The sequence below is a fragment of the Enterobacter genomosp. O genome (assembly GCF_001022965.1).
In the GTDB taxonomy this organism is placed as follows: Bacteria; Pseudomonadota; Gammaproteobacteria; order Enterobacterales; family Enterobacteriaceae; genus Enterobacter; species Enterobacter cloacae_L.
Window position 1 is genome coordinate 281,424 of record NZ_LECZ01000022.1, and the last position, 55,590, is coordinate 337,013.

General features: G+C 57.4%; 61 protein-coding genes (2 of these 61 running past the window's edge). 18 read left to right on the plus strand and 43 right to left on the minus strand.

The features are described from left to right. Positions 1 to 531 carry the beginning of a flavocytochrome c gene (locus ABR39_RS04955; protein ID WP_047346007.1) on the minus strand. Its footprint begins 2,250 nt before the window's first position, so 531 of the gene's 2,781 nt are visible here — the first part of the coding sequence; its start codon is at positions 529 to 531; its stop codon lies off the left edge, out of view. A 611-nt stretch (positions 532 to 1,142) separates the two neighbouring features. Here ABR39_RS04955 and ABR39_RS04960 point away from each other — a divergent pair. Both ABR39_RS04960 and fumA read left to right on the plus strand, forming a co-directional pair. Next, positions 1,143 to 2,651, plus strand: coding sequence for an anion permease (locus ABR39_RS04960; protein ID WP_072250552.1), 1,509 nt, complete (start codon positions 1,143 to 1,145; stop codon positions 2,649 to 2,651). 52 nt (positions 2,652 to 2,703) lie between these two features. Beyond that, the gene (fumA, locus tag ABR39_RS04965; protein WP_047346008.1) at positions 2,704 to 4,353 is read left to right on the plus strand and encodes a class I fumarate hydratase FumA; all 1,650 of its coding nucleotides are present in this window, start codon (positions 2,704 to 2,706) and stop codon (positions 4,351 to 4,353) included. On the opposite strand, the gene ABR39_RS04970 is transcribed toward fumA, so the two are convergent. Further along, positions 4,342 to 5,235 (minus strand): LysR family transcriptional regulator, encoded by an 894-nt coding sequence (locus ABR39_RS04970; RefSeq protein ID WP_047346009.1) that lies wholly within the window; start codon positions 5,233 to 5,235, stop codon positions 4,342 to 4,344. The two genes, fumA and ABR39_RS04970, sit on opposite strands and share 12 nt — an antisense overlap. 101 nt (positions 5,236 to 5,336) lie before the next feature. Between ABR39_RS04970 and ABR39_RS04975 the strand changes: the two genes are divergently transcribed. The 3 genes from ABR39_RS04975 (at position 5,337) to ABR39_RS04985 (ending at position 9,015) form a co-directional block, all read left to right on the plus strand. Beyond that, the gene (locus ABR39_RS04975; RefSeq protein ID WP_047346010.1) at positions 5,337 to 6,635 is read left to right on the plus strand and encodes a serine hydrolase domain-containing protein; all 1,299 of its coding nucleotides are present in this window, start codon (positions 5,337 to 5,339) and stop codon (positions 6,633 to 6,635) included. Positions 6,636 to 6,916: 281 nt separating this feature from the next. Then, positions 6,917 to 8,230, plus strand: coding sequence for an MFS transporter (locus ABR39_RS04980; RefSeq protein ID WP_047346011.1), 1,314 nt, complete (start codon positions 6,917 to 6,919; stop codon positions 8,228 to 8,230). Beyond that, the gene (locus tag ABR39_RS04985) at positions 8,227 to 9,015 is read left to right on the plus strand and encodes a substrate-binding domain-containing protein (RefSeq protein ID WP_047346012.1); all 789 of its coding nucleotides are present in this window, start codon (positions 8,227 to 8,229) and stop codon (positions 9,013 to 9,015) included. The genes ABR39_RS04980 and ABR39_RS04985 overlap by 4 nt, the downstream gene beginning before the upstream one ends. Here ABR39_RS04985 and ABR39_RS04990 read toward each other — a convergent pair. The 20 genes from ABR39_RS04990 to flgB form a co-directional block, all read right to left on the minus strand. Beyond that, on the minus strand, positions 8,990 to 9,889 hold the full coding sequence (locus ABR39_RS04990) for a LysR family transcriptional regulator (RefSeq protein ID WP_047346013.1): 900 nt from the start codon (positions 9,887 to 9,889) through the stop codon (positions 8,990 to 8,992). The genes ABR39_RS04985 and ABR39_RS04990 overlap by 26 nt on opposite strands. 84 nt (positions 9,890 to 9,973) lie before the next feature. Next, on the minus strand, positions 9,974 to 10,486 hold the full coding sequence (locus ABR39_RS04995; RefSeq protein WP_047346014.1) for a chemotaxis protein CheW: 513 nt from the start codon (positions 10,484 to 10,486) through the stop codon (positions 9,974 to 9,976). Then, positions 10,483 to 12,393, minus strand: a complete 1,911-nt coding sequence (gene cheA, locus ABR39_RS05000; RefSeq protein WP_047346015.1) for a chemotaxis protein CheA — start codon at positions 12,391 to 12,393, stop codon at positions 10,483 to 10,485. The genes ABR39_RS04995 and cheA overlap by 4 nt, the downstream gene beginning before the upstream one ends. Next, on the minus strand, positions 12,380 to 13,270 hold the full coding sequence (gene motB, locus ABR39_RS05005; protein ID WP_047346016.1) for a flagellar motor protein MotB: 891 nt from the start codon (positions 13,268 to 13,270) through the stop codon (positions 12,380 to 12,382). Before motB ends, cheA begins: the two co-directional genes overlap by 14 nt. Then, positions 13,267 to 14,163, minus strand: a complete 897-nt coding sequence (gene motA, locus ABR39_RS05010) for a flagellar motor stator protein MotA (RefSeq protein ID WP_047346017.1) — start codon at positions 14,161 to 14,163, stop codon at positions 13,267 to 13,269. The genes motB and motA overlap by 4 nt, the downstream gene beginning before the upstream one ends. Before the next feature lie 83 nt (positions 14,164 to 14,246). After that, a complete protein-coding gene (gene flhC / locus ABR39_RS05015) occupies positions 14,247 to 14,822 on the minus strand; it encodes a flagellar transcriptional regulator FlhC (RefSeq protein ID WP_047346018.1) in 576 nt (191 codons plus the stop codon). Between the two features lie 2 nt (positions 14,823 to 14,824). Beyond that, positions 14,825 to 15,175 (minus strand): flagellar transcriptional regulator FlhD, encoded by a 351-nt coding sequence (gene flhD / locus ABR39_RS05020; protein ID WP_047346019.1) that lies wholly within the window; start codon positions 15,173 to 15,175, stop codon positions 14,825 to 14,827. A gap of 367 nt (positions 15,176 to 15,542) precedes the next feature. After that, the gene (gene fliA, locus ABR39_RS05025; protein ID WP_047346020.1) at positions 15,543 to 16,262 is read right to left on the minus strand and encodes an RNA polymerase sigma factor FliA; all 720 of its coding nucleotides are present in this window, start codon (positions 16,260 to 16,262) and stop codon (positions 15,543 to 15,545) included. 158 nt (positions 16,263 to 16,420) lie between these two features. Further along, on the minus strand, positions 16,421 to 18,046 hold the full coding sequence (locus ABR39_RS05030) for a methyl-accepting chemotaxis protein (RefSeq protein ID WP_047346021.1): 1,626 nt from the start codon (positions 18,044 to 18,046) through the stop codon (positions 16,421 to 16,423). Positions 18,047 to 18,121: 75 nt separating this feature from the next. Continuing rightward, positions 18,122 to 19,015 (minus strand): flagellar hook-associated protein FlgL, encoded by an 894-nt coding sequence (gene flgL, locus ABR39_RS05035; RefSeq protein ID WP_047346022.1) that lies wholly within the window; start codon positions 19,013 to 19,015, stop codon positions 18,122 to 18,124. 10 nt (positions 19,016 to 19,025) lie between these two features. Beyond that, complete coding sequence (gene flgK, locus ABR39_RS05040) at positions 19,026 to 20,663, minus strand: flagellar hook-associated protein FlgK (RefSeq protein WP_047346023.1); 1,638 nt, start codon at positions 20,661 to 20,663, stop codon at positions 19,026 to 19,028. Between the two features lie 108 nt (positions 20,664 to 20,771). Next, positions 20,772 to 21,692, minus strand: a complete 921-nt coding sequence (gene flgJ, locus ABR39_RS05045; RefSeq protein WP_047346024.1) for a flagellar assembly peptidoglycan hydrolase FlgJ — start codon at positions 21,690 to 21,692, stop codon at positions 20,772 to 20,774. Further along, on the minus strand, positions 21,692 to 22,819 hold the full coding sequence (locus ABR39_RS05050) for a flagellar basal body P-ring protein FlgI (protein WP_047346025.1): 1,128 nt from the start codon (positions 22,817 to 22,819) through the stop codon (positions 21,692 to 21,694). The genes flgJ and ABR39_RS05050 overlap by 1 nt, the downstream gene beginning before the upstream one ends. Position 22,820: 1 nt before the next feature. Further along, positions 22,821 to 23,507 (minus strand): flagellar basal body L-ring protein FlgH, encoded by a 687-nt coding sequence (locus ABR39_RS05055; RefSeq protein WP_082132624.1) that lies wholly within the window; start codon positions 23,505 to 23,507, stop codon positions 22,821 to 22,823. A gap of 60 nt (positions 23,508 to 23,567) precedes the next feature. Next, positions 23,568 to 24,350: a flagellar basal-body rod protein FlgG gene (gene flgG / locus ABR39_RS05060; RefSeq protein ID WP_047346027.1), complete on the minus strand. Its 783-nt coding sequence runs from the start codon at positions 24,348 to 24,350 to the stop codon at positions 23,568 to 23,570. A gap of 19 nt (positions 24,351 to 24,369) precedes the next feature. Beyond that, a complete protein-coding gene (locus ABR39_RS05065; protein WP_047346028.1) occupies positions 24,370 to 25,104 on the minus strand; it encodes a flagellar basal body rod protein FlgF in 735 nt (244 codons plus the stop codon). Between the two features lie 9 nt (positions 25,105 to 25,113). Further along, a complete protein-coding gene (gene flgE, locus ABR39_RS05070) occupies positions 25,114 to 26,319 on the minus strand; it encodes a flagellar hook protein FlgE (protein ID WP_047346029.1) in 1,206 nt (401 codons plus the stop codon). A gap of 26 nt (positions 26,320 to 26,345) precedes the next feature. Beyond that, entirely contained in the window at positions 26,346 to 27,050 is a 705-nt protein-coding gene (locus ABR39_RS05075) for a flagellar hook assembly protein FlgD (RefSeq protein WP_047346030.1), read from the minus strand. A gap of 8 nt (positions 27,051 to 27,058) precedes the next feature. After that, on the minus strand, positions 27,059 to 27,463 hold the full coding sequence (gene flgC / locus ABR39_RS05080; protein ID WP_047346031.1) for a flagellar basal body rod protein FlgC: 405 nt from the start codon (positions 27,461 to 27,463) through the stop codon (positions 27,059 to 27,061). A gap of 6 nt (positions 27,464 to 27,469) precedes the next feature. Then, positions 27,470 to 27,880 (minus strand): flagellar basal body rod protein FlgB, encoded by a 411-nt coding sequence (gene flgB, locus ABR39_RS05085; protein WP_082132625.1) that lies wholly within the window; start codon positions 27,878 to 27,880, stop codon positions 27,470 to 27,472. A 237-nt stretch (positions 27,881 to 28,117) separates the two neighbouring features. On the opposite strand from flgB, the gene flgA reads away from it, so the two are divergent. The 3 genes from flgA (at position 28,118) to ABR39_RS05100 (ending at position 29,641) form a co-directional block, all read left to right on the plus strand. Continuing rightward, positions 28,118 to 28,816, plus strand: a complete 699-nt coding sequence (gene flgA, locus ABR39_RS05090) for a flagellar basal body P-ring formation chaperone FlgA (protein WP_047346033.1) — start codon at positions 28,118 to 28,120, stop codon at positions 28,814 to 28,816. A gap of 70 nt (positions 28,817 to 28,886) precedes the next feature. After that, on the plus strand, positions 28,887 to 29,180 hold the full coding sequence (gene flgM / locus ABR39_RS05095) for a flagellar biosynthesis anti-sigma factor FlgM (protein ID WP_047346034.1): 294 nt from the start codon (positions 28,887 to 28,889) through the stop codon (positions 29,178 to 29,180). Between the two features lie 17 nt (positions 29,181 to 29,197). Beyond that, a complete protein-coding gene (locus ABR39_RS05100) occupies positions 29,198 to 29,641 on the plus strand; it encodes a flagella synthesis protein FlgN (protein ID WP_047346035.1) in 444 nt (147 codons plus the stop codon). Positions 29,642 to 29,847: 206 nt separating this feature from the next. Here the strand turns inward: ABR39_RS05100 and ABR39_RS05105 are convergent, their stop codons facing one another. From ABR39_RS05105 to fliD, 3 genes are read right to left on the minus strand one after another with little or no spacing between them, the layout of a single operon-like run. Continuing rightward, complete coding sequence (locus ABR39_RS05105) at positions 29,848 to 30,168, minus strand: flagellar protein FliT (RefSeq protein ID WP_047346036.1); 321 nt, start codon at positions 30,166 to 30,168, stop codon at positions 29,848 to 29,850. After that, positions 30,161 to 30,568 (minus strand): flagellar export chaperone FliS, encoded by a 408-nt coding sequence (gene fliS / locus ABR39_RS05110; RefSeq protein ID WP_047346037.1) that lies wholly within the window; start codon positions 30,566 to 30,568, stop codon positions 30,161 to 30,163. Before fliS ends, ABR39_RS05105 begins: the two co-directional genes overlap by 8 nt. 41 nt (positions 30,569 to 30,609) lie before the next feature. Next, positions 30,610 to 32,085, minus strand: coding sequence for a flagellar filament capping protein FliD (fliD, locus tag ABR39_RS05115; RefSeq protein ID WP_047346038.1), 1,476 nt, complete (start codon positions 32,083 to 32,085; stop codon positions 30,610 to 30,612). A gap of 300 nt (positions 32,086 to 32,385) precedes the next feature. On the opposite strand from fliD, the gene ABR39_RS05120 reads away from it, so the two are divergent. Beyond that, positions 32,386 to 33,888, plus strand: coding sequence for a FliC/FljB family flagellin (locus ABR39_RS05120; protein ID WP_047346039.1), 1,503 nt, complete (start codon positions 32,386 to 32,388; stop codon positions 33,886 to 33,888). Between the two features lie 89 nt (positions 33,889 to 33,977). Here the strand turns inward: ABR39_RS05120 and ABR39_RS26340 are convergent, their stop codons facing one another. The 5 genes from ABR39_RS26340 to ABR39_RS05145 all read right to left on the minus strand — a co-directional run bounded on the left by ABR39_RS26340 (position 33,978) and on the right by ABR39_RS05145 (position 38,517). Then, on the minus strand, positions 33,978 to 34,166 hold the full coding sequence (locus ABR39_RS26340) for a hypothetical protein (RefSeq protein WP_346417656.1): 189 nt from the start codon (positions 34,164 to 34,166) through the stop codon (positions 33,978 to 33,980). A gap of 382 nt (positions 34,167 to 34,548) precedes the next feature. Continuing rightward, complete coding sequence (locus ABR39_RS05130) at positions 34,549 to 36,444, minus strand: methyl-accepting chemotaxis protein (RefSeq protein WP_047346040.1); 1,896 nt, start codon at positions 36,442 to 36,444, stop codon at positions 34,549 to 34,551. A gap of 19 nt (positions 36,445 to 36,463) precedes the next feature. Continuing rightward, positions 36,464 to 37,627, minus strand: a complete 1,164-nt coding sequence (locus ABR39_RS05135; RefSeq protein ID WP_047346041.1) for a cache domain-containing protein — start codon at positions 37,625 to 37,627, stop codon at positions 36,464 to 36,466. 113 nt (positions 37,628 to 37,740) lie between these two features. Continuing rightward, on the minus strand, positions 37,741 to 38,232 hold the full coding sequence (locus ABR39_RS05140) for a DoxX family protein (RefSeq protein ID WP_047346042.1): 492 nt from the start codon (positions 38,230 to 38,232) through the stop codon (positions 37,741 to 37,743). A gap of 3 nt (positions 38,233 to 38,235) precedes the next feature. Next, positions 38,236 to 38,517, minus strand: coding sequence for a hypothetical protein (locus ABR39_RS05145; protein ID WP_047346043.1), 282 nt, complete (start codon positions 38,515 to 38,517; stop codon positions 38,236 to 38,238). Positions 38,518 to 38,687: 170 nt separating this feature from the next. Here ABR39_RS05145 and ABR39_RS05150 point away from each other — a divergent pair, with 170 nt between their 5' ends. Beyond that, positions 38,688 to 39,509, plus strand: coding sequence for a winged helix-turn-helix domain-containing protein (locus ABR39_RS05150; RefSeq protein ID WP_047346044.1), 822 nt, complete (start codon positions 38,688 to 38,690; stop codon positions 39,507 to 39,509). Continuing rightward, positions 39,475 to 39,999 (plus strand): hypothetical protein, encoded by a 525-nt coding sequence (locus ABR39_RS05155; protein ID WP_047346045.1) that lies wholly within the window; start codon positions 39,475 to 39,477, stop codon positions 39,997 to 39,999. The genes ABR39_RS05150 and ABR39_RS05155 overlap by 35 nt, the downstream gene beginning before the upstream one ends. A 3-nt stretch (positions 40,000 to 40,002) precedes the next feature. Here ABR39_RS05155 and fliR read toward each other — a convergent pair whose 3' ends face one another. From fliR to fliF, 13 genes are all read right to left on the minus strand, one after another. Beyond that, complete coding sequence (gene fliR / locus ABR39_RS05160; RefSeq protein ID WP_047346046.1) at positions 40,003 to 40,782, minus strand: flagellar biosynthetic protein FliR; 780 nt, start codon at positions 40,780 to 40,782, stop codon at positions 40,003 to 40,005. Continuing rightward, positions 40,782 to 41,051, minus strand: a complete 270-nt coding sequence (gene fliQ, locus ABR39_RS05165) for a flagellar biosynthesis protein FliQ (protein ID WP_047346047.1) — start codon at positions 41,049 to 41,051, stop codon at positions 40,782 to 40,784. Before fliQ ends, fliR begins: the two co-directional genes overlap by 1 nt. Before the next feature lie 9 nt (positions 41,052 to 41,060). Then, entirely contained in the window at positions 41,061 to 41,759 is a 699-nt protein-coding gene (fliP, locus tag ABR39_RS05170) for a flagellar type III secretion system pore protein FliP (protein ID WP_047346093.1), read from the minus strand. Positions 41,760 to 41,788: 29 nt separating this feature from the next. Continuing rightward, positions 41,789 to 42,160 (minus strand): flagellar biosynthetic protein FliO, encoded by a 372-nt coding sequence (gene fliO / locus ABR39_RS05175; protein WP_047346048.1) that lies wholly within the window; start codon positions 42,158 to 42,160, stop codon positions 41,789 to 41,791. Then, entirely contained in the window at positions 42,160 to 42,543 is a 384-nt protein-coding gene (gene fliN, locus ABR39_RS05180) for a flagellar motor switch protein FliN (protein WP_041909256.1), read from the minus strand. Before fliN ends, fliO begins: the two co-directional genes overlap by 1 nt. Before the next feature lie 7 nt (positions 42,544 to 42,550). Beyond that, entirely contained in the window at positions 42,551 to 43,543 is a 993-nt protein-coding gene (gene fliM / locus ABR39_RS05185) for a flagellar motor switch protein FliM (RefSeq protein ID WP_047346049.1), read from the minus strand. 5 nt (positions 43,544 to 43,548) lie between these two features. Continuing rightward, entirely contained in the window at positions 43,549 to 44,049 is a 501-nt protein-coding gene (locus ABR39_RS05190; RefSeq protein WP_047346050.1) for a flagellar basal body-associated FliL family protein, read from the minus strand. A gap of 129 nt (positions 44,050 to 44,178) precedes the next feature. Beyond that, the gene (locus tag ABR39_RS05195; RefSeq protein ID WP_047346051.1) at positions 44,179 to 45,213 is read right to left on the minus strand and encodes a flagellar hook-length control protein FliK; all 1,035 of its coding nucleotides are present in this window, start codon (positions 45,211 to 45,213) and stop codon (positions 44,179 to 44,181) included. Then, a complete protein-coding gene (fliJ, locus tag ABR39_RS05200; protein WP_047346052.1) occupies positions 45,210 to 45,659 on the minus strand; it encodes a flagellar export protein FliJ in 450 nt (149 codons plus the stop codon). Before fliJ ends, ABR39_RS05195 begins: the two co-directional genes overlap by 4 nt. Positions 45,660 to 45,671: 12 nt before the next feature. Further along, positions 45,672 to 47,036, minus strand: a complete 1,365-nt coding sequence (fliI, locus tag ABR39_RS05205) for a flagellar protein export ATPase FliI (RefSeq protein WP_047346053.1) — start codon at positions 47,034 to 47,036, stop codon at positions 45,672 to 45,674. Continuing rightward, entirely contained in the window at positions 47,033 to 47,737 is a 705-nt protein-coding gene (locus ABR39_RS05210; RefSeq protein ID WP_047346054.1) for a flagellar assembly protein FliH, read from the minus strand. Before ABR39_RS05210 ends, fliI begins: the two co-directional genes overlap by 4 nt. Continuing rightward, on the minus strand, positions 47,724 to 48,710 hold the full coding sequence (gene fliG, locus ABR39_RS05215; protein WP_047346055.1) for a flagellar motor switch protein FliG: 987 nt from the start codon (positions 48,708 to 48,710) through the stop codon (positions 47,724 to 47,726). Before fliG ends, ABR39_RS05210 begins: the two co-directional genes overlap by 14 nt. Then, positions 48,710 to 50,389, minus strand: coding sequence for a flagellar basal-body MS-ring/collar protein FliF (fliF, locus tag ABR39_RS05220; protein ID WP_047346056.1), 1,680 nt, complete (start codon positions 50,387 to 50,389; stop codon positions 48,710 to 48,712). Before fliF ends, fliG begins: the two co-directional genes overlap by 1 nt. A gap of 263 nt (positions 50,390 to 50,652) precedes the next feature. Here fliF and fliE point away from each other — a divergent pair, with 263 nt between their 5' ends. The 7 genes in view from fliE to flhA are tightly spaced (at most 18 nt apart) and all read left to right on the plus strand, a layout consistent with a single transcriptional unit that may run on beyond the window. Continuing rightward, positions 50,653 to 50,976, plus strand: coding sequence for a flagellar hook-basal body complex protein FliE (gene fliE, locus ABR39_RS05225; protein WP_047346057.1), 324 nt, complete (start codon positions 50,653 to 50,655; stop codon positions 50,974 to 50,976). A gap of 16 nt (positions 50,977 to 50,992) precedes the next feature. Further along, positions 50,993 to 51,847: a CheR family methyltransferase gene (locus tag ABR39_RS05230; RefSeq protein ID WP_047346058.1), complete on the plus strand. Its 855-nt coding sequence runs from the start codon at positions 50,993 to 50,995 to the stop codon at positions 51,845 to 51,847. Then, positions 51,844 to 52,923 carry a protein-glutamate methylesterase/protein-glutamine glutaminase gene (locus ABR39_RS05235; protein WP_072059216.1) on the plus strand — a complete coding sequence of 360 codons (1,080 nt, stop codon included), beginning with the start codon at positions 51,844 to 51,846 and terminating at the stop codon, positions 52,921 to 52,923. Before ABR39_RS05230 ends, ABR39_RS05235 begins: the two co-directional genes overlap by 4 nt. Continuing rightward, positions 52,913 to 53,299: a chemotaxis response regulator CheY gene (gene cheY, locus ABR39_RS05240; RefSeq protein ID WP_047346059.1), complete on the plus strand. Its 387-nt coding sequence runs from the start codon at positions 52,913 to 52,915 to the stop codon at positions 53,297 to 53,299. Before ABR39_RS05235 ends, cheY begins: the two co-directional genes overlap by 11 nt. 5 nt (positions 53,300 to 53,304) lie before the next feature. After that, positions 53,305 to 53,943: a protein phosphatase CheZ gene (gene cheZ, locus ABR39_RS05245; protein WP_047346060.1), complete on the plus strand. Its 639-nt coding sequence runs from the start codon at positions 53,305 to 53,307 to the stop codon at positions 53,941 to 53,943. Between the two features lie 18 nt (positions 53,944 to 53,961). Beyond that, on the plus strand, positions 53,962 to 55,107 hold the full coding sequence (flhB, locus tag ABR39_RS05250) for a flagellar biosynthesis protein FlhB (protein ID WP_047346061.1): 1,146 nt from the start codon (positions 53,962 to 53,964) through the stop codon (positions 55,105 to 55,107). Then, positions 55,107 to 55,590: the 5' portion of a flagellar biosynthesis protein FlhA gene (gene flhA / locus ABR39_RS05255; protein ID WP_047346062.1), read on the plus strand. Its footprint extends 1,610 nt past the window's final position; 484 of the gene's 2,094 nt are visible here — the first part of the coding sequence; its start codon is at positions 55,107 to 55,109; its stop codon lies off the right edge, out of view. Before flhB ends, flhA begins: the two co-directional genes overlap by 1 nt.

The following is a 55,590-nucleotide window of genomic DNA, read 5'->3' on the forward strand; positions in this document are numbered from 1 at the left end:
AATCAGGTAGGTATTTGCGCCGTGGATCTCCACGCCGTCGAAGCCGGCCTGAATAGCGCGGCGTACGGCTTCACCAAACTTGGCGATCATGCCTTCGACTTCTTCGCCAGTCAGTGCCACTGGCGTTGCTGCGCCCTCACGCGGCGCGGCAACAGCGCTTGGGCCAACAGGCGTACGGCCACCGATCAGTTTCGGGTCAACCATGCGGCCGCCGTGGTAGATCTGCAGCAGCGCCTTAGAGCCTTTGGATTTAATCGCCTCCGCGATTTTCGCCAGCCCGGCGATTTTTTCGTCATTATCAATACCGATCGCACCCGGGAAGGCGAGACCGAGATCGTCGACGAAGCAACACTCAACGATGATGGTGCCAATGCTGCCGGAACGGGCCCGATAGTACTCCACCAGCTCGCTGGTGACGGTGCCGTCATAATAGCCGGTACAGGTTGTCATAGGGGCCATTAACAAACGGTTTTTCAGTTCAGTACCATTCGGTAATGTGAAGGGGCTAAGAATGCGTTCGTTAGTGCTCATAATAGAAACTCCAAACTTTTAAAAATTAAGAATTCGTTATCGGATTGGTTTTTTATTTCGTCGTTATTTGCCGATGTCATGATATTAATATAATGATTTTTTTAGTTTCTAAAGTTATTACGTTAGTTAAAAAACTATTTAATCCCTGTGATAACACAAATAACACATTGGTGTTAGCGATTGTAATTCAACCATTCACAATAATTTAAAATTCGTTAAATGATTAATGGTAAAACCATTTCACCATAAAACACAAAAATCAATATAAATCAATGATATGAGAAACGACAAACAATAAGAATGTTACAGGGATGATAAAAACAACTCGTAAAATACGTAATACCCACATACGCCAGAGTGGTTATTAATAAAAGCATAAAAATAACGCTGCAATTCTGTTTTTTTGATCTCGATCAATAGTTATGGCATCCAAAAGCGCAATATAAAAACATCATCAATTTTTAATTTAGCGCAAACCAAAAAGCGTTAAATCGCTATTACTGAAAATACAAAACAGCACCTTAAATAACTAAAGAAAGCAAAAAAAACTTAAGAAAGCGATTTTGTTTTTTCAGAGCAACCGAATCTTTGACAACTTAAGACGTGAAACTATGAATACAAAAACTGCTGTAACGCCCCCTGTGGCGAACCAGGCATCAAACGGAAAAGCAAAACGACTGCTGATGATGGCATTGCCCGTCATCGTCGCCGTACTGCTGCTGTTTGTTCCCGTCCCTGAAGGTTTACCGCCTTACGCGTGGCACTACTTCGCCATCTTTGTCGGCGTGATCGTCGGCTTGATCTTCGAACCGCTGCCGGGCGCGGTTATCGGCCTGACGGGCGTCGTCGCCATTGCTCTGTGCAGCCAGTGGGTGCTGTTCAGCCCTGACCAACTGGCTGACCCAAAATTCAAGCTGGCGGGCGCCTCCTTTAAATGGGCGGTGAGCGGGTTTGGTAACTCTACCGTCTGGCTGATTTTCGGTGCCTTTATGTTCGCCGCAGGCTATGACAAAACCCGCTTCGGCCGCCGTCTGGCGCTGATTCTGGTGAAGTACCTGGGCCGTCGCAGCCTGACGCTCGGTTACGCCATTACCTTCGCAGACCTGCTGCTGGCGCCGTTCACCCCGTCCAACACCGCGCGCAGCGGCGGGACCATCTACCCGATCATCGCTAACCTGCCGCCGCTGTACGGTTCAAAACCGAACGACCCAAGCGCGCGCAAGATTGGTTCCTATCTGATGTGGGTGGCGATCACCGCGGCCTGTATCACCAGCTCAATGTTCCTCTCCGCCCTCGCGCCGAACCTGCTGGCGCTGGCGCTGGTAAAAAGTACGGTTGGGATTGATATCTCCTGGGGGACCTGGTTCCTCGCCTTCCTGCCGCTGGGCATCCTGCTGATTCTGGCCATGCCGCTGCTGGCCTACTGGTTCTACCCACCTGAAGTTAAAGTGAATAACGAAGTGCCGCTGTGGGCGACCCGCGAGCTGGAAAAACTGGGCAAACTGTCCCGCAATGAAATTCTGCTGCTGGTATTCGTGTGCTGTGCGCTGCTGATGTGGATTTTCGCTGCCGCGTGGATTGAACCGGCGATGGCGGCCCTGCTCATCGTAGGCCTGATGCTGTGGACCGGCGTGCTGGAGTGGAACGATATCACCGGTAACAAAGCCGCGTGGAACACTTTCGTCTGGTTTGCCACCCTGGTGGCGCTGGCGGACGGCCTCTCCTCTACCGGCTTTATCAGCTGGTTAGGTAAAGAAGGCGGCCTGCTGATGAGCGGTATCTCTCCGGGCGTAGCGACCATCGTCCTGCTGCTGGCGTTCTACCTGCTGCACTACCTGTTTGCCAGCACCACCGCGCACACTACGGCGCTGCTGCCAGCGATGCTGACCATCGCCTCCACCATTCCGGGCATGAATATGGAAGTGTTCGTCCTGCTGATGGTGACCTCGCTGGGCGTGATGGGGATCATCACCCCATACGGTACTGGCCCAAGCCCGATTTACTACGGTAGCGGCTACCTGCCAACCAAAGACTACTGGCGCCTCGGCACCATCTTCGGTGCCATCTTCCTGGCGGCCCTGCTGCTGATTGGTTATCCGTGGATGTCCATGATGTTCTGATTTCTGACCGCCGGACGTTTCCTCCGGCGGTTTAATTTTTGTGGAGCAAGCTATGTCAAACAAACCCTTTTACTACCAGAACCCCTTCCCTCTCGCGCATGACGACACCGAATACTATCTGCTGACCAAAGAGCACGTCTCCGTTGCCGAATTCGACGGTCAGGAAGTCCTGAAAGTCGAGCCAGAGGCGCTGACGCTGCTGGCGCAGCAGGCCTTCCACGATGCCGCGTTTATGCTGCGTCCTTCTCACCAGAAGCAGGTTGCCGCCATTCTCAACGACCCGGAAGCCAGCCAGAACGATAAGTACGTTGCCCTGCAGTTCCTGCGTAACTCTGAAATTGCTGCAAAAGGCGTGCTGCCAACCTGTCAGGATACCGGCACGGCGATCATCATGGGTAAAAAAGGCCAGTGCGTCTGGACCGGCGGCGGCGATGAAGCCGCGCTGAGCCAGGGCGTGTACAACACCTATATTGAAGACAACCTGCGCTACTCCCAGAATGCGGCGCTGGATATGTATAAAGAGGTCAACACCGGCACCAACCTGCCCGCGCAGATTGACCTCTACAGCGTGGACGGCGACGAATACAAATTCCTGTGCATGGCGAAGGGCGGCGGTTCTGCGAATAAAACCTATCTCTACCAGGAGACCAAAGCGCTAATCACCCCGGCGAAGCTGAAAAACTACCTGGTTGAGAAGATGCGCACCCTGGGTACCGCGGCCTGCCCGCCGTACCATATCGCGTTTGTGATTGGCGGCACGTCGGCGGAAAGCACGCTGAAAACCGTGAAGCTGGCCTCCACCCGCTACTACGACGCGCTGCCTACCGAAGGTAACGAACACGGCCAGGCGTTCCGCGACGTTCAGCTTGAACAGGAACTGCTCCAGGAAGCGCAGAACCTCGGCCTCGGCGCGCAGTTTGGCGGTAAATACTTCGCCCACGACATCCGCGTGATCCGCCTGCCGCGCCACGGCGCCTCCTGCCCAATCGGCATGGGCGTCTCCTGCTCCGCCGACCGTAACATCAAGGCGAAAATCAACCGCGACGGGATCTGGATTGAAAAACTGGAACACAACCCGGGCCAGTACATTCCTGAATCACTGCGCCAGCAGGGCGAAGGCGACGTGGTCAGCATTAACCTGAACAAGCCGATGAATGAGATCCTGGCGCAGCTCTCCGCGCACCCGGTCTCTACCCGCCTGTCGCTGAACGGTACCATCATCGTGGCGCGCGACATCGCCCACGCGAAGCTGAAAGAGCTGATCGACAACGGCGAAGAACTGCCGCAGTACGTCAAAGATCACCCGATTTACTACGCAGGACCGGCCAAAACGCCGGAAGGCTACGCGTCCGGCTCACTCGGCCCGACCACGGCGGGACGTATGGACTCGTATGTGGATTTACTGCAGTCTCACGGTGCGAGCATGATCATGCTGGCGAAAGGCAACCGCAGCCAGCAGGTGACCGACGCCTGCCATAAGCACGGCGGCTTCTACCTGGGCAGCATTGGTGGCCCGGCGGCGGTGCTGGCGCAAAACAGCATCAAGAGCCTGGAATGCGTCGCGTATCCGGAGCTGGGAATGGAAGCCATCTGGAAAATCGAAGTGGAAAACTTCCCGGCGTTTATCCTGGTGGACGACAAAGGCAACGATTTCTTCCAGCAGATCCAGAACCAGCAGTGCAAAGGCTGTTCACAGCGCTGAGCGCTTCCACACGTCCGGCAATAGCGCAAGCGCGTCGGCAATGACGGCGCGCTTGTCGCTCCCCGGCTTCCAGATGGTGACCATCGTCTGACTAATCCCCTGGCTGCCCACTTCGGTGCGCAGCCTTTTTACGTTTTGCCACCGCACGGCATCAAAATGGGTCGGCAAGAATCCCCAGCCGCATCCGCGCTCCAGCAGGCCGCGCAGCATCTCCGGCTCGTTAGTAAAAAGCGTGTGCCCTGAAATCTGCAGGCGCCGCGCGACCGGCTCGTCCGAGGCGGGGTGCATTACAACCTGTGGGACCAGGGAGAGGTCAAGCAGCGACAGAGGTGATGAAATATCCGTAAACAGCGTGCCGGAGGCGTAAAAATCCATATCGATTGCCCCCAGGGCCCGCCACTCCATGTCATTGCCCACGCTGCGGTTGCGCGCCTGGCAGATGGCCAGATCCGCGCGTCCGCTCGCCAGCAGGCGTTCAGATTCATCGCGCGAGGCGCAGATGAGGCTCAGCCGGATTTTTCGCGCCGCCATTTCAGCGATGACACCGTGGAGAAAGGTTCTGGGAGTAAAAGGATCGTAGACCAGCGTCAGGTCCTGCGTGGCGCCGTAGGGCACCTCTCTGGCAAAAGCCTCAAAGGCTTTTACCTGCCGCATCAGCAGATGCGCCTGGCGCTGGAGCTGCTCTCCTTCCGCCGTGAGCCGCAGAGTGCGTCCCTCGCGAATAAACAGCGCGTAGCCCAGCCCGTCCTCAAGAAAATCAATCAGATCGCGAAGCGTCGTGCGGTCTTTTTTCAGCGCCACCGCCGCTTTACTCAGGCTGCCGTTCTCGGCCACGGCGGTGAATGCCTCAAGCTGTGCAAAGGAATAGAGTAGACCCGCCACGTTTTCTCCTTTTTTGAGGGGGATTTTCCCCCATTATGCGTTTTTTATTATAGCGCCGGGCTTTTTAAACTGAAGCCGTTCTTAACCCATACGAGACGGATATGAAAAACAGAAAAATAAACCAGGCCCTGCTGGCGGGCCTTGTCTTCAGCAGCCTGCTCTCCCCTGCGGCAATGGCCGCCTGCGAAGGCACCGGCCTCAGCGCCTGCCCTGCCCCCTTTGACACCGCGCTGCCGGACACCCATAAGATGCTCACCTGGAGCCAGGCCGATCGCGTGGTGGGTTTTCGCAATGACTACCGCAACTACGCCGGGGATGTTTTCCGCCACGGTAATGCCGTGCCGCTGGAAATGTCGGACAAGCCGCTCGCGGACGCCCACTATCAGGTCAACGGCAGGCGCTACGGCCTTCAGGAGTACCTTAAACGCCAGAACGTCAGCGGCATGCTGGTGCTGAAGGACGGCAAAATCGCCTGGAAGTATCTCGCCCAGGGCAATACCGACTCCACGCTCTGGACCTCGCGTTCGGTAGGCAAATCGGTGGTATCGGCGCTGGTGGGCTTAGCTCTCAAAGAGGGAAAAATTCACTCGCTCGACGACCTGGTCACGCGGTATGAACCCGACCTGAAAGGCACCGCGTGGGACGGCGTGACGCTCAAACAGCTTATCACCCACACTTCCGGCGTGGCGTGGAACGAGGACTACACCAATCCGAACTCTGATTTCGCACAGCTCACCGAGTGCGAGGCGAAGCCGGGTACCTACGACTGCGTGCGCAGGCTGGTGAAGGGGTTACGCAGGGCTCACCCGGCCGGCGAGAACTGGTCTTACTCCTCCGGCGGCGCCTGGCTGCTGGGCGACGTGCTGGAGCGTGCCACCGGAATGACGCTGGCAGCGTATCTGGAAAAAAGCATCTGGCAGCCCTACGGCATGGCAAGCGACGGCGTATGGCATGCCTACAGCAAAGGCCAGCACGACGTCGGCGCGCACGGCTTTAACGCCACGCTGGAGGACTGGGGTCGCTTCGGGGAGTTTATCCGCAACAACGGCACGCTGCCGGACGGTAAAAAGATCCTTCCTGATGGCTGGATCCAACAGTCATCAGACTGGACGAAGGCGAAAGGCTCGGTATCAGACGCCCATCCGGACGGGCTGTACGGCTATCAGTGGTGGAACAACGCTGTGCCCGCCAACGCCACCGGCGTTGAGCCGGCAGCGCAGGATTCGCTGAAAGGCTCGCTCTGGGCGCTGGGCATTTTTGGTCAGATGATCGTAGTGAACCAGAAGGAAAACCTGGTCATCGTTCAGTGGTCTACCTGGCCGCAGGCGGAGCCGTCCTTTAGCGCCCAGCCGCTGGAGGCCTCTCTGATGTTCAGCGCCATTGCCAGGGCGCTGCGCTAAACTGCACCCGCCGGGTAACGAAGCGGCTACCCGGCTCTTTCTGAAGCGTCCCCTCTGCGCGACTTCACAAAATCGCAATATCAGCTACTTACGGAACATTGGTGAATAAAAAGACAATGGTTTGTTAAGTTATTGTTGCTTATAGCGCTCGGTGTTACCACACCGTCATTGATGCGCCCCGCGCATGAATCAATGTGTTAATTGCGCTTATCTATTTTCCCATCCTGATCCAGTTTTCAGAAACAGACGCGTAAAACGTCAACAATAAACTGGAGATAACCATGTTTTCCTCAACCTCACCTGCAACCGTACGGTCGAAAGCGGGCGCGATACTTCGCGTGACGTCCGGCAACTTCCTTGAGCAGTTCGATTTCTTTCTTTTCGGCTTCTATGCCACCTACATCGCCCACACGTTCTTCCCGGCGAGCAGTGAATTTGCGTCGCTGATGATGACCTTTGCCGTCTTCGGCGCGGGCTTTTTGATGCGTCCGATCGGGGCCATTGTGCTTGGCGCGTACATCGACAAGGTGGGGCGCAGAAAGGGGCTGATCGTCACGCTTTCCATCATGGCGGCTGGCACCTTCCTGATTGTGCTGATCCCGTCTTATCAAAGCATCGGGCTGTGGGCGCCGCTGCTGGTCCTGACGGGCCGCCTGCTGCAGGGCTTTTCCGCCGGGGCGGAGCTTGGGGGCGTATCGGTCTATCTGGCTGAAATCGCCACGCCGGGCCGCAAGGGCTTTTACACCAGCTGGCAGTCCGGCAGCCAGCAGGTCGCCATTATGGTGGCGGCAGCGATGGGCTTTGCCCTGAACGCCCTGATGGAAGAGAGCGCCATTCGCGAATGGGGCTGGCGCATCCCGTTCCTGTTCGGCTGCTTAATCGTGCCGTTTATCTTTTTCCTGCGCCGCAAGCTGGAGGAAACGGAGGAGTTCAGCGCGCGCCGCCATCATCTGGAAATGCGCCAGGTCTTTAAAACGCTGCTGGCTAACTGGCAGGTTGTGGTCGCGGGCATGCTGATGGTGGCGATGACCACAACGGCTTTTTATCTGATCACCGTTTATGCCCCCACCTTTGGCAAAAAGGTGCTGATGCTGAGCGCTTCAGACAGCCTGCTGGTGACGCTGCTGGTGGCTGTCTCTAACTTTATCTGGCTGCCGGTGGGTGGCGCGCTGTCGGACCGCTTCGGGCGCAAACCGGTGCTGATTGCCATGACCCTGCTGGCGCTGGCGACCAGCTACCCGGCCCTGACGATGCTGGCTAACGCCCCCAGCTTCTCCATGATGCTGAGCGTCCTGCTGTGGCTCTCCTTCCTTTACGGCCTGTATAACGGCGCGATGATCCCCGCCCTGACGGAAATTATGCCTGCGGAAGTGCGCGTGGCGGGCTTCTCGCTGGCATATAGCCTGGCAACGGCGGTATTCGGTGGTTTTACCCCGGTGATGTCCACCGCGCTGATTGAATACACCGGTGATAAAGCCTCACCGGGCTACTGGATGAGCTTCGCCGCGTTGTGTGCGCTGCTGGCAACGCTCTACCTCTATCGCCGTCGTGCGGTATCGCTGCAAAACACCGTCAAGTCACAGGAGGCCGCATGAAGCGCACGTCTCGCTATACCGCCAGCGCGCTGGTGCTGGCCTTTCTGAGCGCCAACGCCTGTGCTCAGGACGTCAAGGTGATGATCTCAGGCGGCTTTAAAGCCGCCCTTGAAAAGCTGGCGCCGGAATATGAACGCCGGACCGGGGATAAGATTGTTATTATTCCCGGCCCCTCAATGGGGGCTACGCCGCAGGCGATCCCAAACCGGCTCGCGCGCGGCGAGAAAGCCGACGTGGTGATTATGGTGGGCGATGCGCTGGAGAAGCTCGAAAAAGCCAGTCTGACCGAGCCCGGTTCGCGAGCCGAGCTCGCGGACTCCCCCATCGGCATGGTGGTCAAAAAAGGCGACGAGGTTCCCGATATCAGCAACGATGCAAACCTGCGTAAAACGCTGCTGCAGGCCAGCTCCATCGCTTACTCTGACAGCGCCAGCGGCAGGTATGTCAGCCAGACGTTGTTCACAAAGCTGGGGATAGAGAAAGAGGTGACGGATAAAGCGACAAAGGTCGAGCGTATTCCGGTCGCCTCGGAAGTGGCGAAAGGGAAGTACGCCGTAGGGTTCCAGCAGGTCAGCGAGCTGCTGCCGGTTGAGGGCGTCACCTTTGTCGGTAAAATCCCTGATAATCTGCAATACATTACGCGCTTCGCTGGGGCGGTGACCCGTCACGCGGAACATCCCGCCGAGGGAAAAGCGCTGCTGACCTATCTCGCCTCGCCGCCCTCCCGGGCCGTTATCCAGGAGACGGGGATGATCCCCGTTACGTCCGGCGATACTGCTCGGTGATGTGTTTTTCCAGCTCAGCCGCAATATAGGACTGGATGCGCCCCCGGCGCCGGATAAGCCCCACGGCGCGCTTCACTTCCGGCGCCACCAGCGGCAGATGCGTCAGCACGGTGTGCTCTGACGTGGGCATCGACATGGCGGGAACGGCAGCAATACCGATCCCCGCCTCTACCATACCGAGCATCGTGGTGACGTGACGGGTTTCGCAAACGCTAGGGCGCTCGGGAACAATATCTCCCAACATCCGGTCGAGCAGGTTACGGTTACCTGACGTTTTATCGAGAGAGATATAATCCTGCTGATAAAACGCCTGCCACGTCAGGTGGCTCTTCTGCGCCAGCGGGTGATCCTTTCGGCACGCCGCGACGTAGACATCCTCCACCAGCGGGAAAAACTCAATTTCCGACGGCAAGTTTCCTGCGAAGCAGATTCCAAAATCCGCCTGGCTTCGGGCCACGGCGTCAATCACATTCCCCGCGCTGCTGTCGATGAGCTTAATGCGAACGCGTGGATAGCGGGACTGAAAACGACGGATCACGTCAGGCATAAAATAGCAGGCCGCGGAGGGTACCGTGGCGACCGTGATCAGTCCCGTCCGCTCTTCGCTGACCTTATCGACATCCGCCAGCATTGACTCAACGTTGTCGAGCAGCTGCGCGGAGCGTTCCGCAAAGTTTTGCCCGTATAACGTTAAGGCCACGCGACGGGTGGTGCGGTCAAAGAGCTTTGTTCCCAGCGCGGCCTCCAGCTTCTCAATCCTGCGGCTCAGCGCCGACTGGGACAGGCAGATAGATTCAGCGGCGACGCGGAAGTTACCGTATTCCACTAACGCTCGGAAAGCATAAAGATCGTTAAGGTCAAAATTGACGGGCATATTTTCTGGCAATCCTTAGCGCTTTCTGGAAACTCGAACATTCATAATAGCGACTTATGAATCAACGGCAACCTCCACCGCTGGTCAGTGGGAATCGCTATATGTCTCCGTCACCGCATCCACCAGCGCCAGCTCCTCGCGGCTCAGCAGGGTCTCAATATTCACCAGAATAATCATTCGACTGTCGAGCACGCCCAGCCCAAGCAGGTAGCGCCCGGAAAGCACCGAGGCCACATCCGGAGTCGGTTTGATGTTTTCCACGTCAATCGACAGCACGTCCGCCACGCCGTCAACCACAATGCCCACAACGCGGTCATTCAGATTGAGCACAATGACCACCGTTTTGTCGTCCTGCGACGGGTCTGGTAGGTCAAAGCGTAGGCGCAGATCCACAATCGGCACAATCACGCCGCGCAGGTTAGTTACGCCGATAATAAACTCTGGCGAGTTCGGAACGCGCGTCAGGCGATCGCAGCCGCGGATCTCCTGCACTTTGAGAATATCGATGCCGTACTCTTCGCTGCCCAGGCGGAATACCAGGTACTCCTGAGCGATGGCCTCGGCTGCGGCTGGTTTAACGGTGGTTGCTACAGTCATGCGTTTACCCCCTCCCTCTGGGGTTGTGGAGCGTTGAGCGTCGAAAGCTCAACCACATCAAGGATCAGCGCCACGCTGCCATCGCCGAGGATGGTCGCTGCGGAGACGCCAGGAACTTTGCGGTAGTTATGTTCAAGATTCTTGACCACCACCTGCTGCTGGCCGATAAGCTGATCGACCCACAGCGCATAGCGGCAGCCCGCGCTTTGCACGATAACCACAATGCCATCGTCGGCGGGCGCGTCACCCGGCACCGAGAGGCGCTGACGCAGCAGCACCAGCGGCAGATATTCGCCGCGCACCTGCAGCAGACGCTCTTCGCCCACAAAGCGGCACAGCATCGCCTCCGTGGGCCGGAGCGACTCCATCACCGCCCCCAGCGGAAGGACGTAAATCTCTTCCCCCACCTTCACCAGCATGCCGTCAAGGATCGCCAGCGTAAGCGGCAGAATAATGCGAATGGTTGTCCCGGCACCCGGCGTAGAGAGCACGTCCACGTGGCCGCCCATCGCCAGAATGTTGCGTCGCACCACGTCCATCCCCACGCCGCGACCGGAGACGTCCGTCACGCTCTCGGCGGTGGAGAAACCGGCGGCGAAGATCAGCATCCACACGTCGTCGTCGCTCATGGTGTCGCTGATGGTCATTCCCTGCGAACGGGCTTTGGCGAGGATCTTCTCCCGGTTCAGACCCGCGCCGTCGTCGCTGACTTCAATCACGATATTGCCGCCGTGGTGTTCGGCCGAAAGCGTCAGGGTTCCGACGGGTGATTTTCCCTTCGCCACGCGCGTCTCTGTCTCTTCAATGCCGTGGTCCAGGCTGTTTCTCACCAGGTGCGTGAGCGGGTCGATAATGCGTTCAATCAGGCTCTTATCCAGCTCCGCGGAGCCGCCTTTGAGGATCAGCTCAACCTGCTTGTTGAGGCGCGCCCCCAGGTCGTGAACCAGACGCGGGAAACGGCTAAAGACATAGTCCATCGGCATCATGCGGATGGACATCACTGACTCCTGCAATTCGCGGGTGTTGCGCTCCATTTGCGCCACGCAGTTGGAGAGTAGATCGTAACTGGCCGGATCCAGCGTGCGCGAGAGCTGGGAGAGCATCGCCTGAGTGATTATCAACTCGCCAACCTGGTTGATTATCTGATCGACTTTACTCACCGCTACCCGGATGCTGCCCGACTCCTGCCCGGCGGTACGCGCCGGGGCGGCAATGCTTTTTGGCAGCACTGCCGGCGTGCTTTCGGGCACCGCATCCGGGCGACTCTCCACGGGCGCAACCGCAATTTGCCCGGCATTCACGACGAAGCAGAGCACGGCCGTGATGTCGTCCGCGGTAGCGCTGGTCAGCAGCGTGACCTTCATGCTCTCGGGCGTCGTTTCAACGTCAACAATGCTGCCCATATGGGACAGCTCTTCCCGCAGCATCGTCTGTTCACGCGCGTCGATATTCGAGAGCGTGACCAGGAGCTTCACCTCATCGGCACGTTTTTTCGTCTCAACGGGGGCGGGTTCAGGCTGCTGCCCTTCAAGGGCAATCGCTCTCAGGGCCTCGCAGATGTAGCGGAAACTGGCTTCATCCGGCTCCTGCGACGACTGATAGGCTTCCAGCTGCGCTTGCATAATGTCCTTACATTCCAGAAAAAGATTAACGATCGCGCGGCTGAGCGCACGCTCCCCTGCCCGCGCCTGATCGAGCAGGTTCTCAAGAAGATGGGTTGTCTCCTGGAGGGCAGTAAAACCAAAGGTGGCCGCCCCCCCTTTCAGCGAATGCGCCGCACGAAAAATCGCGTTGAGCTGTTCCGGGTCCGGCGTTGTCACGTTCAGCCCAAGCAGCTGTTGCTCCATCTCAGCCAGTAACTCTTCCGCTTCCGTAAAGAAGATCTGCGAAAAATCATTCATGTCCATCGGTATAACCCTGCACGTTTTGCAGATTGATCTCAGCGCGCTGAGCCTGCGTATCTTCCAGGCGGATCTCCTGCTCTTTCGAGCGGCTGAGCACCAGGATACTTATCCGGCGGTTGACCGCGCTCTCAGGCGGGGTGTTCTCCAGCGGCATCCGGCTGGCGGTACCAATCACCCGCAAGAAACGTTCATCGTTAAGCCCGGCTCTGACCAGCACCCGCCGCGCGGCGTTCGCGCGTCCGGCGGAGAGCTCCCAGTTGCTGTACCCCCCGTCGCCCCCGGCATACGGCAGCGAGTCGGTGTGCCCCGTCAGGCTCAGCGCGTTCGGCAGCTCCTGCAGCAGCGGCACCAGCGCCTGCAAAATCCCGTTCATGTAAGACTCCGGCAGCTCGCTGCCGACGCGGAACATCGGGCGGTCCTGCGAGTCGGTGATCTGGATCAGCAGACCGTCGTTGGTCAGGTTCAGCAAAATGTTGGACTTGAAGTTATTCAGCCGCGGATCGGTTTCGATCATCTTCTGCAGCTTCTCCTTGGCCTGCTTCAGGCTTTCAAAGCGCTTGTGCTTATCAATTTGGCTAAGCTGGCCTTTAAACACTTCGCCCTGCCGCTTGAGGATGTCATCCCCACCACCGGGGATGACGCTGTCGCTTAGGCTGGTTTTGTCCCCGTTTGCCATCGACGGCTTCAGCGGCATGCGGAAGTAGTCGGCAATCAGCTCCCTTTCCATGTCCGTGGACTGCGCCAGCAGCCACATGACCAGGAAGAAGGCCATCATCGCGGTCATAAAATCGGCATAGGCAATCTTCCAGGTGCCGCCGTGATGGGCATGTTTCTTCTTTTTGCGCTTACGTGAAATGATGACGGGCGTGACGTTCTTCATGCGGCGCTGTCCGACGTTTTGGTTTTCAGCGTGGCGTTGGACTTCACTTCGCGCACATGCTCTTCCAGCTCTTCAAACGACGGGCGTTCGCTGGTAAAGATGGTTTTACGACCAAACTCCACCGCAATCTGCGGCGCATAGCCGTTCAGGCTGGAGAGCAGCGTCACCTTGATGCACTGCAAAATCTTGACCTGGTCAGAACTCTTCTGGCGCAGCAGGGTCGCCAGCGGCAACACGAAGCCATAGGCAATAAGAATGCCGAGGAAGGTGCCCACCAGCGCGTGGCCGATCAGCATGCCCAACTCCGCCGCCGGACGGTCTGCGGAACCCAGCGCATTCACCACCCCCATCACCGCCGCCACAATACCGAAAGCCGGAAACGCATCACCCACGGTATTCAGACTGTGGGCCGGCACTTCCAGCTCTTCTTCACAGGTTTCGATCTCTTCATCCATCAGCGCTTCGATTTCATGAGAATTCATGCTGCCGCCAATCATCAGGCGGAAATAGTCGAGGATAAAGTTGGCGAGCATTGGGTCGCTCATCAGGCGGGGATAGGCGCTAAAAATATCGCTGTTCTGCGGATTTTCGATATCCTTCTCCAGCGACATTAGCCCGTGAACACGGCTTTGCGACAGCAGCAGGAACATCAGCGCCATCAGGTCCATATAGACCGCTTTGTTATAGCGCTTGCCCACAAAGACTTTCACCAGCGCTTTTCCGGTTGCCTTGAGGGATTTAATGTTGTTACCGACAATAAACGCCCCAACGCCGGCCCCGCCGATAATCAGCAGCTCCAGCGGCTGAAACAGCGCCATCAGATTACCGCCGGACAGAATAAAACCACCAAAAACGGTCAGTATGACAACAAGATAGCCAACAATAACTAACACACTCTCTCCTTTTGCTTTTTTGACCGATGCCGGTTGCCCCGGCATCAGGTAATCGCCATCTTGCGCACCGCCGCCCGTCAGGGTTACGCCGTCATGATTTCCGGCGCGGCAAACGTGCCCAGAAGGCCGGTATTGCTCACCTGGGATTTTTTAAGCGCACGCGACGGCGGGCTGCACAAGCTGCAGGTAAACGGGTTTTTAATAAATTCGGTGGTGACGATAAAACCACCACCGCACACGCTGCAGGCTTTACGCGAAATAATGCCGCAGTCGATAAAGCGTAATAATGTCCAGGCTCGGGTCAGCCCCAGCACCGGCTTCTCATCAGCGCAGGTGCTGCACTGCTCCAGATAAAGACGATAGGTCTTCATCAACATTTCAATCGAGCGACCCTGTTCGGTCTTTTTCAAATACAGGTAGATGTTGTAGAACATGGAAGAATGAATATTCTGTTCCCACGACATAAACCAGTCTTCGGAAAATGGCAGCATCCCTTTCGGCGGCGGACAACCGCGTAACTCTTTATATAAACGCAGCAGGCGACGGCGGCTCAGCGACGTTTCCGATTCCAGCACCTGCATTCTTGCCCCCAGGGAAATTAACCCCATGGCAATATTCACTTCGTCAATTTCCTGCAGCAGACTTTTTTCACCACACATAATTATGCCCCCTCTGCGGTAATGGCATCTTCTTCGCTTAAGGCGTTCAGAAGATTGGTCGACAAAATAATGCCGGTATGAATTTGCTGCAGTGCTTCAATACGCGAATCTTTGGTCAGGTTTTCAATTACTACTTCATCATCAACGCGCAAACGACAAATAAGCTGATTAGTGGCCGCCAGCTTCATTAATTGCGGAAGCGAAAGTTCTTTCAGGTTATCAATTGTCCCTTCAGATAAACCAAGGCGAAAACCCGCCGCAAATTTATCCTGACGGATCAGCTGCTGGGCCAGCAGAAGATAGGACAGGTTAATATCATGAATATTTTGCAGGTACTCGTCAAAATTAGACACAGGCGAAAACTCCCAATGTTATTCAGCCATCAACTGGCATGTCAGTTTAGTTAGATAACGTTTCCGAACTGATGCAGAGAGTCTTTTGGCATTGATATTCACAAAGGTAAGTTACTCTTCCTCAGTAAATGAATGACAATCCTGTCAATGCCAAAGGAGGCTGCATCTCAAAACTGGCAAAATCTTAAACATTAAGCATTTTCCGAACAAGCGACAGAAATTCTCCCAAATCTCCAGATTGATGTTAACTCATTGATTCAAATAATTAATAAAGCATTGTTAAACCTTATTAAACCTTGATTTTAATGGTTAACCCTGCATTAAACCCTTTATTAACATGGTGAATGTTAATGCCCTGTTATTATCCTTATGCCGATTCCATTCGACTGCGTAACCTTTTAACCGCCAGGCTGTGTAACTGGCTCACGCGTGTTTCCGTGATCCCCAACACCAGCCCAATCTCTTTCATGTTCAAATCCTGTAGATAATAAAGCTGCAGTAACTGCTGTTCTCTTTCAGGAATGAACCGAATATGTTCAGCGATCCGCTCCATCAAATTGTTCATGATGGTGTCATTCAGCGGGTTAAGTTGTTCATTTCCATCATCGCTCGTTTCCCAGCTGTCAGCATAATTCTCCTGTAGCTCGTCCATCGAGTACATCTGGCTGGCGTTATTATCCGCCAGCATCTGCTGAAATTCCTGTAAAGACACGCCCATGCGCTCGGCAATTTCACTTTCCGTGGCTTCACCGCCTTTTTCCTGCTCGACTTGCTGAATAATGGTGACTATTTCACGCGTATGGGTTCGTACCCGCCGCGGTACCCAGTCACTTTCTCTCAGCTCATCTAATAACGCCCATTTTACCCGCTGGGTGATCCACGCCGTGAGCGTCACCCCTTTTTTCGGGTCAAAACTTTCCACTGCACTTAAAAAACCAATCGAACCCGCCTGAATTAAATCATCCAGCTCGACGCTGGCAGGAAGCCGCTTATGTAACCGCAATGCTTCCTGCCGCACCAGATAGTGATATTTTGACCAGACTACCGATTTATCTTCCAGCCCTTCGGCCGTGTAAATACCATCCACGATTGCATTCCACCCGCTATTCTCTACGAGAATTATCCGGTGAAAAGGCGCATTCAAATAGTGCAATAAGCCTTTATAAAAATGCGCATTCTGTTACTTCGCTTTTATTAACGGGCTATTTAATAAAACAGCATGATTAATGGCGGTAATTAAGGTCATTAAAACGTTTCCCACTGGGCAAGGCCAGGCTCTTTTTGACGCCGTGGTTTAGTGGGCTCTACGCTCACGTTCGTCACGTTGCTTCCCTGGTTCAGCCTGAACTGCGCCACCAGCCGCTCCAGCGCGTCGGACTGGGCTTCCAGATCGCCCGCCGCCATGGCCGCCTCTTCCACCATGGCCGCGTTCTGCTGGGTCACCAGATCCATCTCGTTAACCGCCTGCGAAATCTGGTTGATGCCCGCGCTCTGCTCATCCGAGGCCGACGTGATTTCGCCCATGATCTGCGTCACCTGCGACACGGACGTCACAATCTCCTGCATCACGGTGCTGGCTTGCCCCACCTGACGCGAACCGATATCAATATTGCTCACGCTGGTGTTAATCAGCTGGTTAATCTCTTTGGCCGCATCGGCGCTGCGTTTTGCCAGGTTACGTACTTCTTCCGCGACCACCGCGAAGCCGCGTCCCTGCTCACCGGCACGTGCCGCTTCCACCGCCGCGTTCAGGGCCAGGATGTTGGTCTGGTTGGCAATGCTGTCAATCACGCCGTTGATGTCGGCAATCTGACGCGAGCTGGTGGTGATCTGCGCCATAATCTGCTCCAGGCTCTGCATCACTTCGCCGCCGTTATGGGCATTGTGGCTGGCGCTTTCCGCCAGCTCGCGGGCCGCGTGGGCGTTGTCGGCATTCTGGCGCACGGTGGTTTTGATCTGCTCCATGCTAGCCGCCGTCTCCTGCAGCGCCGCCGCCTGCTCTTCGGTACGGGAAGAGAGATCGTTATTGCCGTGGGCAATCTCCTGGGCGTTGGTATGGATACGCTGCACGCTGTCGCGGATCCCCAGAATCGTGCTGGTCAGGGAGGTGCGCATGGTCTCCAGTTCGGTCAACATGTTGCCGATTTCATTCTGGCTACCGCTTTCGATCTCCTGGCTGAGATCGCCCGCCGCCACGCGACGCAGCGTCTCTACAGTGGTCTCCATACGACGCACCAGGGTGTGACGCAGCCAGAAACGAATGGCGAACAGCAGACCGACGGCCAGAATAATCACCACAAGCCCGACGCCCAGCATGATCTGGTAACCACGCTCGGAGGCCTCTATATAGCTCTGGCTCAGGCGAGTGCTGGCATCGCTGTACTGATCCACCTTATTACGCAGCGCGGTGCGCAACTGCATATCGTGTTCCAGCGAGCCTGAATACCCTGCCGGGTTTTGCAGATAGCCCAGCTTAACTTCAGCAACTTTATACACTTCGTTGAACGCCGTATTCACCTCGGCGGCCAGACGGCTCTCTTCCGGGGTATTAAACGGCGACGCCATAAACGCATCCATATTACGGCGCGCAATTTTCACCACGTTCTGCGTATGTTTGGCCACATTCTCAGAGACCGGGTTACCCAGCGCCGCCTGCAGCATCAGGCCGTTGGTATTGGCCATCACCGCGCTGATGTTATAGGCCGCATCGCGCATCTGGTCGTTATTTTCTGAGGCCACAACAATACGTTTAAAATTCGTATTATTAGAGACCGCGTCATAAACCGAATAGGCGGTTACGCCGAACAGCATGACCGCAAACAGGCCGATAATAAGGCTGATTGCGCTATAAATTTTAAGTTTCGTTAGCATAGTTTCTCACCTGCCGCGCACGGTTAAGCCGTACGCGGTGGCACCTGAAAAAAGGGAATTAAACGGTCTGGAACGTCACATATTAAACAGATTCATTTTCTGCATATTTTTGTAGACGTACATCGAGGCATTAAAGGCCAGTTCGGACATTTGCGACTCCGACACCAGCGTCACCAGCATGCTGGTATCGGCACCGATGGCATCCTGCACTTTGACAATGGTGTCGTTAATCAGCACGTCGCCGGTGAGATCCAGCGCGTCCAGTTGCTGCAGGTTGGTACCCAGCTCGGCCTGGGCTTTACCCAGACGGTCGATGCCCGCATCTATGCCTTTGCTGGCAGCTTCAAGCGCGGCTCGCATAGCGTCGTAGTCAATATCTTCTTTTATTAGCTCTTCAACGGCTTTGTCGAGAAGCGCAAAAATGTCCTTGAAGATCTCATCGCCGAGATGGCCGGTTTGCATCTCGGTTCCGTCGGCAACGGTTTGCTTACGCGCTTCATCCCCACCCTGATATGCCCCCGCGTCATCAAACGCGGGCGTATCGGTGTTAAAGCCGCTGAAAATATAGCGACCGGCGGCGTCGCGGCTGTTGGCTAAATCCAGCAGATTCGCGCGGATCCCCTCAATCTCTTTTCCCAGCGCCCGGCGATCGTCGTCAGAATAGGCATCCGATCCCGCCGCCACCATTTTTTCCTTCAGGGTGGTGGTCATAAGATTTCCCACGCCGTTCAAAATATTGTCCTGAAACTCCAGCGCACTGCGCGCGCGGGAACGCACGTTGCTGTACATCTCCAGCTTCGCCAGCGCGTCCTGATGTTTTACCGCATCCGTCGCGGCGGTCGGGTCATCCGAGGCTTTGAGCAGCGTTTTACCCGCTGACATCCGCAGATAAACGTCGTTACTCTGGCTCATGCGCTTCGTCATCGACTCCGCGCTTTGCTTGTACATATACAGTGTACTTAATCGCATTCTCTTCTCCTTATCGGATGGCCAGCAGGGCGTCAAACATATCCGTGGCGGTTTTCAGCAGCTGCGCGCTGGCACGATAATATTGCCCAAACATATCCAGATTGATGCGCTCCTCGTCCATGTTGACGCCCGAGAGCGCCTGTTTGGTGTCGTATTTAGTGCGTAAATCACTTTCGGCGCTGACTGCATAGGATTTCACCTCGCGCGCACTTTCACCGATCTTGCCCGCCAGGCTGGCATACGCTTCGCTGAGCGTGTTGTTGCCAATTAATGCTTCATTCTGGATCTTCAGCATCTCTTCGAGGTTTTTGTTGTTACCTTCTTCACCCGCCGCGTCCGCTGCCGCAAAGTCCTGCGCACTGGTGATCTTACGGCTGATGCCTTCGGCTGCGCCTGCCATTGGGTTCAGGGTAAAGGTATCCCCCGGCTTGACGGCTCCCGCCAGAGGGACTTTTATTTCTATGCCATCAAATTTCAGCGTATCCCTTGAGGATGGCTCAAGCGATACCGTACGCCCGTCGGCCCCCTTGACGACCCAGTCAGGGTCATTGAACGTGATCTCGTAATTCTCAGATTTTACTTTTTCGAAATCGGTCACCCTGACCTGATCCAGTTTACCTGTACCCTGGTTTTTCGCGTTCGCAATGGCCTTGATATCCGGCAGTGAGAAGAGATCGTCGCCCGGAGCACCGTCCGCCGTAAACCCTTGCCGGTTCTGCTCGTTCATCCGGTGCGCCATCATAAAGGCGATCTGGTCCAGATCCTGACGCGCAACGACGAGATCCTCATTGCGGAATTTGAACAGCCCGCCCAGACGACCTTTGGTGATGGCGTTTTCATCCAGCGGCGACGCTTTGCCGTTCGCGTCCACGTAGGACACAATCATCTTGTTGGGATCGGCATCTGACGGAGAGGTTTCCAGCTTGTAGGCGGTACCGCCGGAGACCAGCGGACGCCCATCGGACAGCGTGACGCTCACGCGACCGGAGATCTGATCCTCGGTTACGCTAATCCCCAGCTGCTCGCTCAGCCCCTCCAGCAGCGCATCGCGCTGGTCGAGCAGGTCGGCAGGCGGCGTACCGCTGCCCTGTGCCCGCTCCAGCTGCTTGTTAAGCTCTGCCAGCTGTTCGGTATAGGTATTGATCTCTTTGGCGCTGCGCTCAATCTGGGTGTTGGTGCTCTTTTCCAGCCCGGACAGGCGTTTGGCGCTGGCGTTATAGCGGTTGGCCAGCACGTCGAGGGAGGTAAACACCGCCGCACGCGCCGGGCCATCCGCCGGGTCGCCGCTCAGCGTCGCCATATCCTTAAACAGCTTGCCCAGTGACACGGAGACGTTATCCGATTCATCCGCGAGCATGTTATCGATATCCGCCAGCTGCTCCATCCGTCCGGTAAAGGAGGCATAGCTGGAAAGTGAATCCCGCAGCTGATTGTTGGCAAACGCATCATAGGCACGCTCTACGCCGCTGGCGCGGGCGCCATAGCCATAAAAACCCTGGGGGGTCGACATGCCGCCAAGCTCACCGATGATCAGGCTGCGGCGGCTATAGTTGCCGGATGGGCCGTTGGTCAGATTATCACCGGTCACCCGGATCGCGGCCTGCGCCACGCTGATGCCATTTCTGGCTAAATTAAATAGGTTATTCATACGTTCTGGATATTCCCTGATTGCGGGCCCGGGGTTCGCGTCCGGGCCAGAAAGTTCATGGCTCTTTTTATTTCATCGGTGATTCAAAAATTCTCTAAAACATCTTTCTCAGAAAATGTTGTCGATATCGTTTTTATAGGCGTTCACGCCCTGCTGAATATCGCCTTTTACCTTCTGAATAATGGTGATGAGCTTTTTGGCGTAGGCCGGATCGGTCGCGTAACCGCCCGCCTGCAGCGCCTTCGCCCCCTGCTCTGCGGAATCTGACTGCACCACGCCGCGATAGCGCGGGTTTTTGGTCAGCAGCTTCGCGTAGTCCGAGAGCGCATGTTCGTAGGAGTCGTAGACGCGGAACGCCGCTTTCACCTTCTGCTTCACGCCGTTGATATATTCCGTGGTGGTGATTTCGGTGGTTTTGCCGCGCCAGTCGCCCGTGGCCTTAATGCCGAACAGGTTGTGGCTCGGGCTGCCGTCGGCGGCGGGGATTTCCCGTTTCCCCCAGCCGGACTCCAGCGCGGCCTGGGCGAGGATCAGATGCGGATGCAGCCCGCTCTGCTGCGCGGCCGCCTGGGCCGGACGCAGCATGCGGGCAATAAACGGATGCGCGCCTTCTGAAGGTTGGGCAAAGGAAACCTGCGCAGGCAGACGCAGCGGGCCGGTGGCGGGAGCAGGCGACAGCCCCGGGCGTAAAACTTCGCGCCCCGGCGGGGTGACAACCGGGGCATCACTTTCGCCCCCCAACTGGCGGACGATAAGATCGGCAAAGCCGAGCTGACCACTCCCGGCAATATTTTGCGCAATCTGCTGATCGTGCATCGCGGTGTACATCTCTGAAGACTGGCTGCTCAGCAGATCGTCCTTGAAGGTGGCATCGCGCATGCTCTTCATCATCATCTGCACGAAAATGCCCTCCATCTGCTTCGCCGCCGCCTTCAGCGCGCCGGGCGTTTGCCGCCCGGCCTCCCGTTTCAGCGTGTCCAGCGAGCGAACGTCAAACGCAGGCTGGTCGAATTTATCGAAGGCGTTCATCAGTTCACCTCCAGCTTCGCCCGCAGACAGCCGGCGTTTTTCATCGCCTGCAGAACCGACATCAGCTCGTTCGGCGTGGCGCCGAGGCTGTTCAGGGCGCGGATCACCGCGTTCAGATCGGTGCTGCTGCGCACGTGCTGCAGCGAGCCGCCGCTATCGCGCACCGAGATATCGGTTTGCGGCACCACCACCGTTTCGCCGCCGCCAAACGGCGTGTCCGGCTGGCTGATGATGTTGTTCTGCATCACCTCCACCGTCAGCGACCCGTGCGCTACCGCGCAGGAATCCAGCGACACGTGGCGGTTCATCACCACCGAGCCGGTGCGCGAGTTCACGATCACCTTCGCGTCCTGCACGTTCACCTTCACCGGAATATCCTGAATATCGGCGAGAAAACGCACCCGGGACGGGCCGTCCGGCGGCGCAAACAGGCGCACGGTGCGGGCATCTTCCGGCAACGCCGCCCCGCCGCTGTAGCGCTGGTTAATGGCGTCGCTGACCTGCTGCGCCAGCGAGAAATCGCTTTCGTTCAGCTGCAGACGCACGATGTTCTGGCTGGCGAAATCGTTCGGCACCTCCCGCTCGACGGTTGCTCCGGCGCTGATGCGTCCGCCGTTAAGCTGGTTCACCTGCACGCGGCTGCCGCCCGCCTGCGCGCCTGCGCCGGAGATCAAAATATTGCCCTGCGCGATGGCGTAGATTTGATTATCCGCCCCTTTCAGCGGGGTCATCAGCAGCGTGCCGCCGCGCAGGCTTTTGGCGTTACCCACCGAGGAAACCACGATGTCCAGCTTGTCGCCCGGACGGGCAAACGGCGGCAGCTCGGCGGTGACCATCACCGCTGCGATGTTTTTCAGCTGCATATTGGTGCCCGCCGGGACGGTGATCCCCAGCTGGGAGAGCATGTTGTTCAGGCTCTGTCCGGTGAACGGCGCCTGCATGGTCTGGTCGCCGGTACCGTCGAGACCGACAATCAGGCCGTAGCCCATCAGGGAGTTGGAACGCACCCCCTGCACCGTCGCCAGATCGCGGATGCGTTCCGCGTGTACCCCTTTGGGTATCGCCAGCATCATGCCGTAGAGCAGGATGCTGAGAAAAAACAGGATAGATTCTTTTTTCATGGTCATATCAGAAAGGAGAAAGGTTCAGGAACAGGCGCTGCAGCCAGCCCATGTTCTGCGCTTCGTTGATGTAGCCGTTGCCGACGTACTCAATGCGGGCATCCGCCACCTGGGTGGACGGCACGGTGTTGCTGCCGCTGATGGTGCGCGGGTTCACCACGCCGGAGAAGCGAATGAACTCGGTACCCTGGTTAATAGCAATTTGCTTTTCGCCCACCACGCCGAGGTTGCCGTTGGGCAGCAGCTCTTTGACGGTCACGGTGATGGTCCCGGTAAAGGTATTGCGCGCCGCAGCGCCGCCCTTACCCGCGAAATCGTTTTTACCTTCGGCTTCGAAATCCGCTTTGCCGTCGCCCAGCCAGCTGTTGAGCTTGGTCGGCACCGCAATCAGCCCCATTCCGGCCGATCCATTACGGTTGGCACTGGCGGAGGAACTTTTGCTGGCGCTCACGTTCTCCTGCAGCAGGATCGTCAGCGTATCGCCCACGTTACGCGGGCGGCGGTCTTCGAACATCGGCTGATAGCCGTAGTTCATCCCCTGCCCTGCCTGAAACAGTGAGCCGCCGGTCGCTGCCGGTGCCATCGGTAATGGTGCTGCCGTTGTCGGGCCTTCAACCAGAGGCTTTTGCATGATGTGCGCGCAGCCGCCGAGCAGCAGCGTGCTTGCCAGCAGCGCGGCTGCCGGAATGTGCATAGACAATATTTTCATTTCAGTGTCGATAAAGTGTCTGGCCGCGCGAGCGGCCAGAGAGGATTACAGCTGGGAAAGGCGCTGCAGCATCTGGTCAGATGCCGACACCGCCTTACTGTTGATTTCGTAGGCGCGCTGCACCTGAATCATGGTCACCAGCTCTTCCGCTACGTTGACGTTGGAGATTTCCACGTAGCTCTGCTTCAGCGTGCCCGCGCTCTCCATGCCCGGGTTTAGCTCGTTCGGCGCGCCGGACGACTGGGTCTCTTTGTAGAGATTGCCGCCGATGCTTTCGAGCCCCGCGTTGTTCACAAAAGTGGTCAAGGTCAGTTGGCCAATCTGCTGCTCTTCCGCCTGGCCGGGCACCTTCACGCTGACGATCCCGTCGCTGCCAATCGTGAGCTTTTGCGCATCCTGCGGAATGACGATCCCCGGCTGAATGGGATAACCTTCGGCATTCACCAGCTGCCCGTCCGGGCTTTTGCCAAAATGGCCGTCGCGGGTGTAGGCGGTGCTGCCGTCCGGCATCTGCACCTGGAAGAAGCCTTCGCCTTCAATGGCGACATCGTACTCATCGCCGGTCTGGTTCATCCCGCCCTGGGTATGCACCCGCTGGGTGGAAACCGGGCGCACGCCGGTGCCTAACTGCAGGCCGCTCGGCAAGGTGTTCTGCTCGGTGGCCTGTGCGCCGGGCTGGCGCAAGTTCTGGTAGAGCAGGTCCTGAAACACGGCGCGCTGGCGCTTAAAGCCGTTGGTGTTGACGTTCGCCAGGTTGTTGGAGATGACGTCCATATTGAGCTGCTGTGCTTCCAGCCCGGTTTTTGCGATCCATAAGGAACGAATCATAGTGACTCCTTGCGCGAGCTTAGCTCACGCTTAATAGCTGGTTGGCCTTCTGGGCGTTCTCGTCGGCGGTGCGGATCACCTTCATGTTCATGTCGAAGCCGCGGGAGTTGGCGATCATTTGGGTCATGGCCTGCACCGGGCTGACGTTGCTGCCCTCGATGGCCTCCGGCGTCAGGCGCAGGGTTTCATCCTGGGCCAGTACGCCTTCCGCGGCGCGGAACAGGCCGTCGTCACCGTGGACCATGCTGTTCATGTCAGCATTGACCAGCTTGACGCGCCCCACCGGCACCAGCGCCGTCGGGTCATCGCCCATGCCGAGCGCCGACACGGTGCCGTCGCTGCCGATAGTGACGTGAGACTGCGGCGGCACCTCCAGCGGCCCGCCGTCGCCCATCAGCGGACGGCCGTTGACGCTGAGCGCCCCTTCCTGATCCACTTCGATAGCGCCGTTGCGCGTATAACCTTCGCTGCCGTCGTCCATCGCTACCGCCAGCCAGCCGTTTTGCGGCAAAGCCACGTCCAGGCTGCGGCCGGTGTGGGTGATCGGCCCCATGGTGGTGTCGTGGAACGGCGTAGACTCCGCCACCAGCGCGCGGGTGCGCAGGGTTTCCCCTTCGATGGGCACCGAGCGGAAGGCCGCCAGCTGGGAACGAAAACCGGCGGTGGAGCTGTTCGCCAGATTGTTTGAGGTAACCGCCTGGCGGTTGAGCGCCGCGTTGGCGGCACTCATGGCGGTATAAATAGCGCGATCCATCGTTCAGCCTTAGCGCAGGTTAACCAGCGTCTGCAGCACTTCAGACTGGGTTTTAATGGTTTGCGAATTGGACTGGTAGTTGCGCTGGTAGACGATCATGTTGACCATTTCGCTGCCCAGATCCACGTTGGAGGTTTCCAGCATGCCGCCTTCGATACTGCCGAAGCTGCCCGTGCCGGAGGTGCCGAGGAACGGCTGGCCGGACTGCACGCTTTCCGCCCACAGGTTGTTGCCCTGCTGCTCCAAGCCGCCCGCGTTGGCAAAATCGGCCAGCACCACCTGCGCCACGGTCTGACGCTTACCGTTGCTGTAGATGGCGATCACTTCGCCGGTATCACTGACCTGGTAGCTATTGAATTTACCCGGCGCCTGGCCGTCGATTTCGCCCGGTATGATTTGCGAGTCGCTTGAAAACTGCGTAAGTGCGCCTAAATCCAGCGTCACAGACAGACCCGCAGCCCCGTTATAAGCGTCCCCTTTAATGACGCCAGTAGCGGAATTTTTGAGCTTACCGAATTCATCAAATTCCAGCGCAATTTCGGTAAATTTAGTCTCATCGCCACCTTCTGGCGAAGTTGAGTCCTGGGCGAAAGCCTTCCAGTTACCATCACCATCATTAACAAAGAACACTTTAATCGCATGCCGGTTACCGAGGCTGTCGAAGGTTTCCACTTCGCTAACGTAGTTGTACGTTTCAGGCTTGGTCGCGTCGAAATTTTTCGAATCCAGTTTTTCTGAGCCAGACTTCAGGTTGCCTGTCAACGACCCCGCTGTCGACGCCGCTGGCGGCATATCATCCGTCGGAATGCGAATCGGCCCGACCTGGGCACCCGGGTTAATCACCCCGTCCGTTGCCTGGTAGCCGGTCAAAAACAGGCCATTCGTTTTGTTGGTAATAAAACCGTTTTCATCCTGCTCAAACTGGCCGTTACGCCCGTAAAAGACGCTGCCCGACTGATCAACCATGCGGAAAAAGCCCCGGCCGGAGATCCCCATATCCAGCGCGGAAGAACCATTCATCAGGTTACCGTCACCAAAATTCTGATCCACACCGGCAACCTGCACCCCCATTCCCATTGAACCCGCAAAGAGATCGGCAAAGGAGACGGAGCCGGCTTTAAACCCCACGGTCTGGGAGTTGGCGATATTGTTACCCACTACATCGAGTGCTTTTGCGGCAGCACTTAAACCGCTAAGACCTTGTGAAAAACCCATAATTAATGTCCAGAAGTAAGTCGTGATTATTTTTGAATGACAAACACTTTGTTCATGCCGATCGGATCGTTATTCAGCAGATGCAGAATCGGCCCGCTCGGATCCATCGTGACGCCCTGAACCTGATCCTGAACCAGTCCAATCACTTCCGGGTTTTCCCCCTCAGGATTGCTGGCTTCAAAGCTGATGGTGTATTCCCTGTCGCGTGATGGCCCCGGCTCCGGCTTGAAGTTTTCCAGGTCATCAAGGTTGTAGGTATTCATCCCCTGCTTCACATTTTTCAGCTCTGCGGTGAATGCCTCTCCGCCGTCGTGCAGGGTGACGGTTACCGTTTCGGCATCGCCCGTCAGCACGAAGTGGAAGTCGTCCGATCCGCCAGGGCGAGCGCCGACCTGCTGGATGCCAATCCCTTCTGGCTCGCCAAAGGAGACCTTCGCCTCCCCTTCAATCAGCACGCTGCGGCCCACCCAGGAGGAGGCGCTCATGCTGCCGAGCTGAACCATCATCGCCTGTACGCCCGCCACGGAGGTGTTGAGCTTCTCCACGCCGGCCGCCATGTTGAACTGCGCCAGCTGCGAGGTGAGCTGGTTGTTATCCATCGGGTTGGTGGGATCCTGGTTTTTCATCTGCGCAACCAGCAGCGTCATAAACTGGTTCGACAGGTCGGCCGCGCTGTTGCCGGTACCGGTGCCACCTGCACCGCTGTTGTTGTTAATCGAAGAAACCGCCATATGCGTCCTTACTGACCAAGCGTTATTGTTTTCAGCATCAGGCTTTTGGCGGAGTTCATCACTTCCACGTTGGCCTGGTAGCTGCGGGAGGCGGAAATGGTGTTTACCATTTCGTTCATCACGTTGACGTTGGGCATCCGCACGTAGCCCTGCTCGTCGGCCAGCGGGTTGCCCGGCTCATAGACCATGCGGTCCGGCGCGCTGCTCTCCACCACCTCACTCACCTGTACGCCGCCGATCTCCTGACCGGCTGACGCGTCGACGGAGAACACCACCTGACGCGCGCGATACGGCTGCCCGTCCGGCCCCGCCACGCTGTCGGCGTTGGCCATATTGCTGGCGCTGACGTTAAGGCGTCGGGACTGGGCGGCCATCGCCGAACCCGAAATATCAAATACGCTAAAGAGCGACATCGTTTATTACCCCTGACTGAGCACAGTCATCATTTTTTTAATATCCGCGCCAAGGAACGTCAGTCCCGACTGATATTTCACGGCGTTATCCGCGAAATTGACGCGCTCGCGATCCATATCCACGGTATTACCGTCGGCACTCGGCTGATCCGGTACGCGATACAGCAAACTCGCGTCGTCAAACGGCATCGCTTTACCTTCAATATGCTTATCAGACGTTAATGCCAGCGACACCGGAGATTTTGCCATGGCGTTATTTTCCATCGCGGCCTTCAGCTGCTGCGTAAAATCAATATCTCGCGCCTGATATCCCGGCGTGTCGGCATTCGCAATATTTGACGCCAATATATCCTGGCGGCGCGACAGCAAACCTAACGCCTGCTGTTGAAAGCGAAAGGCGTCATCAAGTTTATTCATGACAACAGGACTCCTGTCTTGCATTATTTAAACTGCGATAGTGTAGACAGGGCCGGTGAAATATCACACTGCAAAGACCCGACAGAAATAAGCCTATTTAGGGAAATAGAAACAATCCTAATAACGTTAAGGCGACGATGGATTTAATTACCTGCAAAAGTGTCATTATTTGAAGCAATAAAACCCAGGCCCCTGCGTATATAATTTAGCCATCACAGATATTATTAAGGCAATACGATGAAGCTCCGATTAATCAGCACGGCGGTGGCCGTTTTGCTCTGTTCTGCCTCCGCCGTCGCCAGCGTACCGTCTGACCAGACGGCAAAGCAGCGGCTAATGCTTAAACTGGATGCCCTGATCCCACAGCCAGAAGACGGCGGCGACATTGTGCGCACCGCCACGCTGCTCGCCACGCCCGCGCAGCTGGCCGCCGTCTGCGATAACCCGGAGATGAGCCTGGTCGGGCGCGACAGCCGTCTGACCGGCAAACGCACCGTGCTCGCACAGTGTGGTGCGCGTCGCCATTTTCTGCCGGTACGCATCAGCGCTCAGGGCACCTGGTGGGTGGCAAGCCAAAGCCTGCCCGGCGGGGCGATTGTCCAGCGCAGCGATATCGAGCCGGTGACCGGCAGCCTGGACAATCAGCCCGGCGGGTTAATTTTCAACGCCGACGAGATTATCGGCCAGCGCCTGACGCGCGCCATCACCGCCGGGAAACCGCTGCTGGAGAGCCAGCTGCGCCAGCAGTGGCGGCTGCGCGCCGGACAGACGGTTGACCTGGTGACCACTGGGGCAGGTTTTCGTATTCGCAGCCAGGGCAAGGCGCTCAACAATGCGGCGGTGGATGATCTGCTCAAAGTCAAAACGGCGGGCGGGCGCACCGTCAGTGGGAAAGTGGGCGCTGACGGGCAGGTGATGATTATTTCACAACAATAAATTTTAGCTTTTCTGTGAATCACCGATGAAACAAATATTGAGTACATAAATTGATTCCGTGATGACACCCATGAGCATTAACAGCAGCCAGAGCACCGCTCCGATAACCAAAATCGCCCCGACTCAGGATCTGCGCGCCCGCACGCAGCCCCAGGAAAGCGACGCTGCGGCAAAGCGTTCAGACACGCGCGACAACACCAACGTCACCCTGAGCGAAATAACCAAAACGATCCAGACCGACGACAGCCGCGACGTGGACTATGCGCGCGTCGCCGAACTGCGCGCCGCGCTTTCGGCAGGTACCCTGCGCATTGAGCCTGAGAAAATCGCTCAGGCGATGGTGCAGGACATGTTTCAGTTTTAACCGTGAGCAGGCCCCCTATGGACAAGCTTTACCCAATACTTGCGCAGATGAAAACGTCTCTGGATGAACTGGAGGCGATCATGATTGAAGAGGTCAATCAGCTCAACCGCATGCAGATCAACCCGGTGTCGCTGCAGGTGCTGGCAGATAACAAAAACCAGCTGCTGACGACCCTGCAGTATTACGACGATATGCGCCGTCAGCAGGAGCAGCGCTGTGGCACCGAAGCCCCCTACCCTGGGCTCGGCAAGCTGTTCGCCAGCTGGCAGCAGGTGCACGAAAAGGTGCGCAGCACCAAGGCCCTCAATCAGCAGGTGGAGTCGCTGCTGCAAAGCCATATGAAGAAAAATCAGCATATCCAGAAAGCCATCGCCCACGTTGGCCACGCGAGCGCGCTGTATGGACCTGCGGGAGAATCCAGCCAGCTGCCTTCAGGCCGCAAATACAACATCAGCATCTGATCGTTCCTGTCTGCGTTGTCCTCTTTTGCCCGCCTCTGGCGGGCTTTTTTTTGCACGGGTCTGCAGGTTTCGTAGGCCGGGTAAGCGAAGCGTCATCCGGCAATCATTAAGCAGCGGAGTGTTTTTTTGCCCGGCGGCGCTTCGCTTGCGCGGGCCTACGGGTTGAGTAGGCCGGGTAAGCAAAGCGCACATCCGGTGGGGGAGAGTTAAACGGCCGAATAGGCTTTTGCCACGCTGCTGGTTTTGCGCATGGCGGAGAGTTCGCTGCTGATCGACGCCAGACGTCCCTGAATCGCACGCGTTAGAAGCGCATCGTTCTCCAGCATCGTGGACAGCCGGGCGCTGACCTGCGCTTTATTGTGCTGCGCCAGCTGGGTCAAATCGATGTCACACAGGGTTCTCATCCCCATGCTATAGGCCACGGACTCGTCAAAAAACGCGTCCCATTCGCCGGCATCGGCAAGCTGGCGCAGCGTTGCGTTGCTGACAAGCAGCTGTTCAATCAGCTCAATCACACTGTTATCCATGCTTCACCTGTTTGTGCTGTGGGGCGATGGCCTGCCAGGTTTCCAGCATTCCCGTCATCAGGGCGATAAGGTGCGGCAGCTTGTCGCCGGATTTGTTGAGATTCGCTTCCAGCAGCGTGCGGGAGATATATTCGTACAGGCTCTCCAGCTCTTCGGCGATGTTCCCTCCCTTCTCGTGGTCCAGCCCGGCGCGCAGACCGTTGTCGATAATATTGATGGCGCGGGAGATCATCTCGCCGCGACGGGCAATATTGCCCGACTGGAAGTAAATCTCCGCCCGCTTCATGGCGTTAATCGCCCCGTCATACAGCAGAACGATCAGCTGGTGCGGCGTAGCGCCGGCGATCTCGCTGTCGAGTGAGACAGCGGTGTAGGCACTGTTGCCCGTTTTCGTGTACATCGTCAAATCCTGCCGGGCAGCACGCTGCCCGGTGTTATCGGTTAAACCAGCCCCGCCAGCGACTGCTGTAAACGGGTACTCATATTGTTCATATCGCTCATGGCCTTATCGAGACGCTGGTACTCTTTCTCCCTGCGCAGCATGGTCTCTTCAATGCGTCGTTCAACGGCCGTGATCTGCTTACCTATACGCTTTTCCTGCTCGCGCAGGGATTCCAGCGCAGTTTCGATCACGCCGTCTTTCTTCGCGATCGCGCTTTTATCCCCAAGATAGGTATTAAAGATCCCCTCCAGGCGGTCTTTAATCCCCTCTTTGCCCCCTTTGCCGAGGAACAATGCCTCCACCGCTTTGGGGTTGTCCTTCAGGGCGGCATCCAGCTTTTTGCTGTCGATGGTCAGGGTGCCCAGCGTACCGGTACGTTCATCGCCGATTTTGCCGTCGAAGGTGACGGTGATGCCGATACTGCCCAGAGACTGGATCACAGCATCCGCATCAGGGTATTGACCGCCTACGGTGGCTTTCATCTGGCTGGTCAGTCGACGCAGCGAACCGTCGCTAAACAGCGCGCCGTTGGTGGGATCGGGCTGAGCAATCGCACCCGAACTGCTGTCACGATCGGGGGCGGTGTATTTGGTGGCGCTGGCGACGGTGCTGAGGTAGCTGTTGTAGTTCTTAACGAACTCCTCAATCAGCGTTTTCACCTTTGAGGTATCTTCGGTGATGGTGAGGGATTCTGTTTTGTAGTTCTCTGGGTCGTTTGGATCGAGCCCAGATTCCTTTAGTTCCGATACTTCTCGAAGTTCAAGCGTCACACCACCAATCAAATCGCCGACGGTATTAGAGCTGCGGGTGACAAGTTTTCCATTGAGAAACATTTCCGCGTTTTGCGATTCGGTTTCAACATCTGCTCTTTCGAGCTTATTCTGCAAATCCGTATTGCCGCTCACTTTAATCGTCATGTCCCCGGCTTCACCGGTTTTTTTCGAGGTCAGTACTAGCTTGTGCTTGTTGTCCTCAAGGGTGATCACTTCCGCAACCACGTCGCCTTTCTGCTCATTGATCTTTTTGGCAATCTGATCGAGAGAGGTTTCATCACTCTTTAAGTCCAGCTCCAGCGGTTTTTCACCCTCCTTCAGGGTAATGGTCACTTTCGCACCCGAATCACCAATCTTTTTATCACGCGAGTCATGCTCTACCGCCAGCTGATGCGCTTTCGCCAGCTGTTTCACGGCGATGGAATAGCTATTAGGTATCGCACCACTTCCCGCCGTCGCCTTGAACGTTTTGTTGTCGCTGACGCTAACGCCGTTAAACCCTTCGTCTTCCAGCTTACCGAGATTGTCTTTCAGGGTACTTAATGAACTGGAGATCGACCCCCATGCCGAAATTTGTCCTTTATAGGTGCTCTGCTTTTGCAGATAAGGATTCAGTTTTTGCGTAATACCTTTGCGTTCGTCCGCCAGCCATTGCTCAAACGGTAAGCCGGAGCCGACGCCCAGAAAATTTGTTGCAGCCATAATAGTGTTCCTCCACAAATGAAATAGCGCTCACTATTTCCATCGGGTAATAGAGAAGGAAGTTTAATTTTTCATATATACCGCAACAACACGCAGGCGTGCCAAATGCACTTTTATGCGCTTATTTGCCAATTAGCACAGGCTATTTGTATAAATGCGCGCAATAGTGAAGGCAATTCGCCATTTTATAAGAAAATCAAAAAAAATAATTTAGCCAATTTTATTTCCCCCGATGAAGTAAGTATGCGCATCAACGAACGCATATTACTTACAGTCGTAATTACTTAGAAGGATATAACAATGGCACAGGTCATTAATACCAACGCACTGAGCCTGATGGCTCAGAACAACCTGAACAAATCTCAGTCTTCCCTGGGTACAGCGATTCAGCGTCTCTCTTCCGGTCTGCGTATTAACAGCGCCAAAGACGATGCGGCGGGCCTGGCAATTTCTAACCGCTTCACCTCCTCTATTCGCGGTATGACCCAGGCGGCACGTAACGCCAACGACGGTATCTCTCTGGCACAGACCACCGAAGGCGCGCTGGAAGAAGTGACCGAAAACATGCAGCGTATCCGCGAGCTGACCGTGCAGGCGAAAAACGGCACCAACTCTGTGAGCGACCTGGACTCCATCAAGAAAGAAATCGGCACCCGTCTGGAAGAGATCCAGCGCGTGGCTGACGTAACTAACTTCAACGGCGTGAACGTGTTTGACGGCTCCCGTGAAGAGATCACCATCCAGATCGGTGATAAAGATTCAGACACAATAAACATCAAACTGAACAAGCTGGACCTTGAGACCCTGGGTCTGGATACGTTCATGGAAGACTTTGCCTCCATCGGCATTAAAATGGGCAGCACCAGTAAGTATGAAGAAGCTGCTGTGATTAAAGGTAATGGCGTTGACACTGGCATTGAAGTAACTGTTGGTACAGATACGCTTAATTGGAAAATTAACCAAACTGCTGATGCTACTGTGGTAGCTACGGCAGTGGGCGCAGCAGCGGCAGGCGATATTGAATTCCGTTTCAATGACAAAACCGGCGAAACTTTTGCTTATGACAAAACAGCTGATAAGCTCTTCCAGTTAGACATTGGTCAGCTTACCTTTAAAAAAGTCGGTACGGCGCCGAATGAAACCGCAGAAATCGATACTGTCCCTGCAGGTTCCTTTACCGAGGTTACCGGTGCCGATAAAGACATGCTGTTGAACGGTAAAAGCGATGTGTCCAACATGAAGCAGCTCGCTGTGGGTGATAGCGTAACAGGCGCAGGTACTGACATGAGCCTCACCACAGATATGCTGGAAGACATGTCCACCGCTCTGTTCGGCGGAGACATGGCAACCTCCAAAATGAAAATTTTCGCCGCGGATAGTTCCGCTCCTGCTGGTACCTACTACGCGATGAATAAAGAGGGTGAGGTGAAAACCTTCACGCTGGACAATACGGGGGCAGTAGACACCCAAGATGATGCTCGTTTCGGCGATGCTGAAGCCATCCAGCAGGGTGCGGGTCAACTGGCTGCTGACAAACTGCTGGAGAACACGGATAAAGCAATGACCGTCGTTTCTGACTTCCGTGCCGACCTGGGTGCCGTTCAGAACCGCTTCAGCTCCATCATTGCGAACCTGAACACCAACATCATCAACACCACCGAAGCGCGCTCCCGTATTCAGGACGCTGACTTCTCCGTGGAAGTGTCCGCCATGAGCCGTGCGAACATCCTGCAGCAGGCTGGCGTGTCCGTACTGGCCCAGGCTAACCAGGTTCCGCAGAACGTACTGTCCCTGCTGCGTTAATCTGTAACAAACCACCTTACATTGTCGTTACGCGCGTGTCTCACGCGCGGTTGCCCTCCCTGGCGGAGGGCTTTTTTTTGTGCGTAGCGTTAAGGCTGCAGATAAGGTTCCCTCACAAAATCCACCAGCAGATACACCATGTCGTGCAGCAGTCCCGTCAGCGCGTCATTCACACCCTGCGGCAGGGTATTCCCCACAATCGCCTGTGCCAGCGCCTGGGCATAGTTAACCGGTCTGCCAGCACGCTGGCATACAGGACGGCGCGGCTTTTCCGGCAATGAATTGCGTAATCAACTCGTCATCGCACAGACGTTCCAACTCCCCCAGGGCATGCAGCAGGCGTCCGCAGAGTGCGTGGCGCTCGCTCACACAATCAGCTTCAATCAGCGCGCTTACAAAGGCCGCACAGAGATCAGCCACGTCAAAAAGGTTGGCTGAGGCCGGAAGCGGTAAGGCGATGAGATGGTGAATGAAATTTTCGTGTGAAGAGAGAGTAGAGAGGGTTACTTGTGGGATTGCGAGGCGCCTTCCAGATTTGTGCCGGGTGGCGGCTTCGCCTTACCCGGCCTACATTTCGCAACGATATTAATTCTGTCGCCCCGTCATCGTAGGCCCGTGCAAGCGCAGCGCCGCCGGGCAATTCTGACAGAGCGCACCGCATCACACCTTAAACCGGTTAACCACGCTTTCCAGCTCTGCCGCCTGCTCTTCCATCGCCTTCGCCGTCGTCGACACGTCCGCCACCAGCGCGGCATTCTGCTGGGTGGCACTTTCCAGCTGACAGACCGCCACGTTCACCTGCTCAATACCGACGCTCTGCTCGCGGCTGGCGGTTTTGACCTCTTCCATCAGCGCAGAAACGTCGTTAACCGACGTCACCAGCGCGTTCATGGTTTCCCCGGCCTCCTGCACCAGACGGCTGCCGTCCTGCACGCCGATCACCGCGTCGTTAATCAGCTCGCGGATCTCCTTCGCTGAACTGGAGGAACGCAGCGCCAGGCTTCGCACCTCTGCCGCCACCACGGCAAAACCGCGTCCCTGCTCGCCCGCGCGCGCCGCTTCGACCGCGGCATTCAGCGCCAGGATATTGGTCTGATACGCGATACCATCGATCACCCCGACGATGTCGGTCACGCGCAGGGATGACGCTTCAATGTGGCTCATCTTTTCGACAGCGGCATTCATCAGCGTTGCACCCTGCTGCGCCACCGCGGCTGCCTGCGTCGCCAGCTGGTCGGCATGCGCCGCGTTGTCGGCGTTATTGCCCACGATGCCCGCAATCTGCTCCATCGACGCCGCCGTCTGCGTTAGCGAGGCGGACTGTTCTTCGGTACGTGATGAGAGCGCCACGTTGCCCTCTGCAATCCGGTGAGACGCCGCCGCAATCGTGCGCGTGCTCGCCCCCACCTGCTGCAAGAGTCCCTGCAGATAGCGCATAAAGGTATTCACATTGTCGGCGATAGCGTTCAGCTCCCGGGAGCGACTCTCCTGCAGGCGCAGGGTCAGATCGGCCCCGCCCGCGGACAGCGCGGCCAGACGGTCGCTCACGGTCTGGAGGTTACGCATCATAAAGCGCACGGTCAGAATCAAGACCAGGCCCAACAGCAGCAGCAGCGGGATCTGCACCATCCCCAGGCGCAGCAGAATACTACTGGTCTGCTGGTTCAGCAGGCCAGTTTGGGTGTCGGTTGCCACAAACCACGGGCTGCCGGCAATCGGGGAGAGAAAGATAGTGTGTTCGCCATCGTCAGCGTCATAGGTTCGTTCGATGTAGCTGCCAGCCCCTTGCGCCAGCATCTCCTGCAGAAGGGCAATTTCATCTCCGGGCAGGTCATTAATATTTTTCAGCTCGGACGCGGTGCCAGCGGCGCGGCTGTAGCCGATAATGCTGCCGTTGGCCTCGACAATCAGCACGCCTCCCTGCAGAGGCTCCGCGATCTCCCGCGCCAGCTGGTTAAAGAAGCCCAGCGTCACATCCAGCGTCGCCACGCCCCACAGCGCCCCGTCGCGCCAGATCGGCATGGCGCAGTTGGTTCTCGGCTGCGGGCTGGCGGCGTCCATATAGGCCTCGGCCCAGGCACACTGCCCTTTTGCCGCGCGCATTCCGGCTTTAAACCACGGCTGCTGCCAGTACGGCGGCGCACCGGGCTGATTCCACGTGCTGTTCAGCTGCAGCTGGTTTTGCCTGTCGCGGGCATAGAACGTGCTGTGTTTCTCCACTCCTGGCTCGCGCTTCCCCGGCAGCGGCCACACGCCGCCGCCAAACAGGGTGCTGTCACCGTTCTGGTTCACCAGGGCGGGAAGCAGGCGGTCGATCTGCATGCTGTCGAGCTGCGCGACGGTTTCCGTCAGCGCGCGCTGCTGCGCCTGTACCCGTGACATCAGCTGCGTCACGTCGGCGGTGTGCTGGTTAATTTGATAGTGCACGCGCCGGTATTCGTCTTTCAGCAGTGCGGGCGCAATGAAGTACATAACAACCCAGAGGGTAATGAGGCTCAATAAGATAAAGAAAGCCGAGACCAGCAAAATGGCCCTGCTTTGAAGGGAAGAAAACATAATATGAAATACTCGTAGATTATCCGCTCGTGCGGTGAATGAGGGTGTTCGCCACCGTGAAAACCTCTTCAATCAGCACGCTGTTATTCTGCGTCACCGAAGGTGCCCCGCTTTGCGCCTGCATCATCGCATCGTCAATCAGGGCCCGAATTTCTTTCGAAGAACGCGCGCAGCGGCTCGCCAGATTGCGCGACTCCACGGCAAAAACGCCCTCTTCGTGATGCAGCGAATAGCTGTAGGCGCGGCTGGCCAGCTGCACCAGCGCGCCGCTGCTGTCGGCAATGTGCAGCGCGGCGTCATGCAGGGCGTTCATCGCCCGGATCGCGCCCGTGGCGCTTTCGCTCAACACGGCCAGCAGATTGGCGTTCGCTTCGGGTACCCGCAGCAGACGCTCGTTCTCTTCAGCAATCGTGCTGGCTGCCCGGGCAATCGTGCTGACCTGCTCGCCGATCTCCTGCATCAGCGGCGGCAAATGCGCGCCCTGCTCGGTTTTCAGCTGCGACGGCAGCTCTTCGTTGAGGCGGGAAAGGTGCTGGTTCAGGCTGCGAAGCAGGGTCAGCGTGGAGACCAGCAGCAAGGCCGCCAGCGGCCACGGCTTATGCAAAAGAATGCCCGGACGCTCGCCCATTCGCCGGGTGGGGACATCAATGGCAAGCAGCCACGGCTTGTCGGGGATGGGCATCACCACCAGCGTGTGCTCGCCGCTGGCGCTGCGAAAATGGGTTTGACGCAGACCGCCTCCCGACTGGGCCAGCAGCGTACGCAACGGCATCGCCATCGGCAGGTTGGTATCGTTGAGGGATTGTACCGTTGGCGCACCCGCGGCATCGCCGATGATGCGTCCAGTGTCGTCCACGATCCAGGCGCGACCGCCAAGTCGTTCGCCCGTCTCTTTGACCAGGGAATTGAGAAATTGACGGCTGGTGCCCGTCTCTTCGGTAATATCCGTCTCGCCAGGCGCGCTTTTGTCCAGCGCGAAGCTTTTGAGGGTGACCACACTTTCGGTCATTGAACGCTGCTGCGCTTCAACGCGATCGAGCTGCTCGCGCAGCTGGGTCGCCAGCGCATCAACCTGCGTGCGCAGGCGCTGCCCCTCCGTGCGAATAAACCACGGCATGACGCCAGCCTGCACCAGAATAACCAGGGTAATGAAAATAACGACCAGTATGACAATAAAAACCATAACATCAGCGCCTGTTCTTTTTACGGCAGCACAATGCTGCCTCTACAGGGCTATTTTATTATGCAGACATCAGGAAATATGCTCTTCAAACCGTTGATAACCGCGCACTTATGTTACCCCTCGACAAAAACTATTTTGCGGACCTTTTGCCAGCGTTTAACCAGCCAGCCATCGAGGCTGCAAAGGGTGCCGCCCCAGGTCAACGGAAACAGGCAGAGCACGATATACAGCGTCTCGGGCAGATAAAAGAGCCAGCTCAGCCATGCGATCAGATTAAGCCCGCGCGGAATGGTGTAAATACCCATAGTCACCAGCGCCACGCTGCTGATAATCATCAGTACCAGCGCACTAAAGCGGCTGAACAGCCCCAGCGTCAACAGCAGGCCCATGCTGCATTCCAGAAACGCCACCACCACCGCCATGATGACCGGAAAAGGGATCCCCGCATCGTGCAGGGTATCGACCATCAGCAGCTGGTTCTCGGTAACAAATAATTTATTAAAGCCGGCCGTAAAGAAAAAGATGCCCAATACCAGACGGCAGATAAATACGGGAAACATTGCTGGCATATCGGACGTATGCATAAAACGCTTAAGAGAGAACATCGGTCATCCTTGTAAAGAAAATGAATACTGGGTAATAAATTCAATCACCTGCTTTTCACGCAGTATAAATTCGCAGCCCTCGTGCGCAACCGCCGCCCCGCCATTTCCGGCACAATTAATAACTTTATACAGATTAAAAATGATTAATCCAAAGTGATAACGGCGTCTCATTATCAACGCTTCTGACGCCGCACACGCGCAGTAAAAATGATAACCAATTGGTTTTAATGTAATTAAAGCGAAATCATCAATAACGTTATTTTTGGTGTGGTTAAAAAACCGCAATTAATAACCTTAAAAGCGTTAAGGCTGCTTTGACATAATGGTTGCAAAAAGACGACGTAAGACATAAAAAGCATGTCGCTCTGGCTCCCGGCTAGCAATAACGTGCATTCATTACTATTAATTACATTAGCCAGAAGCGATACCCAATACACCAGAAGAATCAAATAACTATGCTAAACAATATCGCGATTGGATCGTTAGTGACGCTGGATATGCCGACCCGTAACCTTGCCCGTACGGATACGCAAGAGACCGTCACTCTCCCCCAAAGCGCATGTCTGTGCCTCGCCGCACTGGTGGAGGCTCATGGAGAGGTGCTGTCCCAGGAACAACTGATGGAGATCGGCTGGCGCAGCGCCGGGGTGGAAGTGACCGACAACAGCGTGCGGGTGATGATCACCAAATTACGCCGGGCGTTCGCTCAGCTAAACCTGCAGGACGCCATCACGCTCATCGCCGTAACGCGCAGCGGCTATCGCCTGATCGTCCGGGAAACCGGTAGCGAACTGCCGCCAGCGGCGCTGACGGAATCCCCCCCGCAGCCGGAAGCACCCACACAGGCCGGTGCGCCAGAGGCTCCGCCGACGGTCGCGCCTGCCCCGCCTCGCGCCCGCAGCACGCTAATGCAAAAGAGCTGTATCACGCTCAGCGGCGTGCTCGTGGGGCTGGTGATTGCGCTGCTCGTGCGCGGCATTATCGATTTTAGCCCGCAGCCGGTGCATTTTGTGCGCTGGAATGGCCCTGGCGTGCCCCCCGGTACCGAGGTGATGGTTCAGCAAGACAAACAGTCGCAGACCGCCCTGATTGAATCCACGCTGCAAACCTATACCCGCCATGTGCTGGCGCGCCGCACTGACGAGAAGCCCGCAGCCGTACTGTATGTCACGACGGGCTCCGAAAAGATGAGTAAATTCCAGGGGCTTATTGCCTGCCAACAACCCTTTAAGGATTCAGGGAATGACTGCGAATCGTTCTATTTTCGCCATTATTAAATCGCCGCTCGCGCTGCTGTTTCTTGGCGGGGTGGTTATCGGGACCGGCGCGATGGCGCTGTACGGGTTTTACACCTCGCCCTACAAGGCGGTCTGTATTGCGCCGACCTCGTATTACATTATTGAGGACGATAACAACGCGACGCTGGCGCGCGGTATTTACCGCTCTTACCGTGATGGCCTGTTCAACGGGCATACCACCTATATCGGCAGCATCAGCCACTTCAAAGACGGCAAGCGCGACGGGCTTCCCAAAGCCGTAAACCGTGAGGTGCGCTACGACGTTGATATGTCGGGGAAACGGATCCATCTGACCGTCACCAGCCAGCACCGCAAGCTCGGCGGTCAGAGCACGGATGAGGATGTCACCGACTATATCTTCCCGCAAATCAAACCGGGTGAAGTGGCGACCAGCACCGTCTACCTGCTGGACGACAAAGTGCTCGCCTCCGGCACGGAGACCGTTGCCCGTATCGCCTGCATGAACTGAGGATTAGACCAGCGCCTGAATCAGCCCGGCAAGCGTATCAAACCCGGTAGCCATCAGGCGCTCAAAGAACGGTGCCAGCGTTTCGGCAATCAGGAACAACGCCAGCATGCCGAAGGTGAGCGTCAGCGGGAAGCCAATCACGAAAATAGAGAGCTGCGGCGTCAGGCGGTTTAGCAGCCCAAGAATAAAGTTGATGCACAGCAGCAGCGCAATAACCGGCAGACCGAGCATCAGCCCCTGGCTGAAGATCATCCCGGCGTGGGTGACCAGATACATAAACCCGCCCGCGTGCAGCGGCGTGGCGTCAACCGGCAGCGTCTGGAAGGTTTCCGCCAGCAGCGCCAGCAGCCAGAGATGGCCGTTAAACGCCAGGAACAGCAGGGTCACCAGCAGGTTGAGAAAACGCGAGATCACCGGGCTGTTGCCCGCGCCGGGGTCAAAGAAGGTGGCGAACGAGAGTCCCATCTGCATGCCGATGATTTCGCCTGACAGGCGCACTGCGGCAAACAGCAGCTGCAACGTCAGCCCCATCGCCACCCCGATAATCACCTGCTTCGCCAGCACCCAGACACCTTCCCAGGAATAAAGGCCCACCTGCGCATCGGGCAGCGTGCCGCCAATCAGGATCGCGATCAGCAGCGCCAGACAGGCGCGCAAGCGGGCATTAACCGCTTTCTCGCTGAATATCGGCGCGACGTGCAGCAGCGCACCGATGCGTACCATGATAAAAAAAGTGTGGCTGACCAGCCCGTAGAGCTGATCGAGAGGAAGTCCGAAGGCCATCAGCCGATCGCGTAGGGAATGCTGGCGAATACCGCGCGGGTGTATTCAATAAAGATTTTCATCATCCACGGGCCGAGCGCCACCGCGACGCCGACAATCATCAGGATTTTCGGGATGAAGGTCATGGTCATTTCGTTGACCTGAGTGGCGGCCTGCAAAATGCTGATGATAAGACCGGTGACCAGCGCAGCCACCAGCAGCGGGGCTGACACCATCAGCCCCACCTTGATCGCCTGCATGCCAATCACCATTACGCTTTCCGGGGTCATGATTGTCTCCTAACTGTAAAAGCTCTGGGCCAGCGAGCCGACCAGCAGCTGCCAGCCATCCACCAGCACAAACAGCATCAGCTTAAACGGCAGCGCAATGGTGGTGGGCGGTACCATCATCATCCCCAGCGCCATCAGAATGCTGGCGACCACCAGATCGATAATCAGGAACGGGATAAAGATGGTGAAACCAATCTGGAAGGCGGTTTTTAGCTCGCTGGTGATAAACGCCGGCACCAGAATGCTGAGCGGTACCTCTTCCGGCGAGGCGATATCCGGGGTTTTCGCAATGCGGGCAAACATCGCCAGATCGCTTTCGCGGGTCTGGTCGAGCATAAAGGCGCGCAGCGGTTTTACCCCTTCCGTCAGGGCCACATCCATGGTGATTTTGTTTTCCTGCAGCGGCTGCCAGGCTTTTTCATAGATCTGGCTGAACACCGGAGACATCACAAAGAAGGTCAAAAACAGCGACAGCCCCACCAGCACCTGATTGGGCGGCGCGGTAGGGGTGCCGAGGGCGTTACGCATCAGCCCCAGCACAATGATGATGCGGGTAAACCCGGTCATCATCAGCAGTACGGCAGGAATGAAGGTAAAGCCGCTCAGCAGCAGCAGGGTTTGCACCGGCAGCGTCCAGCCCTCTTCCCCCGCTGGTTTACCGAGGGTGATATCCCCGTTGGCCGCCAGCGCCCCGGCGGCAGGCAACATCAGGACGAGCGCCAGCAGAAGACGGAGGTTCACTGCTCACCTCCCGGTTGGTACTTCTGACGCAGCTTTTCCAGCAGCTGCGGGAAGGTCGCCGCGGGCGCGGAGGCCTGCGGGGCGTTTTCCGGGCGCGCCTGCGTGGCGAGGCAGGTTATCTGCGAGGCGGTGACGCCCAGCACCAGCCGATGCTCGCCGACGTCCACCAGCACCAGGCGCTCGCGCGGCCCCAGCGACTGGGTCGCCACCAGGGTCATGTTGCCCTGGGCATCGTTCAGCCGACGCGCCAGTCCGCTGCGGCGGGCGGCCCAGGCCATCACCACCATCAGCAGGATAATCAGGGCCAGCGCGCTGGTGACCGTCATCAGCACCGAGCCGGTAGCCGGAAAGGAGTCGGTAGCGTTCATTAGCGGCTCAGACGGTGCATACGTTCAGACGGCGTGATGATGTCCGTGATGCGGATGCCGAACTTATCGGAAACGACCACCACTTCACCCTGCGCAATCAGATAGCCGTTGATCAGGATATCCAGCGGTTCCCCCGCCAGCCCGTCCAGCGACACCACCGAACCCTGGCTTAAGCGCAACAGCTCTTTGATGGTCATTTTGGTGCGCCCCAGCTCCACGGTCATTTTTACCGGGATATCGAGGATCAGGTTCATTTCGTCAGAAAATTGCGGTGCAGCCATGGTGTCGGTAATTCCCGCCGCGTGCTGTTCGCTCATTGCATCACCCCAGAGATTATCAATGGACTGATCGTCAGAACCCGATGAGGTGTTCATATCGCTCATGGGGAAATTACTCCTTGTTAAATGATAGTAATGAAGGCTGAATCATCTGCTCGACCTTCAGGGCATATTGATTGTTAACGGCGCCGTAGCGGGCCGTGAAGACCGGCACGCCACCCACGCTGGCTTCGATAAACTCCTGCTTATCGAGCGCGATAATGTCGCCTTTTTTCATCTGCATCACGCTGGAGAGGCGGGTACCGATATCGGCAAAACGTGCCGTCAGTTCCAGCTCCGTTTCCCGCATCTGGCTTGCCAGCAGGCCGCGCCACTGGGTGTCTTCCTGCCGGGAGTTGTCCATCGGCGGGTTACTCAGCAGCTCGCGCAGCGGTTCGATGGTGCTGAAGGGAATACAGATGTTGAACTCCCCACGGTGCGAACCGATCTCGACCGAAAACGGCGTGGTCACCACCACGTCATTCGGCGATGAGGTGATATTGGTGAACTTCACCTGGATTTCGGAACGGATATATTCCGTTTTGATTTTGTAGATCGAACTCCAGGCAAATTCGTACGCCTCGCGCGCCATCGACAGCATGCGGTGGATCACCCGCTGCTCGGTCGGCGTAAACTCGCGCCCGTCGGCCTTGGTCGGAAAACGACCGTCGCCACCGAACAGGTTATCCACGGCCATAAACACCAGCCCCGGCGAAAAGGCCATCAGCGAGGTGCCGCGCAGCGGGTTAAGGTGCAGCAGGTTCAGGTTTGTCGGCACCGGCAGGTTGCGGGCAAACTCGTGATACGGCTGGATCTTAATGTTCCCCGCCGTAATATCCGGGCTACGGCGCAGCAGGTTAAACAGCCCCATACGAAACTGACGGGCAAAGCGTTCGTTAATAATTTCCAGCGAATGCAGACGCTCGCGGATCACCCGGCGCTGCGTGTTCGGATCGTAGGGTTTTATCCCTGCATCGGGCCGGCTGTTATGCATATCGCTGCTGCTCTCGACATCAGCGTTAAGCAAGCGGTCGATCTCATCCTGTGATAAAAAGCTGTCAGCCATAATTATTACCGCAGAATAAATTCGTTAATAAGGACGTCGGTGACGCGAATGGACTGGTCAAATGCCAGCGGCTTATCCAGCTCGTTCTGAATATTGGTTATCAGGCGGCGCTTTCCCTCGTCGGTAGCTAAATCTTCATAGGTCTGATGGGTGAGCAACATAAATAAGCGGCTGCGATATTCCGGTAAATATTTTTCCAGAACGGCAAGCGATTTCTGCTCTGCCACCCGAATAGACAAGCCCAGATATAATACTCGATCGGATTCATTCGCCGTCGGCTTCAGGCTCACGGTAAACGTATTCATCGAAGCGTAAAGCGGCTCGACTTGCGCAGGCGCTGTTTTCGCTTCCCCTTCTGCAATCTCTTCTGCCGGTTTGGCGAATTTCATTTCCCAGAACAGGTAGCCGGAAAACCCGCACGCCGCAACGGCAGTCAAAAACATGAACGTCATCAAAAGCGAGCGAGCCCCTCCGCCGCCGGCGACCTTTTTATTTTTATTACTCATTGAACGTACACCTGGTAAATAAGGGAAGGCAGCGTACTACCCTCGAGTCAATATGGCGGACATTGTAGTCCATTTAATCATCCTGATAATCAGGCGATAAAATTTCATTCCTGAAGCTAATTCAGGACTTCAGGCAAAGGTATTAATTCCGTATATATTTCCGGGGGTGGTGGTTAATAACGTCGGCACACTCTCCTCTTCCACCTTTAGCGATTCCGCTTCCTGTTCGGCCTGTTCCTGGCCCGATGCGTTTTCACCCTGCTCACCGGCGGTAAACGGCTGGCCGTCGGCGCTGACGTTCGCCTGGCCGAGCTGAATACCCGATTCCGCCATCGCGGCACGCAGCTGCGGCATCGCCTGCTCCATGGCGTGACGAATATGGGCATGCTCGCTGACGATGTGGATCTGCGCCTGATCCTGCTGCATGCGCAGGGAGATCTGCAGCGAACCCAGCTCTTCCGGGTGCAGGCGGATCTCCGCGCTGTGCAGGCCGTTACGGCTAAAAATGGCGATATGCTGGCCGACCGACTGCTTCCACTCCGGCGTTTGTGGCGGATGGTTGACGGTAACCACCTGCTGCGGGGCATGCGCGACGCTACTGCGCACGGCGGCGGGCAGCGCTACGGCGCCTGCCGTTGAGGTGGTAACCACTTCCGGCGCGGCGACGGATTCACTCGCGACCGGTGCAGGCTGCGCCAGCAGAGGTGAAGCGATTGCCGGTGACGTTTTCTCCGCCACGCTCAGCGCCGACGACGCTTTACCGTCCTGCGCGAGCGGCTTTTCGCGCACGGCAGGCTTGTCGGGCGCCGTCTCTGCCCCCGTTACGCTGCGGGTAACCAGCTGCTGGAGCTGCCACTGCGGGCTTTCTTCTCCTTCACCTTCGGTGATAGCAACGCCGGTCAGCGCCTCCGCCAGCCCCGGCGGGGCCATCAGCAGCGTCTCATCGCTGTCGCTATCGGCCCCAGCTTCAACCTCCGTGAGCTGCCCCGGCAGCATACCGGCGGGCAGCATCGCTTCCGGCAGCGGCTGCGGATCCAGACCGGTAAACAGCTGCGCCAGCTTACCCTCCAGCGCCGGGGCAAAATCCTCGTCGGAGAGCAGCCCCATCTTCGGTTTGCCCTGCGCTCCGCCACCCAGTAACAGGGCGGCAATATCAATGTTCATAGCCTTTCTCTCTTTTGTCCGGCACGCTGAGCAAATTCATCCATCAGCTTTTGTTCATGTCGGCTCTGAACCAACGCCTGCGCCGTCGCCCGGCGTTCAATCAGGGTTTCAAACGCATTCAGGCGCTGCTTGTTCTGCACCCAGTTCTGTTTCACTTTGTCGACCGCCTGTTCACAGGCGCTGACGTGTCCTTCCTGCTGCTTCACCACCTGCTTCAGTGACAAAATAAACGACTGGTGATTGACCAGATCCGCCACCGACATTCCGTCGCCCATCATTCCCTGGCGCAGGGACTGCTGGTACTCCTGCTCGTAGTGCTGCAGCTGTTCGCACTGGGTCATGGCCTGCTGAAGCTGCTGCTGTGCGCCGCCCAGCGCGCGGGTAGTTTCCGTCAGCGTCTCCTGCGCCTTGTCGCGCAGCAGAACCATGGGGTTATGTGCTTTCATCGCACCTCCGGCTTAGTCTTTAATATCCGGGAAAAGCCCGGACAGGGCGCGAACGGCGTCGTCATAGCCGCTGCGCTCGTGGATCGCCTGGTGAAGGAACGCCTCCAGCGACGGATATTTTTCGATTGCCCGATCCAGCATCGCGTCGCTGCCCTTCACGTACGCCCCCACGCTAACCAGATCGCGGTTGCGCTGATACGCGGAAAGGAGCTGTTTGAAACGCTGCACCCGGCGGTACTGGGCGTGCGGGATCAGCTCGGTCATGGCGCGGCTGATCGAAGCTTCAATGTCGATAGCCGGATAGTGCCCCGCCTCGGCAAGGCGACGCGACAGCACGATGTGGCCGTCGAGGATCGCCCGCGCGGAGTCGGCAATCGGATCCTGCTGGTCGTCCCCTTCCGTCAGGACGGTATAAAACGCGGTGATGGAGCCGCCGCCCTTCACGCCGTTCCCGGTACGCTCGACCAGCGCAGGCAGCCGGGCAAAGACTGACGGCGGGTAGCCTTTGGTGGCGGGCGGTTCGCCAATGGCCAGCGCCACTTCTCGCTGCGCCATGGCGTAGCGCGTCAGGGAGTCCATGATCAGCAGCACGTTGAGGCCGCGCTCGCGAAAATCTTCCGCGATGCGCGTCGCGTAAACGGCCCCCTGCATACGCAAAATAGGCGAAACGTCTGCCGGGGCGGCAATAACCACCGCCCGCGCCAGCCCCTGCTCGCCAAGGATGTTCTCAATAAAGTCTTTTACCTCGCGGCCGCGCTCGCCGATCAGCCCCACCACAATCACGTCCGCGGTGGTAAAGCGGGCCATCATGCCGAGCAGCACGCTTTTCCCGACGCCGGAGCCGGCGAACAGGCCCATACGCTGCCCGCGCCCCACCGTCAGCAGACCGTTGATGGCGCGCACGCCGACGTCGAGCACGGTTTTGATCGGGTCGCGGTGCAGCGGGTTAAGCGTTGGCGTGAACAATCCGGCGGCCGGTTTGCCCGGCGCGGGACGGCCATCCAATGGACGGCCCTGCGCATCCAGCACGCGGCCCAGCAGATGCGGGCCAACGGGCAGTTGTTTACCGGCGTGGCAGTCGCCCTGCAGCGCGTAAATGCGCGCCCCCGGCAGAATGCCGTCGACGTGCTCCAGCGGCATCAGGAACAGCGTCTGACCGTTGAAGCCGACCACTTCGCTTTCGACCGGGATAATGCCCTGCTCCGTCTGGCGCTCAACGATGCACAGCGCGCCGATGGGCAGCTTCAGGCCGACGGCCTCCATCACCAGCCCGGTGGCGCGCGTCAGCTTGCCGTACTGGCGAAAATCAGGCACCTGCGTAAGTTTTTCCTCGACCCGGTCGAGGGCAGAGAGCCACGTTTTTAGCTGCTGGCTCATTGCGAGAGCTCCTCGCGCGCCAGCTGGCAGAGCACCTGCCAGCGGGTTTCCATGCTGGCATCGACCTCCACGTCTGGGGAGAACACCCGGCAGCCCCCGGCGGCCAGGCTGGTGTCGCGGTGCAGCTCCCAGCCCATCGCGGCAAGCGTTTCACCCAGCGCCGCCTGCACCGAAGCAAACGCCTCCTGGCTGACATACAACTGAATGGTGCCGTGCAGCAGCGCGTCCTGCTGCATCAGGCTGCGGATCTGCGTAAGCAACGCCTGGTTATCCGCCACGCGGGTCGAACCATAGAGCTGATGCACTGCCGTCAGCGAAAGCTGCACCAGACGAGCCGGAACCAGCCCTTCGAGGTTTTCCAGCGCCAGCTTAAAGTTGCTGACCCATACTTCTGCTTCGCGCAGCAGCGCCTGCTGCTCCACGCGCGCCTGCTCGACGCCCTGGGCGAACCCGGCGTCACGTCCCTCTTTCAGCCCCGCCTCATAGCCTTGTTTGCGGCCCTCTTCCTGGCCCTGCTGCTGTCCCTGGGCAAACCCCTGCTGCTCCGCCTGCTTGCGCAGACGCGCCAGCTCGGCTTTCAGCTGCGCTTCGGACTGAGCGTTGTCCATCGTCGGCAGCGGGGTGTCTATCGGTTCGCCCAACAGGTTTTCCGGCTGCCAGGCGCGCCACCCGGCCGCGTTATGTTCATCAAACGTAGGCATCGTCGCTGCCTCCAATCAGGATTTCGCCAGATTCGGCCAGGCGACGCACCACGTTGAGGATGGTCTTCTGTTCGGCTTCGACCTGCGACAGGCGCACCGGACCACGGGAGGCCAGATCGTCGGTCATCAGCTCTGCCTGACGACGGGACATGTTGCGGAAGAACTTCATGCGCAGCGGCTCGTCGGCCCCTTTCAGGGCGATGATCAGCGTTTCGCTCTCGATCTCCTGCAGCAGACGCTGGATGCTTCTGTCTTCCACTTCCACCAGGTTTTCGAACAGGAACATCTCGTCGATAATTTTCTGCGCCAGCTCGCCGTCGAACTCACGTACCGCCTCGATGGCCGACTCTTCCTGGTGAGATTTCATCAGGTTAAGGATCTCGGCCGCAGGGCGGACGCCGCCCATCTTGCTGCGCTTGAGGTTCTGACCGTGCAGCAGGTTATTCAGCACTTCCGTCAGCTCCTGCAGCGCGGCTGGCTGTACGCCGCCAAAGGTGGCGATACGCAGCATGATGTCGTTACGTTCGCGATCGTCGAATTTACCCAGCACGTCCGCCGCCTGGTTACGCTTAAGATGTACCAGGATGGTGGCGATGATCTGCGGATGCTCTTCGCGGATAAGATCAAACACCGCCTGCGGATCCATGAAGTTGAGCGTTTCAATACCGTTGGTACCCTGATGGGTATCCAGCAGATCTTCCAGCAGCGACGAGGCGCGCTCTTCGCCCAGCGCCTTGACCAGCACGCTGCGCAGATAATCGTTGGTGTTAAGGCTGAGCGCGGCATATTCGCTGGAGTCTTTCTTAAACTCCTCCAGCACCATCGCCATCTGGTCGTGGGTAAAGCCCGCCATGTTGACCATCGAGGCACTGATCTGTTTCACCTCGTGGGCGTTAAGGTGTTTGAACACCTCTGCCGCCAGGACATCTCCCAGCGTCAGCATGACAATGGCGCTTTTTTCTGAGGCATTCATTATTTCGGCTCCTTACTCATCCACTGGCGGATCACGAGGGCGATAACGCGCGGTTCCTGCTCTGCAAGCTCACGCAGCTGTTGACCATTGATTTCCGTGTCCACACGCTGCTGGGCGCGGTCGTGGTTGTTTTTCTCTGCGGCACGTTTTTTCGCTGCAATCGCTTCCTCCCGCGCCTCTTTCTCCATCTCCAGACGACGGATAGTGGTCTCCTGGTGGCGGTTCCAGGCTGGCTGCACCAGCTTGCGCCACATGACCCAGGCGATAATCGCAATCACCAGGTAGCGGGCGATAGCCATCAGCAGCGCGTAGAAACGGTCCTGCTCCCAGAATGGCGGCACCGGCGTTTCCACCACGCCGTTAAACGCGGCGTTAAGAATATTGACGCTGTCACCGCGCGCGGCGTTATAGCCGATGGCCTCTTTGACCAGCGCGTTGATGCGGGTCAGCTCGGCCTCGTTAATGGGTCCCGGCTTGCCCTCTTCCCCCTGCGGCAGGTGGTTAATCACCACCGCGACCGACAGTCTCTGGATACGTCCGGCATTGGATTTGGTGTGGATCAGGGTGCGATCCACCTCAAAGTTGGTAGTCTCATCGCTGCGGTTGTTGTACGGCTGTGCAGGCTCACGGTTCGCACTGTTGCCGGTGGTTTTCTCTTTTTTGTCATCTACCGGGGTATTAAGCGGCTGGGTCAGCGGTGCGGTGGCCGGTGCGGGTGGCGTATTGCTTAACGCTCCCGGCACGCCGCCCGCGCCACGTCGATTACCCTGCTCTGAGAGGCTCGCCTGACGGCTGCGGATCGCCATTTTTTCAGGATCGCTGTTCGGCTGATACTGCTCCTGGGTCTGCTCCTGCTCGGTGAAGTCAATCTGCGCCGTCACCTGGGCGCGGATGTTTTCATCGCCCACCAGCGGGGCCAGAATGCGCTGAATACGCTGCTGGTAGTCGCTCTCGATTTCATTGGTGTACTTCAGGTGCGCCGTCTGCAAGCCGCGCAGGCCGCTCTGGGTCAGCAGGTTGCCGCGCTGGTCGACAATGGTAACGCTCTCTGCCGCGAGCCCGGTCACCGCGCTGGAGATAAGATGGGTGATGGCCACCACCTGGCTGTCGTCAAGGGTGCGGCCCTGCAGCAGGTTAACGGTGACGGACGCGGTCGGCTTTTTCTGCTCGCGGACAAACATCGACGGTTTCGGCGTGGCCAGATGCACGCGCGCGCTCTGGATCGGCCCAAGATTTTCAATGGTGCGCGCCAGCTCGCCCTCCAGGGCACGCTGGTAGTTCACCTGCTCGGTAAACTGGCTGACGCCAAACTTCTCCTGATCGAGCAGTTCAAAACCCACGCCTCCGCCTTTCGGCAGCCCCTGCTGGGCCAGCTTCATGCGCACCTCGTGCACCTGCGAGGCTGGCACCATGATGACGCCGCCCGGCGTGTCGATGCGATAAGGCACGTTGAGCTGCGACAGTTGCGCAACAATCGCGCCGCCCTCTTCATCACTGATATTGCTGAACAGCACCCGGTAATCCGGCTCCTTTGCCCAGAACATTAACGCGATGACGACGGAAAGCGCCGCCGCGCCGCAAATCACCAGCAAAAGCTTTGGGCTGCTGCGAAGTGAGGACAGTATTGATTTAATTCGCTCTGCCGGGTTGTTGGTTAAATCATTTTGTGTGGCACTCATGCCGTATTCCTGTATGAAATAGCACGCATTCACGATGCGCGTCAGCTCACGAAATTCGCGAGAGTGATGTCGACGATTTCAACAATATAAGAATTTTTCAGGCGGGCATTATCGTCTGAAAGGCGTTTTTTTTAAGGATAAATAAGCTCAAAGTTCTGTCGGCTTATTGGATTTTCTGAGGTTTTTATTCGCGTGGTAAGCTGTCGACGTTTAAAAGATGTGCAACACACAGCAGTTTTTATTTCATTTACCAGGAATTGAACATGTCAGCAACATTAATGCATGGCGTACTCGATCAAATTCAGCGTCAGGCGCAGCTGGTCGGCGGGTCAACGACTCGTCTCCAGACCTCGCGCGGTGAAACGCCCTCTTTTTCTGACGTTTTATTTAACAGCATTAACGAAATAAATAAAACGCAGGTCGACGCGAAGAGCAAAACACAGCAGTGGATGTCTGGAAGCCAGGATATTGCCCTGAATGACGTGATGCTGGCGATGCAGAAGTCTTCTATTTCATTCAGCTTTGGTATGCAGGCGCGAAATAAAATGATCGGCGCGTATCAGGAAATAATGAATACACCGGTTTAAGGTCTGCTCCTATTCTATGAGTGAAATTATCAGCACGTCTGCACGCTTATCCCTAAATACGCTTTCTCTGACCGACAGCGAATTACAGCGTGTAGGGAAATTAATCTATAAGCGCGCCGGCATTGTCGTCAACGCGCAAAAAAGAGAGATGATTTTTAATCGCCTCTCCCGTCGCGTGCGCACGCTGGGGCTTGCCACGTTCAGCGAGTATATCGGCCTTCTTGAGTCGCACTCTGAGCACCCGGAATGGCAGAACTTTATTAACGCGCTAACGACCAATCTGACCTCCTTTTTCCGCGAGGCGTATCACTTCCCGATCCTCGCGGAGCATGCGCGCCAGCGGGCGTCGGGCTATCGCGTCTGGTGCACCGCGGCATCAACGGGCGAAGAGCCCTGCTCTATCGCCATGACGCTGCACGAGCAGCTGGGCGCGTCGGTGGCCGGGCCGCGCATCTGGGCGTCGGATATCGACACAGAGGTGCTGGCAAAAGCGGAAGCAGGCGTTTACCGGCTGAGCGATCTGGACGCGCTGACCCTGGCGCAAAAGCGTCACTTCTTTCTGCGCGGCACCGGCGACAACAGCGAGTGGGTAAAAGCCAGACGGGAACTGCTGTGCGCCATTCACTATCAGCAGCTCAATCTGCTGGATGAGAAGTGGTCCGTACCGGGGCCGTTTGACGCCATTTTCTGCCGCAACGTGATGATTTATTTCGACGCGCCGACCCAGCAGCGCCTGCTGCAGCGCTTTGCGCGCCTGCTTAAGCCGGGCGGCCTGCTGTTTGTGGGCCATTCGGAACACTTTAACCACGCCCATATTCCGCTGCGCCTGCGCGGGCAATCGGTGTATGAACTGACGGAGGCCACACGGTGAAGGCGATTCGTGTGCTGGCGGTCGATGATTCTGCCCTGATGCGCAACATGCTCAGCGCGGTGGTCAATCAGCAGCCTGATATGGAAATGGTCGGTACGGCGCCGGACGCGCTTATCGCGCGCGAGCTGATTAAACAGATCAACCCGGACGTGCTGACCCTGGATATCGACATGCCGCGGATGGACGGGCTGGAGTTTCTCTCCCGCCTGATGCGCCTGCGCCCGATGCCGGTCATCATGATCTCCTCCCTGACCACCCGCGGCTCGAAAGCCACCATGACCGCGCTGGAGCACGGCGCGGTCGATTTTCTGCCCAAGCCGGAACTGCGTGGGGCAGAGAATATCGACAGCTGGAGCCAGATGGTGGTGGAGAAGATCCGCGTCGCCGCGCGGGCAAAGCTGGCGCAGCACAGTCCCGTTACCCGCCCGGTCCTTGCCGGTATTCCCGTGCGTCAGCAGAGCATCATCGCCATTGGCGCGTCAACGGGCGGAACGGAGGCGCTGCGTCGGGTATTGATGCCATTACCGGTCAGTACGCCGGGGATTGTCATCGCTCAGCACATGCCTGCCGGTTTCACCCGCTCTTTCGCCCAGCGTCTCGACTCGCTGTGCCAGATTACCGTGCGTGAGGCGCAGGATGGCGAGCCGGTGCGCCCGGGTTGCGCCCTGATAGCGCCGGGTGACAGCCATATGGAGATCGTCAGCCAGGACAACGGCTACCGGGTCAGGCTCAGCGATGCCCCACCGGTGAATCGCCATCGGCCTTCCGTGGACGTGCTGTTTGACTCCGTGGCGCGTCAGGCCAGCAAACACGCCAGCGCCGCCCTGTTGACCGGCATGGGCGCGGACGGTGCGCGCGGCCTGCTGCATCTGCGCCAGACGGGCGCTTTTACCCTCGCGCAGAGCGAAGCCACCTGCGTGGTGTTCGGGATGCCCCGCGAGGCCATTGCCCTGGGCGCGGCGCGAAAAGTTGTCGACCTTGACGACATTAGCCAGTGCCTGCTCGACAGTTTTCACGCTAAACACTCTTCAAAAACCGACTCACGACGTTCAGGAGATACCCCACATGTCGGATAAAAATTTGCGTTTTCTGGTGGTCGACGACTTCGCCACCATGCGACGCATCGTACGCAACCTGCTGCAGGATCTGGGTTACAAGCACATTGACGAGGCCGAAGACGGCCAGGACGCGCTTAACAAACTGCGCGCCGGTGGCTTCGATTTCGTCGTCAGCGACTGGAATATGCCAAATGTCGACGGGCTGGAGCTGCTGAAAACCATCCGCAGCGATGCGGCGATGTCCAGACTGCCGGTCCTGATGGTGACCGCAGAAGCGAAGAAAGAGAACATCATCGCCGCTGCTCAGGCGGGTGCGAATGGTTACATCGTTAAGCCGTTCACCGCTGCCACGCTGGAAGAAAAGCTCGGCAAAATCTTTGAAAAACTCGGGTAACCCCTATGAACACCCCGTTAAACATGCAGGCGGATAACGCCACAGAGATTTTCGTTCGCATCGGCCAGCTGACCCGTCTGCTGCGCGACAGCATGGCCAACCTCGGTCTGGAACAGGCCATCATGGAGGTGGCAGACGCCTTTCCGAACACCCGTGACCGCCTGAACTACGTGGTCGGCAAGACCTCTCAGGCCGCCGACCGCGCGCTGACCAGCGTTGAAGTGGCGCGCCCCTTACAGGAAGGGCTGAGCGATAACGCCACCGCGCTGAGCACGCGCTGGGATGCCTGGTTTGAAAACCCGCAGCCGCTGGACGAGGCCCGCGAGCTAGTCAAAGCCACCCGCGCCTTCCTGCACGACGTGCCGGAGAAGACCCAGCAGACCAACCGCCAGCTGACCGAAATCATGATGGCGCAGGACTTTCAGGATCTCACCGGTCAGGTGCTGCAAAGCCTGATGCACGTCATTGAGACCGTCGAGAAAGAGCTTATCAGCGTGCTGGTGGAAAACATGAGCGAGCGCGATGTGATTGCCGAAACGGGCGACGCGCACCTGAAAAATGGTCCGCAAATCGATACCCGCGCCGAGGGGATCGTCGCCTCTCAGGAGCAGGTTGACGATCTGCTGGAGTCTCTCGGCTTCTAATCCCGCCGGGCGAAGGGTATGTCAGAACAAAACGACAGCGAAAAAACAGAAGACCCGACACCCCACCGAAAGCAAAAAGCGCGTGAAGAGGGACAGGTTCCCCGCTCGCGCGAGCTGACGAGCCTCCTGATGCTGCTGGCAGGCTGGGGGTTAATTATGGTGGCGGGCGGATGGCTGGCAAAACAGCTGCAGCACCTGCTGCACAACGGTTTAACGTTCGACCGGCTGTTAGTCAGCGACCCGCAGCAGATGCTGCACCATGCCGCATCGCTGTTGGGGATCGCCTTCCTGGCGCTGCTGCCGTTCGTCGGCGGGCTGTTTCTCACCGCCGTCGCCACGCCGTCGCTGATTGGCGGCCTGAATATGAGCGCCAAGGCCCTCAAATTTAACGTCAAAAAGCTCAACCCGATCAGCGGCATCAAGCGCCTGTTTTCCGCGCAGATGGTGTCGGAGATGGTGAAGAGCATTCTGAAGGTGGTGCTGGCGGCGGTCGGCGGCGGGCTGTTTTTGTGGTTCAACAAAGCGAAGTTCATCAGCCTGATGTATGAACCGCTCGGCATGGCGCTGGGCGATATCAGTACCCTGCTGCTGGGCTGCATGCTGGCCATTATTCTATCGCTGATCCCGATGGTGGCGTTCGACGTGGTTTACCAGCTCTGGAGCAACTTTAAAAAGCTGCGCATGAGCCTGAAGGAAATCAAAGACGAATTCAAAAATCAGGAAGGCGACCCGCTGATCAAAAGCAAGTTTCGCCAGCTGCAGCGGCAAATGGCGCAGCAGCGAATGATGACGGATGTTCCCACCGCCGATGTGGTGGTGAATAACCCGACCCACTATTCGGTAGCTCTGAAGTACCAGGAAGGCGCCATGGGAGCACCGATGGTGGTCGCCAGCGGTAGCGGGCTGATTGCCCTGCGCATCCGCGAGCTGGCCGAAGAGAACCGGGTTCCCATGCTTGAGGCGCCGCCGCTGGCGCGCGCCCTGTATCGCCATTGCGACCCCGGCACGCCGGTTCCCGCCGAGCTCTATAGCGCGGTGGCGGAAGTGCTGGCCTGGGTTTATGGCCTTAAGCGCTGGCGCAAGGGCTATGGCCTGCGTCCGCTGACACCTAAAGATCTTCCCGTTCCGGCGGGGATGGATTTTGCACAAGAGAGTAGAGAGTGATGGCCAATATCGCCACCAGATTACGATTACCCAACATGAAGGAAACCCAGTGGCAGGTGCTGGCCGGGCCGGTGCTGATCATGACCATCCTGGCGATGATGATCCTGCCGCTGCCGACCTTCGTGCTGGACCTGCTGTTTACCTTCAACATCGTGCTGTCGATCATGATCCTGCTGGTCGCCATGTTTACCCAGAACACGCTGGAGTTTTCCGCGTTTCCGACGGTGCTGCTGTTCTCCACCCTGCTGCGTCTGGCGCTTAACGTCGCCTCCACGCGCGTGATCCTGATGAACGGGCATACCGGCTCGGAAGCGGCGGGACAGGTGGTTGAAGCCTTCGGCCACTTCCTGGTGGGCGGCAATTTCGCCATCGGTATCATCGTGTTCATCATCCTGATCATCATTAACTTTATGGTGATCACCAAGGGTGCGGGCCGTATTGCGGAAGTGGGCGCACGCTTTTCTCTCGACGGGATGCCGGGCA

Bases quoted from the DNA above. Each gene is read 5' to 3' on its own strand.
- ABR39_RS04960 (WP_072250552.1), top strand. From the start codon at position 1,143: ATGAATACAAAAACTGCTGTAACGCCCCCTGTGGCGAACCAGGCATCA.
- fumA (WP_047346008.1), top strand. From the start codon at position 2,704: ATGTCAAACAAACCCTTTTACTACCAGAACCCCTTCCCTCTCGCGCAT.
- ABR39_RS04975 (WP_047346010.1), top strand. From the start codon at position 5,337: ATGAAAAACAGAAAAATAAACCAGGCCCTGCTGGCGGGCCTTGTCTTC.
- ABR39_RS04980 (WP_047346011.1), top strand. From the start codon at position 6,917: ATGTTTTCCTCAACCTCACCTGCAACCGTACGGTCGAAAGCGGGCGCG.
- ABR39_RS04985 (WP_047346012.1), top strand. From the start codon at position 8,227: ATGAAGCGCACGTCTCGCTATACCGCCAGCGCGCTGGTGCTGGCCTTT.
- ABR39_RS04990 (WP_047346013.1), bottom strand. From the start codon at position 9,889: ATGCCCGTCAATTTTGACCTTAACGATCTTTATGCTTTCCGAGCGTTA.
- ABR39_RS04995 (WP_047346014.1), bottom strand. From the start codon at position 10,486: ATGACTGTAGCAACCACCGTTAAACCAGCCGCAGCCGAGGCCATCGCT.
- cheA (WP_047346015.1), bottom strand. From the start codon at position 12,393: ATGGACATGAATGATTTTTCGCAGATCTTCTTTACGGAAGCGGAAGAG.
- motB (WP_047346016.1), bottom strand. From the start codon at position 13,270: ATGAAGAACGTCACGCCCGTCATCATTTCACGTAAGCGCAAAAAGAAG.
- flhC (WP_047346018.1), bottom strand. From the start codon at position 14,822: ATGTGTGGTGAAAAAAGTCTGCTGCAGGAAATTGACGAAGTGAATATT.
- ABR39_RS05030 (WP_047346021.1), bottom strand. From the start codon at position 18,046: ATGCTAACGAAACTTAAAATTTATAGCGCAATCAGCCTTATTATCGGC.
- flgL (WP_047346022.1), bottom strand. From the start codon at position 19,015: ATGCGATTAAGTACACTGTATATGTACAAGCAAAGCGCGGAGTCGATG.
- flgK (WP_047346023.1), bottom strand. From the start codon at position 20,663: ATGAATAACCTATTTAATTTAGCCAGAAATGGCATCAGCGTGGCGCAG.
- flgJ (WP_047346024.1), bottom strand. From the start codon at position 21,692: ATGAACGCCTTCGATAAATTCGACCAGCCTGCGTTTGACGTTCGCTCG.
- ABR39_RS05050 (WP_047346025.1), bottom strand. From the start codon at position 22,819: ATGACCATGAAAAAAGAATCTATCCTGTTTTTTCTCAGCATCCTGCTC.
- ABR39_RS05055 (WP_082132624.1), bottom strand. From the start codon at position 23,507: ATGCACATTCCGGCAGCCGCGCTGCTGGCAAGCACGCTGCTGCTCGGC.
- flgG (WP_047346027.1), bottom strand. From the start codon at position 24,350: ATGATTCGTTCCTTATGGATCGCAAAAACCGGGCTGGAAGCACAGCAG.
- ABR39_RS05065 (WP_047346028.1), bottom strand. From the start codon at position 25,104: ATGGATCGCGCTATTTATACCGCCATGAGTGCCGCCAACGCGGCGCTC.
- flgE (WP_047346029.1), bottom strand. From the start codon at position 26,319: ATGGGTTTTTCACAAGGTCTTAGCGGTTTAAGTGCTGCCGCAAAAGCA.
- ABR39_RS05075 (WP_047346030.1), bottom strand. From the start codon at position 27,050: ATGGCGGTTTCTTCGATTAACAACAACAGCGGTGCAGGTGGCACCGGT.
- flgC (WP_047346031.1), bottom strand. From the start codon at position 27,463: ATGTCGCTCTTTAGCGTATTTGATATTTCGGGTTCGGCGATGGCCGCC.
- flgB (WP_082132625.1), bottom strand. From the start codon at position 27,880: ATGAATAAACTTGATGACGCCTTTCGCTTTCAACAGCAGGCGTTAGGT.
- flgA (WP_047346033.1), top strand. From the start codon at position 28,118: ATGAAGCTCCGATTAATCAGCACGGCGGTGGCCGTTTTGCTCTGTTCT.
- flgM (WP_047346034.1), top strand. From the start codon at position 28,887: ATGAGCATTAACAGCAGCCAGAGCACCGCTCCGATAACCAAAATCGCC.
- ABR39_RS05100 (WP_047346035.1), top strand. From the start codon at position 29,198: ATGGACAAGCTTTACCCAATACTTGCGCAGATGAAAACGTCTCTGGAT.
- ABR39_RS05105 (WP_047346036.1), bottom strand. From the start codon at position 30,168: ATGGATAACAGTGTGATTGAGCTGATTGAACAGCTGCTTGTCAGCAAC.
- fliS (WP_047346037.1), bottom strand. From the start codon at position 30,568: ATGTACACGAAAACGGGCAACAGTGCCTACACCGCTGTCTCACTCGAC.
- fliD (WP_047346038.1), bottom strand. From the start codon at position 32,085: ATGGCTGCAACAAATTTTCTGGGCGTCGGCTCCGGCTTACCGTTTGAG.
- ABR39_RS05120 (WP_047346039.1), top strand. From the start codon at position 32,386: ATGGCACAGGTCATTAATACCAACGCACTGAGCCTGATGGCTCAGAAC.
- ABR39_RS05130 (WP_047346040.1), bottom strand. From the start codon at position 36,444: ATGTTTTCTTCCCTTCAAAGCAGGGCCATTTTGCTGGTCTCGGCTTTC.
- ABR39_RS05135 (WP_047346041.1), bottom strand. From the start codon at position 37,627: ATGGTTTTTATTGTCATACTGGTCGTTATTTTCATTACCCTGGTTATT.
- ABR39_RS05140 (WP_047346042.1), bottom strand. From the start codon at position 38,232: ATGTTCTCTCTTAAGCGTTTTATGCATACGTCCGATATGCCAGCAATG.
- ABR39_RS05150 (WP_047346044.1), top strand. From the start codon at position 38,688: ATGCTAAACAATATCGCGATTGGATCGTTAGTGACGCTGGATATGCCG.
- ABR39_RS05155 (WP_047346045.1), top strand. From the start codon at position 39,475: ATGACTGCGAATCGTTCTATTTTCGCCATTATTAAATCGCCGCTCGCG.
- fliR (WP_047346046.1), bottom strand. From the start codon at position 40,782: ATGGCCTTCGGACTTCCTCTCGATCAGCTCTACGGGCTGGTCAGCCAC.
- fliQ (WP_047346047.1), bottom strand. From the start codon at position 41,051: ATGACCCCGGAAAGCGTAATGGTGATTGGCATGCAGGCGATCAAGGTG.
- fliP (WP_047346093.1), bottom strand. From the start codon at position 41,759: ATGTTGCCTGCCGCCGGGGCGCTGGCGGCCAACGGGGATATCACCCTC.
- fliO (WP_047346048.1), bottom strand. From the start codon at position 42,160: ATGAACGCTACCGACTCCTTTCCGGCTACCGGCTCGGTGCTGATGACG.
- fliN (WP_041909256.1), bottom strand. From the start codon at position 42,543: ATGAGCGATATGAACACCTCATCGGGTTCTGACGATCAGTCCATTGAT.
- fliM (WP_047346049.1), bottom strand. From the start codon at position 43,543: ATGGCTGACAGCTTTTTATCACAGGATGAGATCGACCGCTTGCTTAAC.
- ABR39_RS05190 (WP_047346050.1), bottom strand. From the start codon at position 44,049: ATGAGTAATAAAAATAAAAAGGTCGCCGGCGGCGGAGGGGCTCGCTCG.
- ABR39_RS05195 (WP_047346051.1), bottom strand. From the start codon at position 45,213: ATGAACATTGATATTGCCGCCCTGTTACTGGGTGGCGGAGCGCAGGGC.
- fliJ (WP_047346052.1), bottom strand. From the start codon at position 45,659: ATGAAAGCACATAACCCCATGGTTCTGCTGCGCGACAAGGCGCAGGAG.
- fliI (WP_047346053.1), bottom strand. From the start codon at position 47,036: ATGAGCCAGCAGCTAAAAACGTGGCTCTCTGCCCTCGACCGGGTCGAG.
- ABR39_RS05210 (WP_047346054.1), bottom strand. From the start codon at position 47,737: ATGCCTACGTTTGATGAACATAACGCGGCCGGGTGGCGCGCCTGGCAG.
- fliG (WP_047346055.1), bottom strand. From the start codon at position 48,710: ATGAATGCCTCAGAAAAAAGCGCCATTGTCATGCTGACGCTGGGAGAT.
- fliF (WP_047346056.1), bottom strand. From the start codon at position 50,389: ATGAGTGCCACACAAAATGATTTAACCAACAACCCGGCAGAGCGAATT.
- fliE (WP_047346057.1), top strand. From the start codon at position 50,653: ATGTCAGCAACATTAATGCATGGCGTACTCGATCAAATTCAGCGTCAG.
- ABR39_RS05230 (WP_047346058.1), top strand. From the start codon at position 50,993: ATGAGTGAAATTATCAGCACGTCTGCACGCTTATCCCTAAATACGCTT.
- cheY (WP_047346059.1), top strand. From the start codon at position 52,913: ATGTCGGATAAAAATTTGCGTTTTCTGGTGGTCGACGACTTCGCCACC.
- cheZ (WP_047346060.1), top strand. From the start codon at position 53,305: ATGAACACCCCGTTAAACATGCAGGCGGATAACGCCACAGAGATTTTC.
- flhB (WP_047346061.1), top strand. From the start codon at position 53,962: ATGTCAGAACAAAACGACAGCGAAAAAACAGAAGACCCGACACCCCAC.